This is a genomic window from Maribacter sedimenticola (assembly GCF_900188415.1).
Lineage (GTDB): Bacteria > Bacteroidota > Bacteroidia > Flavobacteriales > Flavobacteriaceae > Maribacter > Maribacter sedimenticola.
Genome location: NZ_FZNV01000002.1, coordinates 908412 through 949460, shown reverse-complemented (window position 1 = coordinate 949460; position 41049 = coordinate 908412). Strand labels below are relative to the sequence as shown.

Annotated in this window: 38 protein-coding genes and 1 tRNA gene (1 of these 39 cut by a window edge); 12 read left to right on the top strand and 27 right to left on the bottom strand. The window is 37.2% G+C overall.

The annotated features are described in order from the left end of the window. Positions 1-169: 169 nt before the first annotated feature. A complete protein-coding gene (xerA, locus tag CHB68_RS09335; RefSeq protein ID WP_089260558.1) occupies positions 170-1297 on the bottom strand; it encodes a site-specific tyrosine recombinase/integron integrase in 1128 nt (375 codons plus the stop codon). 92 nt (positions 1298-1389) lie between these two features. Between xerA and CHB68_RS09330 the strand changes: the two genes are divergently transcribed. Then, on the top strand, positions 1390-1773 hold the full coding sequence (locus CHB68_RS09330) for a hypothetical protein (protein ID WP_089260631.1): 384 nt from the start codon (positions 1390-1392) through the stop codon (positions 1771-1773). A gap of 7 nt (positions 1774-1780) precedes the next feature. Here the strand turns inward: CHB68_RS09330 and CHB68_RS09325 are convergent, their stop codons facing one another. From CHB68_RS09325 to CHB68_RS09310, 4 genes are all read right to left on the bottom strand, one after another. Beyond that, the gene (locus CHB68_RS09325) at positions 1781-2203 is read right to left on the bottom strand and encodes a hypothetical protein (RefSeq protein ID WP_089260557.1); all 423 of its coding nucleotides are present in this window, start codon (positions 2201-2203) and stop codon (positions 1781-1783) included. A 40-nt stretch (positions 2204-2243) separates the two neighbouring features. Next, complete coding sequence (locus tag CHB68_RS09320; RefSeq protein ID WP_089260556.1) at positions 2244-2981, bottom strand: hypothetical protein; 738 nt, start codon at positions 2979-2981, stop codon at positions 2244-2246. Then, the gene (locus CHB68_RS09315; RefSeq protein WP_089260555.1) at positions 2974-4293 is read right to left on the bottom strand and encodes a tyrosine-type recombinase/integrase; all 1320 of its coding nucleotides are present in this window, start codon (positions 4291-4293) and stop codon (positions 2974-2976) included. The genes CHB68_RS09320 and CHB68_RS09315 overlap by 8 nt, the downstream gene beginning before the upstream one ends. Positions 4294-4347: 54 nt before the next feature. Next, positions 4348-4421, bottom strand: a tRNA-Met gene (locus tag CHB68_RS09310). A 138-nt stretch (positions 4422-4559) separates the two neighbouring features. Here CHB68_RS09310 and CHB68_RS09305 point away from each other — a divergent pair. Next, on the top strand, positions 4560-4943 hold the full coding sequence (locus CHB68_RS09305; RefSeq protein WP_089260554.1) for an START-like domain-containing protein: 384 nt from the start codon (positions 4560-4562) through the stop codon (positions 4941-4943). Positions 4944-4996: 53 nt separating this feature from the next. Further along, complete coding sequence (locus CHB68_RS09300; protein ID WP_089260553.1) at positions 4997-5854, top strand: aminotransferase class IV; 858 nt, start codon at positions 4997-4999, stop codon at positions 5852-5854. Here CHB68_RS09300 and CHB68_RS09295 read toward each other — a convergent pair. The 5 genes from CHB68_RS09295 to CHB68_RS09275 all read right to left on the bottom strand — a co-directional run bounded on the left by CHB68_RS09295 (position 5851) and on the right by CHB68_RS09275 (position 10379). Next, the gene (locus tag CHB68_RS09295) at positions 5851-6411 is read right to left on the bottom strand and encodes a YqgE/AlgH family protein (RefSeq protein WP_089260552.1); all 561 of its coding nucleotides are present in this window, start codon (positions 6409-6411) and stop codon (positions 5851-5853) included. The genes CHB68_RS09300 and CHB68_RS09295 overlap by 4 nt on opposite strands. Before the next feature lie 110 nt (positions 6412-6521). Then, the gene (locus tag CHB68_RS09290; RefSeq protein ID WP_089260551.1) at positions 6522-6794 is read right to left on the bottom strand and encodes an HU family DNA-binding protein; all 273 of its coding nucleotides are present in this window, start codon (positions 6792-6794) and stop codon (positions 6522-6524) included. Positions 6795-6971: 177 nt separating this feature from the next. Next, positions 6972-7919, bottom strand: a complete 948-nt coding sequence (gene fmt, locus CHB68_RS09285) for a methionyl-tRNA formyltransferase (protein ID WP_089260630.1) — start codon at positions 7917-7919, stop codon at positions 6972-6974. A gap of 1 nt (position 7920) precedes the next feature. After that, entirely contained in the window at positions 7921-9816 is a 1896-nt protein-coding gene (locus tag CHB68_RS09280; RefSeq protein ID WP_089260550.1) for a RecQ family ATP-dependent DNA helicase, read from the bottom strand. Continuing rightward, positions 9813-10379 carry an AAA family ATPase gene (locus CHB68_RS09275; protein ID WP_179213171.1) on the bottom strand — a complete coding sequence of 189 codons (567 nt, stop codon included), beginning with the start codon at positions 10377-10379 and terminating at the stop codon, positions 9813-9815. Before CHB68_RS09275 ends, CHB68_RS09280 begins: the two co-directional genes overlap by 4 nt. 87 nt (positions 10380-10466) lie before the next feature. On the opposite strand from CHB68_RS09275, the gene CHB68_RS09270 reads away from it, so the two are divergent. The 3 genes from CHB68_RS09270 to murA all read left to right on the top strand — a co-directional run bounded on the left by CHB68_RS09270 (position 10467) and on the right by murA (position 12819). Further along, a complete protein-coding gene (locus tag CHB68_RS09270) occupies positions 10467-10754 on the top strand; it encodes a DUF493 family protein (protein WP_089260548.1) in 288 nt (95 codons plus the stop codon). An 81-nt stretch (positions 10755-10835) separates the two neighbouring features. Continuing rightward, positions 10836-11495: a DUF4290 domain-containing protein gene (locus tag CHB68_RS09265; protein ID WP_089260547.1), complete on the top strand. Its 660-nt coding sequence runs from the start codon at positions 10836-10838 to the stop codon at positions 11493-11495. Between the two features lie 16 nt (positions 11496-11511). After that, positions 11512-12819: a UDP-N-acetylglucosamine 1-carboxyvinyltransferase gene (gene murA / locus CHB68_RS09260; RefSeq protein ID WP_089260546.1), complete on the top strand. Its 1308-nt coding sequence runs from the start codon at positions 11512-11514 to the stop codon at positions 12817-12819. Between the two features lie 402 nt (positions 12820-13221). Here murA and CHB68_RS09250 read toward each other — a convergent pair whose 3' ends face one another. From CHB68_RS09250 to CHB68_RS09240, 3 genes are all read right to left on the bottom strand, one after another. Continuing rightward, positions 13222-14205 carry a pirin family protein gene (locus CHB68_RS09250; RefSeq protein ID WP_089260544.1) on the bottom strand — a complete coding sequence of 328 codons (984 nt, stop codon included), beginning with the start codon at positions 14203-14205 and terminating at the stop codon, positions 13222-13224. A 15-nt stretch (positions 14206-14220) separates the two neighbouring features. Beyond that, the gene (locus CHB68_RS09245) at positions 14221-14664 is read right to left on the bottom strand and encodes a VOC family protein (RefSeq protein ID WP_089260543.1); all 444 of its coding nucleotides are present in this window, start codon (positions 14662-14664) and stop codon (positions 14221-14223) included. Between the two features lie 82 nt (positions 14665-14746). After that, the gene (locus CHB68_RS09240) at positions 14747-16174 is read right to left on the bottom strand and encodes an amidohydrolase (protein WP_089260542.1); all 1428 of its coding nucleotides are present in this window, start codon (positions 16172-16174) and stop codon (positions 14747-14749) included. Between the two features lie 249 nt (positions 16175-16423). Between CHB68_RS09240 and CHB68_RS09235 the strand changes: the two genes are divergently transcribed. After that, on the top strand, positions 16424-17473 hold the full coding sequence (locus CHB68_RS09235) for a DUF6340 family protein (protein ID WP_089260541.1): 1050 nt from the start codon (positions 16424-16426) through the stop codon (positions 17471-17473). Positions 17474-17475: 2 nt separating this feature from the next. Here the strand turns inward: CHB68_RS09235 and CHB68_RS09230 are convergent, their stop codons facing one another. Genes CHB68_RS09230 through CHB68_RS09220 form a run of 3 tightly spaced genes read right to left on the bottom strand, consistent with a single transcriptional unit; the run spans position 17476 to position 19976 of the window. Beyond that, positions 17476-18789, bottom strand: coding sequence for a cryptochrome/photolyase family protein (locus CHB68_RS09230; protein WP_089260540.1), 1314 nt, complete (start codon positions 18787-18789; stop codon positions 17476-17478). Then, positions 18789-19478 carry an SDR family NAD(P)-dependent oxidoreductase gene (locus CHB68_RS09225; RefSeq protein ID WP_089260539.1) on the bottom strand — a complete coding sequence of 230 codons (690 nt, stop codon included), beginning with the start codon at positions 19476-19478 and terminating at the stop codon, positions 18789-18791. Before CHB68_RS09225 ends, CHB68_RS09230 begins: the two co-directional genes overlap by 1 nt. Then, positions 19479-19976 (bottom strand): SRPBCC family protein, encoded by a 498-nt coding sequence (locus CHB68_RS09220; RefSeq protein ID WP_089260538.1) that lies wholly within the window; start codon positions 19974-19976, stop codon positions 19479-19481. Positions 19977-20150: 174 nt separating this feature from the next. Between CHB68_RS09220 and CHB68_RS09215 the strand changes: the two genes are divergently transcribed. Further along, positions 20151-21350 carry a hypothetical protein gene (locus CHB68_RS09215; RefSeq protein ID WP_089260537.1) on the top strand — a complete coding sequence of 400 codons (1200 nt, stop codon included), beginning with the start codon at positions 20151-20153 and terminating at the stop codon, positions 21348-21350. 89 nt (positions 21351-21439) lie between these two features. After that, complete coding sequence (locus CHB68_RS09210) at positions 21440-22285, top strand: DUF2911 domain-containing protein (RefSeq protein WP_089260536.1); 846 nt, start codon at positions 21440-21442, stop codon at positions 22283-22285. 75 nt (positions 22286-22360) lie between these two features. Here the strand turns inward: CHB68_RS09210 and galK are convergent, their stop codons facing one another. From galK to CHB68_RS09170, 8 genes are all read right to left on the bottom strand, one after another. After that, on the bottom strand, positions 22361-23518 hold the full coding sequence (gene galK / locus CHB68_RS09205) for a galactokinase (RefSeq protein ID WP_089260535.1): 1158 nt from the start codon (positions 23516-23518) through the stop codon (positions 22361-22363). 30 nt (positions 23519-23548) lie between these two features. Then, positions 23549-25282 carry a sodium:solute symporter gene (locus CHB68_RS09200; RefSeq protein WP_089260534.1) on the bottom strand — a complete coding sequence of 578 codons (1734 nt, stop codon included), beginning with the start codon at positions 25280-25282 and terminating at the stop codon, positions 23549-23551. A 111-nt stretch (positions 25283-25393) separates the two neighbouring features. After that, a complete protein-coding gene (locus CHB68_RS09195) occupies positions 25394-27925 on the bottom strand; it encodes a PIG-L family deacetylase (RefSeq protein WP_089260533.1) in 2532 nt (843 codons plus the stop codon). 80 nt (positions 27926-28005) lie between these two features. Next, positions 28006-28575 (bottom strand): mechanosensitive ion channel domain-containing protein, encoded by a 570-nt coding sequence (locus tag CHB68_RS09190; protein ID WP_089260532.1) that lies wholly within the window; start codon positions 28573-28575, stop codon positions 28006-28008. Positions 28576-28579: 4 nt separating this feature from the next. Further along, entirely contained in the window at positions 28580-29530 is a 951-nt protein-coding gene (locus CHB68_RS09185) for a septum formation inhibitor Maf (RefSeq protein WP_089260531.1), read from the bottom strand. Positions 29531-29560: 30 nt separating this feature from the next. After that, complete coding sequence (locus CHB68_RS09180; protein WP_089260530.1) at positions 29561-30148, bottom strand: Maf family nucleotide pyrophosphatase; 588 nt, start codon at positions 30146-30148, stop codon at positions 29561-29563. Positions 30149-30150: 2 nt separating this feature from the next. Continuing rightward, positions 30151-30678, bottom strand: coding sequence for a KdsC family phosphatase (locus CHB68_RS09175; RefSeq protein ID WP_089260529.1), 528 nt, complete (start codon positions 30676-30678; stop codon positions 30151-30153). Then, complete coding sequence (locus CHB68_RS09170) at positions 30662-31426, bottom strand: Rossmann-like and DUF2520 domain-containing protein (protein ID WP_089260528.1); 765 nt, start codon at positions 31424-31426, stop codon at positions 30662-30664. The genes CHB68_RS09175 and CHB68_RS09170 overlap by 17 nt, the downstream gene beginning before the upstream one ends. A gap of 138 nt (positions 31427-31564) precedes the next feature. Here CHB68_RS09170 and ccsA point away from each other — a divergent pair, with 138 nt between their 5' ends. Next, complete coding sequence (ccsA, locus tag CHB68_RS09165; RefSeq protein ID WP_089260527.1) at positions 31565-34744, top strand: cytochrome c biogenesis protein CcsA; 3180 nt, start codon at positions 31565-31567, stop codon at positions 34742-34744. A gap of 1 nt (position 34745) precedes the next feature. Here ccsA and CHB68_RS09160 read toward each other — a convergent pair whose 3' ends face one another. After that, a complete protein-coding gene (locus tag CHB68_RS09160) occupies positions 34746-36014 on the bottom strand; it encodes a M14 family metallopeptidase (RefSeq protein ID WP_089260526.1) in 1269 nt (422 codons plus the stop codon). A 186-nt stretch (positions 36015-36200) separates the two neighbouring features. On the opposite strand from CHB68_RS09160, the gene CHB68_RS09155 reads away from it, so the two are divergent. Continuing rightward, on the top strand, positions 36201-37352 hold the full coding sequence (locus tag CHB68_RS09155; RefSeq protein ID WP_089260525.1) for a trans-sulfuration enzyme family protein: 1152 nt from the start codon (positions 36201-36203) through the stop codon (positions 37350-37352). 28 nt (positions 37353-37380) lie between these two features. Further along, positions 37381-38097 carry a bacillithiol biosynthesis deacetylase BshB1 gene (bshB1, locus tag CHB68_RS09150; protein WP_089260524.1) on the top strand — a complete coding sequence of 239 codons (717 nt, stop codon included), beginning with the start codon at positions 37381-37383 and terminating at the stop codon, positions 38095-38097. On the opposite strand, the gene CHB68_RS09145 is transcribed toward bshB1, so the two are convergent. Continuing rightward, positions 38094-40181 (bottom strand): tetratricopeptide repeat-containing sensor histidine kinase, encoded by a 2088-nt coding sequence (locus CHB68_RS09145; RefSeq protein WP_089260523.1) that lies wholly within the window; start codon positions 40179-40181, stop codon positions 38094-38096. The genes bshB1 and CHB68_RS09145 overlap by 4 nt on opposite strands. 251 nt (positions 40182-40432) lie before the next feature. Beyond that, positions 40433-41049 carry the 3' portion of a tetratricopeptide repeat-containing sensor histidine kinase gene (locus CHB68_RS09140; RefSeq protein ID WP_089260522.1) on the bottom strand. 1429 nt of this gene lie beyond the right edge of the window, so the window shows 617 of its 2046 coding nt (coding positions 1430-2046); its start codon lies off the right edge, out of view — the gene reads right to left on this strand; it ends in the stop codon at positions 40433-40435.

The following is a 41049-nucleotide window of genomic DNA, read 5'->3' as shown; positions in this document are numbered from 1 at the left end:
TTTGACTACAAATATATATGAAGTCATTTAGCTACGCAAATATTTTTTCAATTTTTTTTATTGGGAAGTTGAAATTAAGTTGGAAGGGTTGATGTCCGTAGGCTGTTCTTAAATTGCCCACAACGTAAGAATATAGATCATATGATCTATATATATTTCATATGCGGAACTAAGATAAGAGATCTTTTATACCATTAAAGGAGGTTTCCGCCACATGGGTGTAAATTTCCGTTGTCTTGGTAGAACTATGTCCCAATAATAATTGTATATGCCGTATGTCAATACCGTCTTCAATAAGGTGTGTGGCAAAACTGTGCCTGAGCATATGGGGAGTTACTTTTTTATAGATTCCCGCTCTTTTGGCGGCTATGGAAATAAGTTTAAGTACGCTGGATGCCGTATAGGCCTTCTGTTTTGGTCCTTCAAAAAGAAAGACCTTGGGTCTGTATTGCTTGTAATAAGTACGTAGTTCTTTTAATAGGGTAGGACTCAGTACGGTCATTCTATCCTTGTTTCCCTTCGCGTCCTTTACGAGAATAAGCATCCTCTCGCTATCAATATCTTCCAATTTAAGGTTTAGCAGCTCACTTCTACGTAGCCCCGCAGAATAAAGAAGGGAGACGATACAACGGTGCTTTAAATTATTGGTATTGTCTATCAAACTTAATACTTCTTTTTTGGAAAGTACTTTCGGCAATTGTTTATGTTGAATGGGCCGTTCAATTTCGTAGAACCGGTTGGGCATACCCATTACTACCTCAAAATAGAACTTAATGCTGTTGACCGCTTGGTTTAAATAGGAGGTTGAGCGCCCTTCCCTTGTAAGAACCTGCATATAGTTCCTAATTTCGATTTCAGTTATGATTTCGGGCTTTAAATGGTAATAATAGTTGATGAACGTTTCAAAATGGTGCACATAGGTCTTTACAGTGTTCTCTGCATATTTTCTAAGTTCCAGCTTATCCAGGTATTCTTCCGGACATCTCTTATAACCTTCTTTAAGTTTCCTGTTCCTGTACCAGTCAATATTATTGGGTTTTTCCGGATTTAGGCCGCTCTTATTTTCAAAAAAATAGTTTCCGTTAATCCAGACCTCTCCCCGAAACGTACTAAAAATAGCTCTAAGATTGGTTCTGTTGTTACGGATATGGTACATACCATATTCCTCACTCCAACAAATATTCGGTAATTTCTCTACAAGAGCTAGGACCACTTTGTCAGATTTGAAAATGAGTCCAATATGTTTCACGTTATCGATCATTAAATGCTTTAACGTAATGCTTCTACCTTTGAACATGACATTTTTTTTTACAAGTTCACTAAAGAAAATGATTTAATTGTATCTTAATCGAATAATGTTCGCATAAGGATTCACTTAAATTCATGGAAATGAGATTACAACAGGAATGTTTGTATTGTAAAAAACCACTTACCGGGAGGACGGATAAAAAATATTGCAATCTGCATTGCAAGAGTGCTTACCAATACCAAAAAGAAAAGGAAAGACCGGAACGTTTCTATAATAAAGTGGACAATCAATTAAAATTGAACAGAAAGCTTCTAAAAAATTATAATAAAGGCGGTAAGGTCACGATCAGAAGCAATGTTTTATTGGAATTAGGCTTTGACCCAAATTTCTTTACCCACTATTGGAAAAACCAAAAGGGGGAGGTGTACCTATTTGTCTACGAATACGGATTTTTGAAAAAGAACGATAACGGAAAGGGAAAATATGTTTTGGTCACGTGGCAGGACTATATGAGTAAAATTTAATCATACATTATAGATAGACAAGGTTTCCAGTCTTAACGTCATAGTATGGTGTTTTACCGTGTGGGTCTTTTCTTAGATTGTGAACCTTCAAATATCGTGATCTTAAAAATGTTTTTAGATCTTGGATATCTCCTTTTGTTGCCGCTTTATTCTGAGGAGAAGTTAAAACTTCTTTGCCAATTTCAACTAGACTTGCTCCTATTGCCGCATTTCCAATTCCCGCTACTGAAATTTTATCTTCTGGCTTAGATTCATTTTGAGCTAAGGGCTTTATGGTTTTTCCTTGTAAAACCATAGATTTAACTTCCTTGTTTTGTTGTTTGCTTTTCCAATTAAGACTTCGGCAAGAATTACTGCAGAATTTTTGTACGCCTCTTCTTTTTGGAACGTAACCTATACCACAATACAGGCAAATTTCAGTTTTTTTCATAATTATACGTAAATTAAACGTTTAATTTACGTATAATTAATTAAAGTAAATTTGTATCGATATTAAAAATACGTTTTAATAAAATGGTTTCGGCCTCCGATTCAGTGATGATAGGTCGTTTTTTAGCCACTTTTTTTTCGGGTTTTTTCTCAAGGGGTGGGGTTGCATTCATAATCTTTCCCTCATCGTTTGAAGTAATGGGCGATATGGTATGATCTTGTGTTTTGCCCTTGAGTATGGATAGATTGGTAAAGTAGGATTCCATTGATCTCGCCATATCGAAATTTCCTTTCGGGATTAGCTGCTTTTTTGGGTAAAACAGTCTGATTATCGTTTCAAAATGAACTCTATGATCATCATATTGAATTTTGAACAATGCCCGTATGGTGTCCTCAAGGGGCAGCACCTGTTTTATGTTTAAGTTCAGCCATTCGGTTATATAATATAGACACTCCGCTTGCTCATAGTACAGTTCCAATACATAGTTGAATTCCGATTCATTTGAATTGGATTTTATATGTAATAATTGACGGATATTCTTCTTTAGGGAACTTCCCTTTAGAATTGTCCTAATACTGTTGCGTCCCGTTTCATATACAATAGGCCCTTCGATTTGGTCAATAATCAGTATTTCATTACGGAATTTTTGAAAGTCCAATTTTTTATGGTCTTTGAAAAACTCGTTTGAAATAACATTGTTGGGAATATAGAACAATAGCGATTCCCATAATATCGATATCAGTTCTTTATATAATTGTTCCAAGGGTGTATTATCCATGTACGTTCGTTAACATTGTGGAATAGTCCTCCGGCAGTTGGGCATCTATATCACGTAAATACTTTTCCAATGCCGTCATAGAGGTGTGGCCGGTTATCAGCATCAGCTTGCTTTTTGCCTCAAAAGGGGAGGAGTCCTTTATTAAGGCCCTATAAACTTTGGTAATGTATGTATGCCTAAAACTATACAGGCCATAATCCATACCTAAATTAAAATGGTCTTTGACCACTCTCTTGAAACGTTTTGAGAAATAGTCTCTCCTATTTTGAATTGCGGTATCCCATGTGCCTCCTATTTTATCGGGTGTAAATAATATGGCATCCTTGTCAAGATTCCCTAGGTCAGGCAGGTCGGCCCATAATAGTTCCGGTATTATTTTGGTTTTCAGGGGGCTGTTCTTGGCCTTGAACTGAATCCTTTTGTTCTTGAGGTCGATATCCTTCACCTTTAACCGGCATACTTCTATCGGGCGTAAAAAATTATAGGAAATGAATTTTATATACAATAATAATATGGGGTCGTTGGTCTTTAGGTAATCGAAAATCTCTTCCTGGGTATGTTGCGAATATGTTTTGTTGCGTTGGGGAATGGATTTTAACTTGGGTATTTTCTTTATAAAGTTCTGTTCAATGATTTCATTATCGACCAAAACCTGTATTATGCTGCTTAGGTCCGATTTGTAGTTGTTTCTGGTGCGGGCACTGTTCTTGTCCAGTACATGGTTCAGAAACGAGGTAACGACCTTCTTGTCGAGTTCGGTGATATAGGTTATATCGGATCGATATGTTTTAAGCCATTCCAGAAGATTCTTTATTTTACTTTCATAATCCTTTTTAGTCGTTTGGCTTATTACCTTTTCCTTGAGCTTGATCGCGAATTCGAACCCTTCTTGGACCGTCATTTTTCGTTTCTCCGCAATAGGCTCGGATGAACCATTGTCCTTTTCGTACGATTCTGGGACGACCGTTGTCCTGTTTTTGGAATGCAGACTTTGGTGTAGCTCTACATTATCGGAATAAGGGTCATAACCTTGTTTTAGAAGCCTTAATAAAACTTTTCTGTAAGTCACCAGTACGGAAAGTCTATCTTCTTTTGATTTATAGGTATTGGCATTCCCATAAAAGGGCGTCTGCCGCTTTAGCTTTCCACTTTTAGGGTCACGGAATGAGAAATAAACGTACCAACGTTTATTCAAATCGCCATTGGCCGAGTATATTTTTGGGATGGAAAAGTTTCTTTTTACGGACAAATCGTATGCACTTTTGTATTCATTCTCGTATTCAAAGGTAATCAACTCCTTAAAATTAGGCATAAAAAAACGGTTTAGCGAAAACTAAACCGTTGTTTTTAAATACGTTATAATTAGTAGCGAGAGGGGGGCACGATCCCCCGACCTCCGGGTTATGAATCCGACGCTCTAACCAACTGAGCTACCTCGCCGTATTATTTTTAAACGGCTGCAAATATAGTGGTAATTTATTTGTTCTTCAACTAAACCCACTTAAAAAATTTATAGCGGTCATTTATTTTTTTATCATTGAGAAATATATATATTGCTCTGAATAAAGTAGTAGATAAATGAGCGATAAAATAAAATTCGAAATAGAGTTTGTAATTCAGTCTTCACCCCAAATGTTATATCAATATTTGGCTACACCATCTGGATTGTCAGAATGGTTTGCGGACAATGTAAATTCAAGAGGAGAGACATTTACCTTTATCTGGGACGGCGCAGAGGAAGAAGCTAAATTGTTGAAAAGGAAAACAGATGAGTTCGTGCGCTTTGCATGGGACGAAGCCGAGGACAATAGCTATTTTGAAATGAAAATTATTGTAGATGAAATTACAAAGGATGTTTCACTGTTCATAACAGATTTTGCGGATGAAGATGAAGTAGACGAATCTAAAATGCTGTGGACCAACCAAGTTTCGGATTTAAAGCAAGTATTGGGTTCTTCCTAATAATATTCCTAATTACAGTATCTTTGAGCCTTAAAATTTTTAAGGCTTTTTTTATGGTCAATTTTAATGGTGAATTGGTAGAGGGCAATGGTCCTATACTTTATGCGGACAATAGGGGCTTACAGTTTGGAGATGCTCTTTTTGAAAGATTAAGGGTCGTTAACGGTGATGTATTTTTTTTAGAGGAGCATTATTTGCGCTTAATGTCGTCCATGAGAATATTGAGGATGGTCATACCCATGAACTTCACCATGGAATTTATGGAAGCGGAAATTTTAAGATTGATATCAAATATAAATGCGGATAAAGAGTATGAAATTAAATTTACAGTTTTCAGAAATAGTACAAAAAAGGATGCTACAAACGTAAACTCCATTTCTTACGTCATTACAGCCAAAGAATTGGAGCATACCTTTTTTACAATGAACACCGGTGATTATGAGGTTGAGCTATATAAGGATTTTTATAAAAATTCAACAATGCTTTCCAATCTGGAAACCACCAATAAAATTTTATACACCGTTGCCGAAATTTACGCAAACGAAAACGATTACGATGATTGTCTATTGTTGAACGAACGTAAGCAGGTTGTGGAAACCTTAAAGGGCAATATTTTTTTGGTAAAAGATAAATGTATTAAAACTCCGCCATTGACAGATGGTTGTTTAAATGGGGTTTTAAGGAAAAAATTAATGGATATAATTGCCAAACTTGAGGATTACCAACTGTTAGAAGAGAGTATTTCACCATTTGAACTTCAAAAAGCGGACGAAATATTTCTAACCAATAGTATTGATGGTATCGTGTCCATTTCTAAATACAGAAAGAAAAATTTCAATGATGTGGCAGCTAAGGCATTGATAGGAAAATTAAATGCAGCGGCACGTTTATCCTTGACTAAAACGGTCTAGTTAAGACTAGGATTTTCTGGAGCATTGGACCACAGCAGATAATTACCGCCCAATTGTATCATATTTTCCTTCCAAAAGGCGTTGGCCGCTTTTTGGATAATTCTACTTTCGTGCTCATTCTCTATTACGATCCAGGATTTAGAGGTCAATTCCTCATCTAACTGCAACGAAGACCAACCGGAGTATCCAAGAAAGAAACGGATATCATCTTCTGAAATTATCTCTTTATTGATCAGTTCTATGGTCGTTTCAAAATCACCACCCCAATAAATACCATCTGAAATTTCCACACTATTATCGATTAAATGTGGGACCTTGTGTATAAAATATAAATTATCCTGTTCTACAGGACCACCGTTATATACTTGAAAGGGCAACTCAATTTCAGTAACCAAGTCATTTATTTGATACTCCAAAGGCTTATTTAATATAAAGCCAACAGAACCTTCAGTATTATGTTCCGCCAGCAGCACAACGGACCTATTAAAAGATACGTCACCCGTTAACGTTGGTTCTGCGATCAACAATTTACCCTTAGTTGGTTTTAAAGAGACCATGTATATTAACTTATTATAAACCTAATGTAAGATAAATCCTCCTAATTTCAAAAATCAATAAATAAAAAAGCGCCACTATGGGCGCTTTTCATAATATATGTATGCAAATCTTAGTTTACAGCTTTACCTAAATCAGCTCCAGCTTTAAACTTAACTACATTTTTAGCAGCAATTTGGATAGTTTTTCCTGTTGATGGGTTTCTACCTTCTCTTGCATTTCTTTTAGATACGGACCAAGAACCGAAACCTACTAAAGAAACTCTATCTCCTTTTTTAAGAGAACTCTCAACATTTCCTAAGAAAGATTCTAATGACTTTTTTGCCGCAGCTTTTGTGATGCCAGCGTCAGCTGCCATTGCATCGATCAATTCTGTTTTGTTCATAATGTGATTAATTAATTGTGATTAATATAATTTTTATACCTGATAACAAATTTATATGGATTTATGACCAACACAAGTAAAATGGGCGGAAATCCCTTATTTTGTTGATAACTCAAGAGGTTTGTTAATAAAGTAGGTCTTTTTTTACATTTCGCCCAGCCCAATAACTACGGGGGTTTAACCCATTTTGGCATTTTCTTGGAGTTGAAGACCGTTTAAAACATCCTTTACATGCATTCTTTTTTTGCCTTGTAATTGCATTTCTTCCAAAAGTATATACCCATCTTGTACAGCAACCTTTAATTCTTTTTTGGAAAAGACTAAGGTTCCGTTTGCCAATTCATGTTCAGCTTTTTCTATGTTGGCTTTATAGATTTTGGTAATAGTTTGCTGGTCTGCGTTGTACAGGGTTGTCCAAGAAGCAGGGTAGGGGCTTAACCCTCTAATGAAATTATAGATATCCATCTGCGGCCTGTTCCAATCTATCTCGCACGTTTCCCTATGAATTTTATGAGCAAGTTTAAGGTCGTCATGGTTTTCTTGCTTTGTGGTATTGAAATTACCCTCTTGTATTCTCTGCAAAGTCTTTATAACGGTCGTTGCACCTAAATGCATAAGCCGGTCATGAAGATCCGCAACATTGTCAGTAAAATTAATGGTTGCTTCATCTTGTAAAATAATCTCGCCAGTATCTATTTTTTCATCGATAAAAAAAGTAGTGACTCCGGTTTTTGTTTCTCCGTTTATTATGGCCCAGTTTATTGGAGCGGCACCACGATATTGTGGTAATAATGAAGCGTGTAGGTTAAAAGTTCCATATTTGGGCATATTCCAAACCACCTTGGGTAGCATTCTAAAGGCGACCACAATTTGTATGTTAGCGTTCAGGTCCTTTAAAGCGGCCAAAAAATCCTCATTTTTTAAATTGGTAGGCTGTAAGATTTTTAAACCATGTTTTACCGCAAATTGTTTTACCGCAGACTCATTGAGTTTTCTACCTCTACCGGCGGGCCGATCCGGAGCAGTTATTACCCCGGCAATCGTATAATTTTTTTGTACGAGCTGTTCCAGAATTCCCACGGCAAAATCCGGGGTTCCCATAAAGACAATTCTCAATGCTTCCATATTATCTGCGTTCATATTCGTTTATAGCGTTTAACGATAGTTGTTTTTCTTCCAATAGTTCTTGTAGGGCAGTGATAAGATTTTCCTGTTCCGCGCCCAATTTTTCCTGTAATGTTCTAGAAGAGGCGCTTTGTTCCTGTAATATTTCTAGAATAGCTTCTTTTAGTTTCTGTATATCGGTATGCCCTATCTTATTTCTTTCACAAACATCGCAAATACCGCAGGCAATACGTTGCTTTTCACCAAAATAATCCAATAACTGAATGCTTCTACAGGTATCTACATTGTCTATATAATCAAGAATTGTTGTTATTTTTTCAGTTTTTACTTGATTTTGTTCAACCATAGTCTTGGAAAATCTGTTGATAGTACGGTCATCGTCCCGTGGTACCAAAAATGTAATTTCCAGATCAGTAGGAGAACTATGGTAAATGATCATGTCATCTTTGACTAATTTTTCAAGATTCAACTGAACCACAGATTCTGGTCTATTGCTTTTCTTTGCCAATAAATAGGTATTTATTTGGGTGTCAAACTCAAAAAGTCCTCCATAGGTGCGTAAAACTATTTTGACAAATTCCTCTAATTGCGGATTCTGATGAAAATAACGATAAATGGCTGATTTGTCCGTTTTGAATTTGACCGTGGTTTTCTTTGAAAAATTCTCTGATAACGATATAACGGAATTCCTGTCCAGTAACTGAAGGGTGTTGTACGTTAAATAGGTATTCAGTTTATAGGTGCTGCAAAACTCGTTAAAATTGAGTGGAAATTTTTCTTCTACATATTCGCCAAACCCTATTTGAAAATAATTGTTGAGTTTTTTGTAGACCAATTTTACATATGATGTATCTGGCAGTACATCCAAAAATTGTTTTTTAACCAGGTTTTTGTCCGTTGTGTTGGTCAATAATATAGCTTTGGCCCTATCTCCGTTTCTACCGGCCCTTCCTGCTTCTTGAAAATAATTTTCAATACTATCCGGTATTTGATAATGTATGACCAATGCTACATCTGGCTTGTCAATGCCCATGCCAAATGCATTTGTGGCAACCATAACCTGTGCTTTATTAGTTAACCACGTACCTAACCTTTCCGTTTTTAGTTTTTGGTCCATACCACCATGATAAAAAGTAGCTTTGATGGCGTTTTGCTGTAAAAAGGAAGATAGCTCCTCTGCCTTTTTTCTGCTTCTAACGTAGACAATGGCACTAGTTTTTAACTGTTTGCAATATCTTTTTAAGTAACCGTTTTTGTCCTCGGTGGCTATAATTCCAAATCCAATATTTTTTCTAAAGAACGAATCTTTTACTACTAAGGGAGATTTTAGCTCAAGAGAATTGACCATATCTTCCGTTACTCTTTTTGTAGCCGTTGCCGTAAGGGCCAAAACAGGGGCTTGTGGATGAAAATCCCTTAGAATGGCGCAATTTAGGTATGCCGGCCTAAAATCATGCCCCCATTCAGAAATGCAATGTGCTTCATCTATCACGATTATAGATACGTTCATGGACTTTATACGCTCCTGCACAAGCTCTTGTTGCAACCTTTCTGGTGAGAGGTATAAAAATTTATAATTGCCGTAGATACAATTATCCAATAATTTATCTACATCCTCAAATTTAAGTCCGCCCTTAAGGCCTAAGGCCTTAATGCCCAATTTTTGCAAATTGTCCACTTGGTTTTCAATCAGGGCAATCAAGGGAGATACGACTATACATATACCATCTTTCATTAAAGCGGGTACTTGAAAACAAATGGATTTTCCGCCACCTGTGGGCAGTAGGCCTAAAACATCCTTACCGTTCAGGACGGCGTTGATAATACTTTTTTGCGAGCCCTTAAAGTTTTCAAAGCCCCAATATTTATTTAAGATGTCTTCTGGTGTAGTGTTCACCCTGTCTTCTCTAAATGGTCTATAACAAATTGTAAACGTTCTTCAATTGTGCCAAAAGGAACCTCAATAGGTTGGTAACCCAATGCCGTATATGTTTGGTCCAAATGGGCGTGAATGCCACAGGCCTGTTCAAAATTTTCCATACGTTCATTATCCTGAACATAAATATCCTCCCATGGTGGTAAGATCAGTACTTCGTCGTATCTGTGCCGGGAACATAAATTGGAATAGTAAGGTTCTATAGGTTGTTTAAAATAATTCATATAGGCTATTACATCCGGTAGTCCACGGTCGTAGAATAGATGTGGCATTTGTATGACCTCACCTTCCTTAAAATGTTTTAAACGGGCATTTATAAGTTGATCGTTGAAACTTTTGGCATCATCCACAAAATCAATAGGGTTTACCAGTTGATCATCAACTTCCTTGCCGTCAAGGGCATCTAACGTCATGGTCCTGATCACTTCATGAAAACAATGAAAACCATGTTCTTCCAACGATGAGATCAGTACAGTTTTACCTGTTCCGGGCCCGCCTGTAACAACTATTCTTTTGTTTTTCAATTTCTTACAATTAGCTGACAAAAGTACATAAACCCAGAGTATAAAAAAACTGATGGTTTACCCTTATCTTTGCTTAAAATTGAAGGTATGGATGAAAATAATCCTGAAGAATTTTATAAAAAATTAAGGGTTCAGTTAAAGGAAACATCTAAATGGCCCACTAATTACCTATATAAATTTATAGTAAAGAGCGATACGGATAAAGTAGGGCAAATTCACCGTATATTTGATAATATGGGGGCGGTAATCAATTCAAAAAAATCCAAAACAGGAAAATATACCAGTGTTTCCATTACCGTGAATTTGGATAGCCCGGACAGTGTTATCAAAAAATACAAGGAAGTAGGTAAAATAGGAGGGGTAATCTCGCTCTAAAATAGTATTTCAGCTATAATTTTATTAATTTGGCATCGTTATAAGAATACTTCTCAAACATTTTAAGCTAAAATTTTCAATTTGCAATTAGTAGAAAACCTAGAATATAATACGGAACGTTCACATTTAATTATACCTGAATATGGCCGTCATTTTCAAAAAATGGTAGATTATGCCGTATCTATAGAGGATCCGGTAGAACGTAATAAGATAGCCCAGGCCATAATCAGTGTAATGGGAAACCTGCAGCCACATTTACGTGATGTGCCAGATTTTCAACATAAGCTATGGGACCAGCTGTTCATTATGTCAGATTTTAAATTGGATGTGGAATCACCGTTTCCTATTACGTCCAAGGAAATCCTTAGACAACGACCAGAACCTTTGGAATATCCACAGAATTTTCCAAAATACCGTTTTTACGGCAACAATATTAAACGAATGGTGGATGTAGCCGTGGAATGGGAAAAGGGGGACAAAAGATCGGGCTTGGAATATGCCATTGCAAACCATATGAAGAAATGTTACCTTAATTGGAACAAGGACGTGGTAGACGATAAAACTATTTTTAAACATTTGTACGAGTTGAGCGATGGTCAAATAGATTTGGCTTCTGAGGAAGTAAATCTTACGGACAGTGGCCAGTTCCTTAAAAATAGAGTTGCCAAAACGCCGAGGTCAAATAATTCTGGCAAGAAAAATCAAAGAAACAATAATAACCGCGGCAAGAAACGCTATTAAATTTCCACTTATTTAGATGGGAACATTCAAAATTGAAGGAGGGCACCAGTTATCTGGTGAAATAACACCTCAGGGCGCAAAAAACGAAGCACTTCAAATCCTTTGCGCAGTACTGTTAACAGACGAAAAAGTAACCATTAGCAATATTCCGGATATTGTTGATGTCAATAAGCTCATTTCCTTATTGGAGGATTTAGGCGTTAAGATCCAAAAGAAGGGAAAAGGCTCATACACGTTTAAGGCAGACGATGTAAATATGGATTATTTACAGTCCGATCAATTTAAACAAGATGGTAGGGGATTACGTGGATCCATCATGTTGGTAGGACCATTATTGGCCCGTTTTGGTAAAGGGTATATACCCAAACCAGGAGGAGATAAAATTGGTAGAAGACGCTTGGACACCCATTTTGAAGGTTTTATAAAATTAGGCGCCAAGTTTCGATACAACCGTGAGGAATATTTTTACGGGGTAGAGGCCGAAAAATTAACCGGTACCTATATGCTTTTGGATGAAGCATCCGTAACCGGTACTGCAAATATTGTAATGGCAGCTGTTTTGGCAGAAGGCCAGACAACCATATACAATGCCGCTTGCGAACCTTATTTACAGCAGTTGTGTAAAATGCTCAATAGAATGGGCGCCAAAATATCGGGTGTAGGCTCTAATCTTTTGGTAATTGATGGGGTAGATAAATTAGGTGGTACGGAACATAGAATGTTACCGGATATGATCGAAATAGGTAGCTGGATCGGTCTGGCGGCAATGACCAAGAGTGAATTGACCATTAAGGATGTTAGTTGGAACGATTTGGGTCAAATACCTACCGTTTTTAGAAAACTGGGCATAACCGTTGAAAAGAAAGGTGATGATATTTATATTCCCATCCATAAAGATGGGTATGAAATCCAAAATTATATAGACGGTTCCATTTTAACCATTGCCGATGCTCCTTGGCCAGGATTAACTCCTGATATTTTAAGTATTATGTTGGTCGTAGCGACACAGGCTAGAGGAGAGGTGTTGATACATCAAAAAATGTTTGAAAGCCGTTTATTCTTCGTGGATAAATTGTTGGATATGGGAGCTAAGGTTATCTTATGTGATCCGCACAGGGCTACCGTAATAGGACATGATTTCAAATCTACCTTAAAGGCCACTACAATGACTTCCCCTGATATAAGGGCCGGTGTTTCATTATTAATTGCCGCATTATCGGCAAAAGGAACTTCTACTATTCACAATATTGAACAAATTGATCGTGGATATGAGCATATAGATGATCGTTTACGGGCAATAGGAGCCAAGATTACACGGGTTTAATCTTAATATAAATCGTAAGTATAAATAACAAACTCCATAAGATGGTCCGTAGCCAATTATGGAGTTTTAGTTTAATAAGGGTTTTGTCAATTTCAGTTTTGTTGGCTATCTGGTTGTGTAATGGTACAAATTGTAGGAATGTGGACAACCAAACGCTTAGCACAAGTACACTGCTAATAAGTGTATACAAGTCTAATTCTTTATAGACTTGAAGGGTAGTGGTTATTAATTGACCTGTCATCAACGGAACTACGATAATGGCTATTCTTTTGGTGTATTTATTATGCCATTGATAAAGATTTTTATGTGGGTAGTATGTAAAACTCGGATAAATTATAAGTTGTACCATCCAAATCAATACAACCAATCCTGTATCGCAAATAAGACGTATAAGATCCAACATTATTTTTCAATTATGTTGCCATCAGGGTATTGGGCAAAACGTCCTCGTTCAGCATCATGTACATGATCGGGATAGCGCCAAGGCCAACCTCCAAACTGAGTCAATCTAAATTCATCCATAGCTTGTTCCAATTCCTTTTGGGAATTCATAACAAACGGACCGTATTTTTCAACGGGCTCATTGATCGGCCTGCCTTGTAAAACCAATAGGTAAGCATCTTTTGCTATGCCCTTTATTGTCATTGGTTTGGATGCATCTGCTTCTATTCCATGATTGGGCATGACGGTTTCATCCATAATCCGTAACGTATTACCTTCATAGAAATATATGGTTCGCAACGTACCATGTTTTGCCTTGGGCAATTTAACCGATTGATTGGCATGGATATGGATATTCCATATAGCAACATCATTATCCAAATCCGCGGCCCAAGAATCGGGTGCAGGTGGTAAGGCCTTATAATCGTCATAATTTCCTGCAATGACCTTAATTGTAGCTCCTTGAAGTTTGGCAATAGGTATTTCCTCATGCCAAAGCATTTTAAAATGGGGTGGCACCAATTTACTTTTTTGGGGCAGATTCAACCAAATTTGAAAGAGTTCCAAGGTGTTTTCCCTATCCGTATGCAGTAAAGGAAACATTTCTGAATGTTGTACACCTCTACCGGCAGTCATCCATTGTACGTCCCCTTCACCAAAACGGCCTGCAGCTCCTAAAGAATCGGAGTGGTCACAAAAACCTTTGTTCGCAATGGTGATGGTTTCAAATCCACGATGGGGATGTGCTGGAAACCCGGGAATTGAAGTGCCATGGTACATTCGCCAGCCATCCTTGCCTATGAAGTCATTACCCAAAGGCCTGCCCTCCAATGAATCCGCAGGGCCCAATGCTCCATTTCCTTTGGGGTAATGGTCTAAATGATACACACAGAACAAAAATGGATCTTGTGTCTGCCAAGGAAAACTTAATTGAAAAATCTTCATGGTTTAGAAATTTACTTAATGTACCGCAGTGTTTATCTCTATCCAATAATCATCGGGGTCTTGAATATATATTTGACGAACTTTATCCTTTCTAGTGGTTACGGCGTTTTTCTTTCCGGGCCAATCCCAATAGGTTATCCCATTTTTTTCCAAATGTGCTATTACGCCCTCTAAATCTTGGGTTGATAGGCATAAGTGCATGGATTTATTTTTTTCGAACGGTACAAATTCGCGCTCGATTAAATGAACATGTGAGTTTCCGTTTACAACGAACCAGCGAATATTTGAAGGATTGTCCGGATGTTCAGTTTCCTTTAATCCTAATATGTTACCATAAAATTCCGCACTGGCATTTACATCAGAAACTACAATGGATTGGTGATCAAATTGAAATTGAAATTTTTGGGCAACACAAAAAGTGGTACAAAATAAAAGGAATGCGACAATACAATTTTTCATGGTGATATAGATATGTTCAGCTTTCAAGATACTTAAAAATGAAAGAAGCTACCGTTTATGATAGCTTCTTTTCCTATTTGTTTTATTTTCCTTTAAGTGGCGGTGGACCATCTATCATTGGCTCATAGACCTCGTCCCCTTTTCTTGCCTTAAATTCCTCTTTTACCTTTGTGACTAGTTTTGGGTCTTGAAAAAGATCCAACATCGTCATTGCCATTGCCTTAGAAGCATGAATCATTCCCTTATGACCAATGGACATACCACCACAGGCCACAACGGCCCATGAATGCCAGGGAGTACCTTTTGGTGCAACGGCTACACCTAAGTTAATATTGGGTACGTTCCAACTTACATCGCCTACATCCGTTGAACCACCACCGGGATTTTCTTCGGTTTCCTTTAATGGATGCACGGCGCCATCCATACCTATTTCTGGTTTACCGGTTGCTTTTTGTATTGCTTTTCCAAAAACGGTTTCTTCCTCCGTGTATGTAATGGGACCTAATAATTCTAAGTTGCCCTGCATAATTTCACCGCCGGCACGATTGACCAATGTTTCATAAATACCGGAAACCAATGAAATTTTATAGTCTACATTGGCCATGATGGCGGCACCTTCCGCCATTTCCTTAACACGTTCATAGGTGGGCAACATTTTTGACCTTTTGGGGTCACGTACCCTTACCCATAATTTTGCATAATCTGGCACTACGTTCACTACTTGTCCTCCGTCCTGAATATGGTAATGTATTCTAGAAGTGGGCAATATATGCTCCCTATAATAATTGATGCCCGTGGTGTATAGCTCTAAGGCATCAGAGGCACTACGGCCGTTCCAAGGGTCTGCCGAAGCATGTGCGGTCTGCCCGTAAAATTCCACGATAAAATCGATCAATGAAAGTCCACTCTGTACATCGGCCTCTATTTCAGCAGAAGGGTGCCAGCTTATATTTACATCTACATCATCCCAAAGCCCCGCTTTTACCATCCAAACCTTTGCAAAATACTTTTCTTCCGCAGGAGTGCCTAGAAATTTTACGGTGCCTTTTATTTTACCGGCATCCATTAATTCCTTTATAGCAATGGCAGAGCCCAGACTGGCGGTGCCAAACATATTATGACCACATCCATGACCGGCGGCACCTTCCTTAAAAGGTTCTTTTACCGGTGTCGTTTTTTGTGATATGCCGGGTAGGGCATCAAATTCTCCTAGGATACTTATTACCGGACTTCCGGAACCATAGGTGGCGGTAAAGGCAGTTGGGATATCCGCAACGCCCCTTGTTACGGTCAATCCATTTTTCTCTGCATAATCAGCTAGTATTCTGGATGATTCAGATTCATCAAAAGCAGTCTCTGCCAAGGCCCAAATAGAATCACTTATTTTAATAAGCTCATCTTTATGTTTTTCAACAGATTCAATAAGCGATTTTTTGTCTTTACTCAATTTTTGAGAAAATACAGTTGTACCCATGCATAGGCATAAGGCGAGCAGTGTAATTTTTTTCATTTTCGTAAAAGTTGGTTTGTAGTCAGTTATTAATCGAACAATAGTCGATTGTTGTAGTAAATATAACGATATACTAGGTTTTAATGAAGTTCAATTTACATTATAAACCTGTACTATTATGCTATTTAAAAATTATGAACACACAATTAAACTATTGATAATACGGCAGCTAATATTTGATATAATGTATAATTTAATGTCTCATTTTTCGTTAATACTCAAATCATTACGTTTAAAATTCATTCAGTTATGAAAAGTTTATACTTCTATATGCTCTGCCTTGCTGTTTCATTTTCATTTCTAGCTTGTAGTTCTACAAATAGATTAACCATGGGTATTACCCAACCTGCTCAAGTTTCAATAGCATCTGATGTATTGCATATAGGAATTATCAACAGAAGTGAAGCCTCGGAAAAAAATAAAGTTGTAGATAATATTGATAAGATACTTTCATTGGAAGGATTGAACATGGACAAAGAAGGGGCGCAAAAAGCCGTATCTGGACTACGATTTGAATTAGAGCGTGGTAATAGATTTGAAACGATAAAAATAATTGACGGTAATAAAGATTTTGAAAAGGGATTAGGTGTTTTCCCTGCAGCACTTTCATGGGATGTTGTAGACAAAATTTGTAAAGAAAATGGTGTGGATGTATTGTTCTCTCTAGAATTTTACGATACTGATACTGCAGCAGATTATGAGATGACCATGGTGAAAATTCCTAACAACTTAGGTATTTTGGCAGAAGTACCTGGTCATAGAATTAAATTAAATACACTAATCAAAAATGGATGGCGTGTCTATGATGCCGCCAATAGAATTATCGTTGATGAGTACATCACTAATAATCAGGTAAATTCATTGGGAGAGGGAATAAATCCTGTAAAGGCATTTGAAGCCGTGATCGGAAGAAAAGAAGCTGTGATGGATATCAGTACAAATTTAGGGGCTAATTATGCCCGTTTTACCCTGCCAGCAAAAGTTCGTATCGCTAGGGAATATTTTGTAAAAGGAAGTGACAGTTTCAAGATGGCAAAAAGAAGGGCATTGACCGGTAATTGGGATGGCGCGGCAGAACTTTGGGATGCGGAGTTAAACAATCCTAAATTAAAAGTTGCCGGTAGAGCCCATTATAATATGGCAATAAGTAACGAAATTAACGGCAATTTAAGCCGTGCTATAGAGTTTGCCTCTAAAGCATACACGGACTATGGTACTAAAGAAGCACTACGCTATGTCAATACACTAAAAAGAAGGGTCGTTGATCAACAAGAATTAAATCGTCAATTGGCAAAATAATATCAATTCAAGGCATTCTTATAGGTTTCCAAACACCGTTCCCTTGCCTTTTTATGGTCTACCATTTTTTCTGGATAATCATCCGTGCCATATTCTGGAATCCATTTTTTAATATATTCCTTTTTTTTATCGAATTTATCTACCTGTGTCATAGGATTGAAAATTCTAAAATATGGCGAAGCATCTACGCCGCTACCCGCTGCCCATTGCCAATTACCAACATTGGAACTCATTTCATAATCCAACAACTTTTCTGCAAAATAAGTTTCGCCCCAACGCCAATCTATCAACAAATGTTTACATAAGAAACTGGCTACCAGCATTCTTACCCGGTTGTGCATATATCCCGTGTTGTTAAGTTCACGCATACCCGCATCTACAAGTAAATAACCGGTATTTCCATTTTTCCACTTATCAAATTCATCTTCATTGTTTCTCCATTCAATACGGTCATATTTGGGTTTAAAAGCGTTATCTGTCGTATGTGGGAAATGCCAAAGAATGGTCATGAAAAATTCTCGCCAAATGAGCTCGCTCCAAAATACCTCGTTCTTTTCCGCTATGGCCTTTTTTATCATTTTCCTTACCGATACCGTACCAAATCTTAAATGGGGACCCAAATGTGATGTACCATAATCCAAGGCAGGAAAATTTCTGGTATCCTCATAGTTTTCGATCAATGTGGGCGTAACATCATAATCCGGTACTTCTATTTCAGATTTTTCAAACCCAATATCACTTAGTGATAGGTTTGGTAATCTGGTATGGGCTATTAAATTATGTAGATGCTGACTGGTATAATGAATTTTTAGGTGCTTATCCGCATCAAAATTTTCTTTCCATTTATTTTTATAGGGTGTATAGACTACATAAGGTTCGCCATCATCCTTTACAATTTCCGCCTTTTCAAAGATTACTTGGTCCTTAAAAGTTTTAAATGGTATATCATTATCGGCTAATAACTTTTCTATATGTTCATCACGTTCTTTTGCATAAGGCTCATAATCCCGGTTCGTGAATACGCACTCTATTTCATATTCTTTTAATAGTTCAGCAAAGACAGATTTGGGTTTTCCATAATACATGGCCAAGGAACTGTTGTGGTTCTCTTGGAGCTCATTACGCATTTGCTGTGAAGTATCGTATATAAAATTCAGCCTTGCATCATCCTTGGGAAGTTTGGACAATATTTCGGTATCAAAAATAAAAATGGGTAGTACGGGAAAATCTCCCTTTAAGGCTTCCAAAAAGCCCACGTTATCATCTAATCTTAAATCTCTTCTAAACCAAAATATAGAAACTTTCTTATTGGACATTAATGTATATTTAAAGTTGATAAACCACCATCTACACCAAGAACCTGACCCGTTACCCAAGCACTTTTCTCGCTTAACAAATAAATGGCACTTTGGGCAATATCGTTTGCAGTGCCAACACGCTTTAAAGGATGTCTGTCATCCATTGCCTCTCTTTTCTTTTCATTGTTCAATAGCCTACCTGCAAGGGGAGTATCCACTAAGGAAGGAGCAATTACGTTAACCCTAATTTTAGGGGCGTATTCAGCGGCCATAGACTTTGCAAAACCTTCTATTGCTCCTTTTGCAGCAGAAACACTTGTGTGGAACGGCATTCCTGTACCTACGGCAATAGTACTAAAAAATACCATGCTTGAATCTTCGTTCATTTTACCGATGATATTCTTGACCACATTTACCATAGCAAAGAAATTAATTTCCATATCCTGTCTTATGGTATCCACGCCCATCATTTTAAAAGGTTTCAAATTTATACTGCCAGGGCAATATACAAAACCATCTATCTTTTCTGGAAGTTGACCTAGGTCCAGTTCATCCTTGGTGGCATCAAATGGTATATGGGTTATATTTTTATGGGCAATGGTATCTGCGGTTCTGGAGGCTATGAAAAGTTGGTGGTTGTCCTTTAATTCATTCACTATTGCTAAGCCAATACCGTGAGAACCTCCAATAAGTAATATATTTTTCATTTAAAAAGAGTTTAGTGATAATTGATTGGGAATATGTTCTATTGCACCAAAAAGTTCCTTTAATTTTTGTTCCCTATATTTAAAAATGGTCAGTAATTGTTTCTTTACCAATAGGGGATGGGCAATTTGGCCTAAAATGCCTAGAGGAATCTTGTAATCAATGATATCTTCCATTTCAATACCATGTTCTATTTCTTTGATAAAGTGTTTATGGTGCCATAGGGCGTACGGTCCAAACCGTTGTTCGTCCACAAAATACTCACCAACCCTAACATGAGTAATTTCCGTTACCCATTTTGTTGTGTAACCAGGAAACGGGGATACGGTATATTGTATTATTTGACCAGGAAACATAGGTCTGTCCGCTCCGGACAAAATGTTGAAACCCATATGTTCAGGAGTAATTACCTTTAAGTTCTTAGGGTCCGATAGAAAATTCCACGCTTCACCTTTGGATATGGGTAAAGCCTGTTTAGAATGTAATTGATATAATTTCATGTGCGCTGTTTGTCCAAAGGTATGACCATTATTTGTTTAATTAAAATCTAAATAAGTTAAACAAAAATTAAATTAATAGATATTTGGCCCTTTAGACCGATGGTTTGACGATTAATTTAAATTTACATCGCTTATGCTGAAGGTTTTAACTTTATTGTAGTTTATTTTGCATCTATGAAAATTTCCGTTCACTATTTTTTATGTGTAATTATGGTCGTAACGACCATGCATAGTTACGCACAGCAAAACTTGCAAACCATTGGTGAACTCCCCAGCGAAGTACTGGAAAGCTCAGGATTGTTATTTTTTAATGGACATTTAATTACACATAATGATTCCGGTAATGAGCCTGTCTTATATGAACTGGATACCTTGAATCTATCCGTTGTAAGGACTGTAACGGTTACGAACGTGGAAAATACGGATTGGGAAGCTATTACGGAAGATGGGGAATATATTTATATAGGTGATTTTGGCAACAATGTCGGTACCCGAACGGATTTGGCAATCCATAGAATTGCAAAGTCGGACTTTTTGGCCTCTGAAGAAGTTCAGGCAACTACCATTTTTTTTTCCTATGCCGACCAAATTGATTTTTCGGATAGTGGAAATAGTGATTGGGATGCAGAAGCTTTTTTTGTTTTGAACGATGAATTGATCATTCTTACCAAACAATGGCAAAGTATGGGAAGTGTAGCATATGCAATTCCTAAATTTCCAGGAAACCATGTGGCAGAAAGGGTAGGAGCAATAGAGAATATAGGTTTAGTTACGGATGCCACCTATGATAGTACAAACAATACCTTGGTAATTTTGGGGTATTCTTCCATTTTAAGTCCATTTATAGGCACTGTTGACATTTTGGATTCCCAAGATGTCCTCAACGGACTTTCAATTAATTCCTTGGGATTGAATTTTGTTCAAGCTGAAGGTATTACGAATACTACATCAGGAAATTACTTTTTTACCTCGGAATATTTTTCCAGGCAAAGTCCTACTATTGAGTCAAGTTCAAGGTTGTTTTCATTTCAACTCATAGATGAAGAACCCGAAGAACCTGAAATTCCAGAGGAACCGGAAGAACCCGAAACGCCAGAAGAGCCGGAAGAACCTGAAACACCTCAAGAGGAACTAGTGGACCAACTTATTATTTATAAAGATGATAACAGTAATATTTACCATTATTCTATAACCACTACCAAAGATATTTATGGGCAGATCATTTATAATGTTCTTGGACAACGGGTATGGGAAAATTTAAATGAGGTTGAAAAAGAAGGTGTTATTAATGTATCCTTGGAAACCTCAATATACTATATGGCCATGTATTTAGAAGATGGAGTCATAGCAAAACCTTTTGCTGTATTTAAGTAATTCAACATCGCTCCGTATTTAAGATTTTATTAACAATTTAAAGGTATGTTTATCTCTAATTTCGTAGGTATAAACTAATCACTAAAGTCATGAACAAAGTAGTACTCTTTTTATTGGCAATCGTAGCGTCATTTACGGTTGAAGCACAAATTAATACTCCGGCACCAAGTCCGTCTTCAAAATTAATACAGACTGTGGGCCTAACTGAAGTAACCATTGATTATTCTAGACCTTCCATGAGAGGTCGTAAGGTTTATGGTAATTTGGTTCCTTTTGACAAGCTATGGCGAACAGGGGCCAATGCTTATACCAAAGTTACTTTTGATACTCAGGTTACCATTGCTGATAGTGCGGTGGAAGCTGGTACGTACTCAATTTTTACCAAACCTGGAGCTTCTTCTTGGGAAGTGTTTTTTTACACCGATATTGATGGTGGAGGAACGCCAAAGGTTTGGGAAGAAGAAAAGGTTGTAGCTCAATTGAACGTTCCGGTTTACAAAATGGATATGCCTGTTGAAACGTTTACGATTACTATAGATGATGTAACAAGTAATGGAGCAAACATTGGCATCATATGGGAGAACACCTATGTTGCCGTTCCTTTTTCAGTACCAACGGATGCAACTGTAATGCAAAATATAGATAAAGCATTAAACGGTCCTATTGCAGGTGATTACTATGCAGCGGCGGTATATTATTCCAGTGAAGGCAAGGATATACAAAAAGCAAAGCAATGGATGGACAAAGCAATGTCAATGACCGAAAAACCTGCATTTTGGCAATTAAGGCAGCAATCTTTGATATTGGCAAAGGCAGGGGACAAAAAAGGAGCAATAGAGGCAGCCAAAAAATCATTGGCAGGAGCTAAAGAAGCCGGTAACGATGATTATGTTAAAATGAATACAGATTCATTAAAAGAGTGGGGGGCCAAGTAAGCTTTCCTTTCCATAATAAAAAGTCCGTGCATTCATTGCACGGACTTTTTTTATAAGATTGTTTTATTAGTTTTATTAGGCAATTACCTTTACACCATCATCAATGGCCAAGTGATAATATTCTGCACCTATTCCGGTGCGCTCCCTGTAATTTTGGAGTAGTGCCGTAATGCAGGTATCCAATTTATTGGTTTCTACAAGGTTTATGGTGCACCCTCCAAAACCGCCACCCATCATTCTAGAACCCATTACACCGTCCAGTTCCTCACCAATCTTTACCAAGATATCTAGTTCTGGTGTTGTAATTTCATATTGTAATGACATGGCCCAATGCCCTTGCCTTAGAATTTCCCCAACTAGCTGCGCATTGCCATCCGTTAAGGCTTGCATCATGTTCAGAACTCGTGAATTCTCATCTATAATATATTTGGCGCGTTTTAAATCGGTTTCATTTGCTTTCTCGGATATATGATGTAAATCTTCTACTGTTACATCACGTAAAGAAGTCACCCCATTTTTAATCTGCTGTACCAGTTCCACAATATTTTCACATGATACCCTTCTCTTGTTGTATTCAGAATCCACGGCCAAATTGTGCTTAATATTGGAATTTACCAAAACCCAACTATAGCCTTGTAGATTAATGGGGATGTAACTATGGCTCAAATCTTTACAATCTAGAAAAAAAGCATTTCCCTTTTTTCCAAAGAGTACCGCATATTGATCCATTAGACCGCAATTAAGACCAATCTTATGTTCCGCTTTTTGAGCAATCAACGCTATGTCTTCCCTGGGAAGTTCTTTGCCTGAAACTTTGGTGATAGCGTAAATAAAGCCACAGCAAAGTGCTGCGGAAGAAGAAAGTCCTGAACCAATGGGAATATCACCGCCAAAAACGCAGTTCATTCCTTTAAGCGGATAATTTTCAGCTACTAAAATATCAATGATCGCTTTAAAGTAGTTACCCCAAAAACGTGCATACTTATCATGATTTCCGTTTAATTGAAACGTTATCTTTTCCGGTTGGGTCAAAAAGGTTTCTATTTGTATGGTGCCGGATTCATTAGGGGAAACCGCAAAATATATGGCTTTCTCAATGGAGGCCGGCAGTACCAACCCTTTATTATAATCTGTGTGCTCCCCTATAAGATTAATTCTTCCTGGTGCTTTAATCAATAAGGGTTGCGAGTGATATTGTTCTGTAAAATAGGAGGAAATTTCTTTTTGGACCATAAATTGGGGCTGAACGTGTTTTTTTGGTGATTAATTTGTGGTTAACGGCTTTTTCAACATTCTATCAAACGCTTCAAATACAAATGATATTATAATTACCAATGCCGCACCAAAAAAGTTTAACCATAAATATCCTAATTTTTCCTGTCCGGATGGATAGATGTGGATAAGGTAGTAATAAATTATACAAATAATGATCTGTGTTATAATGGCTGCAAAAAAGACCGCATTCCCTTTAATGAACTTAAAAAAGAACGCAATTAAAAATATACCCAAAACGTTGCCATAGAATATACTACCAATAATATTGACCAGTTGAATTAAATTATCAAATAAGTTGGCTACACACGCAATGAATATGGCTACAACTCCCCATAACAAGGTAAAATACTTAGAGGCCTTAACATAATGCTTTTCAGTAAATACTCCCGTACGGTTTCTTTTATAAAGGTCCAAGGCAGTTATGGTTCCCAAGGCATTTAACTCAGAAGCGGTTGAGGACATTGCGGCAGAAAGGATAACCGCAAGCAATAGACCCACTAAACCTGTAGGAAGATTGTTGAGAATGAAATGTATAAACACATAATCCTTATCATTGGTCTCCACTACACTATTAGCCTGACTAATTAAGGATTTGGCCGCTACGCGATTGGTGCTGTCTTTTTGATTAATGCGTATGATCTGCATTTTTGCTTCTTCCACTGCCGTGAATTCCTTAATCTCCAGAGCAGAGGAAAATTTATTTTGCGCAATTCTTTTTTCAGCTTCCAAGGCTATCTGTCCTTCTTGCAGTAACCGGTAATCGTCTGCCAATGGAGATTCCATAACGGCTTGCGTCGCCGATGGATTAAAATTTAATGGTGAAGGATTGTATTGATAAAAGACAAAAACCATAACCCCTACCAGCAATATAAAAAACTGCATAGGTATTTTAAAAATGGCATTGAATACAAGACCTAACTGGCTCTCACGAATAGATTTTCCAGATAAATATCGTTGTACCTGACTTTGGTCCGTACCAAAATATGCCAGAAAAAGGAAAAGTCCGCCAGTAATACCACTCCATATGGTATACCTGCTAGAGGTATCTAAATCAAAATTTAAAATATTTAGCTTATTACTGGCACCTGCAATCTTCATGGCCTTGCTAAAAGTGATGTCCGAAGGAAGGTAGCCCAATATAAAGAAAAAGGTAATGAACATACCGGTCATGATAATGAACATTTGCTGTTTTTGGGTTACGCTCACGGCCTTGGTCCCGCCGGATACGGTATAAATGATTACCAAAGTCCCTATGATAATGTTCAGCGTTCTTAAATCCCAACCCAATACTGCCGATAAAATTATAGATGGTGCAAATATGGTTATACCAGCTGCAAGACCTCTTTGTATCAAGAAAAGAACTGCGGCCAAGGAGCGTGTTTTTAAATCAAAGCGCCCTTCTAAGAATTCATATGCCGTATAGACTTTCATTCTATGGTATAAGGGAACAAATACCATACATATAATTATCATTGCAAATGGCAATCCAAAATAGAACTGTACAAAGCCCATACCATCATGAAAAGCCTGTCCCGGAGTAGATAAAAATGTAATTGCACTGGCCTGGGTAGCCATTACGGATAAGCCAATTGTCCACCATTTAGAGTTGTTGCCACCTCTAACATAATCATCTACGTTCTTACTGCCTTTGGTTTTCCATACCCCATAAATTACAATGAACAATAGGGTACCGGCCAATATGAACCAATCTAGTTCCTTCATATTAATTAAATGAAGTCATTACGTAATAAAAAACAAGAACATAAATAAAGTTGAGGACCAATACTATTGTGTATTCTTTCTTCCATGTAGTATTTTCATCACGTTCTGTTTTCATCCTTTTATTTTTTCTTTGGATACAACCTTATTCTTACCGACGGATAATAGGTTGGAGAATAGTTTGTATGCGCCTGGCACACCTACGGGCAATTCCCTAAAAAAGCTTAGTCCGGTATAAATATAGTTTCCCTTTCCATATGGGGCAATTAATAAACTACCTTTTGTACTTTTCTCTCCTTGATCGCTCATTTCTAGTATTGGTGTAAATTCAGGACTCCACTCATTAGGGAAGTATAGCCCGCGCTCTTGAACCCATCCATTAAAATCATCTGTGGTAATTTTATTAGGGAAATTTACCAAGGAATGGTTTTTGGCTATGATTTTGACTTCACTGTTTTCATTGGTGACCCTATCCCTGGAAATAGTAAGTTCATAAGGTGCAATTTTCTCAAACTGATCGCGCCACCTACTTGCCGTATTATACTGCACAATAACCGTACCGCCATTCTTTACATATTCTAGAATAAATCTTTGCTTAAATGCCAGTTCGTCTACGACATTATATGCCCTAATACCCATAACAACGGCATCATATTTACTTAAAGATTCGGCAGTGATAGAAGCCGGGTCAATAAGCTGCACATTATAACCTATTTGCGCTAAGCTTGTAGGTACTTCATCTCCGGCACCCATTATATACCCTATATTTTCACCTGCCTTTTCAATATTTAACCTGACGACCTTGGCCTCTGATGGCAATAGCACGGTTTGCGTAGGAATATGGTCATAGGCTATGGTTACCAATTCTTTTTTGATTTCCTGGCCGTTAAGTTTTAGTATAGGTGTTATAAAAGTTTCATTTTCGGTTGCCGGGGGGGTTAAGGTGAAGTAAACCGTCTGTTCATCATCTTTTTTGGCTATGAAGAATTCCTGTTGGGATTTATCTATCTGCCATCCTGCTCCAAAGGTCAACGCTATACTGCCCTTTATACTGTCCTTATGTGCTTTTATGGTAATGGGAATACGCTTTGGGGCGGCATCGGCAAAAATTAAAACCTTATCCTTGAATTTTGCGGTAGCCTGGGGTAAAATCTCAAACGGTTGATACAATTCCCCTTTATCCGGTCTTGCATATTTATAACGTACAGGTCTTGAAATAGGGATAGTTTCTCCTGCAAGCTCTATAGTAAAATTGACGGTAAAAGCCCTTGGTGTTTCCGGTAGGCCAATTAATTCCTTGTCCTTAACCTTGTATATGCCTAAATCACCTTTTTCCAATAACCAATACGGACTGGTAAATGATGTTTTTGTCGGTATATTGAAGTTTACACCATCCTTATAGGCATTGTTATTATGAAGTGGTATGGGTGTCGTAGAGACTTTTTCTTCATTGATATGTACGGATTTTAATATTACATTAAAAGCACTTCGGTTCAATGCTTCAAGGTCTATGGAAACTGTTTCTCCAGGAGTAGATGAAGGTGTTTTTGTGGTAGCCTCTAAATGAAGTCCCATAATTGCGGTCATAATAGCAACCAACTCTTGGGTTTTCCGGTTTTTCCAATGGGTGTCGGAGATTTTTTGAATCAAGCCATAGACTTTTGCCAACTCGGGCAAATGAACCGTGGGGTCCTTGAAATTAAATTTATTTTCTACTTTGTAAAGTATATCACCAACTTCCTTACCACCTTTTACCCTTGACCAACTAGTATCTATTCCCTCAAAAATATTTGATTTATCATTGGGTAAATCCCCTTTAAGCAATTCTATATATTCGTTTTCGGAACCTCTTGTGGTCAGTCTGCCAAATCCTTGGCATAAATGTTGACTACTTGCCAATGACGCTATTTCATTATTGGATTTGCCCAGCATAGGATAGTATACCCCAACATCCATTTGTAATAAATTGGTCTTATCCGCTTTTTTAAAATTTTCTTCACTACCATAAAACCACCATGAGGTATTAAAAAATAATCTTTTTGGTTGCCAAGGATTTGTGGCACTTAACTGTTCAGGATATGCATTTGTATCATTTGCCAAGTCAAACGCTTCTACACTCAACATTGCCGATGAAGTGTGGTGACCATGTGTACTGCCCGGAGTACGGTGGTCAAACCTATTGATAATAATGTCTGGCTTAAATTTCCTTATGGCCCTGACCACATCTCCCAAAATGGCTTCCTTGTTCCATATTTCAAGAGTTTCCTTAGGGTGTTTGGAATATCCAAAATCGTTAGCGCGTGTAAAAAGTTGTTCTCCTCCATCTACAAGTCTTGCCGCCAATAATTCCTGGGTACGCAAAACTCCTAAAAGTTCACGTAATTCCGTTCCAATAAGGTTTTGTCCACCATCTCCACGGGTAAGGGATAAATAACCGGTTCTGGCCTTGACATTGTTAGATAAATAAGATATTAGCCTTGTATTTTCATCATCCGGGTGTGCCGCAATATATAAGGCCGTACCTAAAAAATTTAATTTTTCAATGGAATGGTAAATATCTGCTGGGGAAGATGTTTTTGGAGCTTGGGATAAAACGGTTGAACTAATTAAAAGGATACAGGATAACAATCCTAATAAATGGCGCATGTTAAGGTGGTTTTGGTCGTAAAATCAAATATAATAAGATTAGCTGCCAACCTTGCTTTTTTACGACTTCTTTAACAAAATCAGGCTTTTTCTTCCTCGGTAGTTAAAAACTCGCCTTCACGGTAAGTAGATATTAAAACCACTCCCTTTTGTAGTACTAAATTGTTGGGATAGGTCAAAATTTCTCCATTGCTACGTCTTAAATGCAAATGAAAGGCCCTAATGTCCTCAATTACAAAAGTGTCTAAGTTACCGGCCTCGGAATCGTTAAGTTCCTTGTCCAATATCCGTATGGTATTTCCTATTTTAAAAGGAAAAGAAAAAAAGATAATTACACCGGCGGTAATATTGCTCAAAATAGACCATTGTGCAAATAATGCTACGCCTATTACTGCAAAAACGGAGGATAGCAAAACACCCAACTCCTTATAATTAACGCTCCAAACCAGGGTAAGGGCTATAACGGCAATAATGGTAAGCGCAATATTTATAAATTTAATGATCAGGTTGGTTCTTACCGGATTAAAATCACTTAATTTACTGACTTTGCGGACTGCTGTAGTAAAAAGAAATTTTAATACAAGAATAATAATGAATACAACAAGACTGTAAATTAACTCGCTGTGATGATTGGCAATAAAGTTTCTCATAAATCTATAACCCTAAACTATCGCGCAAAGATAAATGCTTATTCGAATTTTGTTGCCAATAGGGTGTTGTAATCCTGTTAATTATTGTAGCGGTAGATGTCAAGATTTTAGCATTTTGCCCAAATCCACCTTTATAGCTATCCGTCCAACCTTCTATTGTATAAGGGAAGGTAGATGAATAGGTTATTTGCAGGGTGCGTTCCAATGCAGGATATGAAATTTCATAGACCGTATAACCATCCATAGTACTGATGGTTGCTTTAGCATCGTAAGGTTTTAATTCTTTATGGGTAAGCCTAATATACTCCAATGAAGGAATCATTTGAAATGAACCTGTAGGTAACGCTGATGGGTCTATCCGTATCTTGTTCCATATTTCATTTTCTAAATGTGTTTTTGATAAATGAACATTCTGGTCTGCTTCATTACCAAAATAGGAATGGGACATGATTTCAAAATCATTTCTATTGTTTAATTGGGCATATACATGACCACACCATTCTTGTGCGGAAAAAGAAAGTTTTAGGGCATGTTGATTATCGTGTACCGGATAAAAGCTACTGGTCATGATAGAATAAGGATAAATTCCTGTTAAATAATTTTTGGTCGCATTTAGTTTTAAAACAGGTATATTTATCGGAGATTTTTGGTCCGCTTTTACTTGCAAATCGGGTAAAAAAGGCTCTGTTACATAAATCATTACCGCTTTGCCGTTTCGTAATTCCCCATACCTGGCTTGTTCCAGGGCATAAGAAGTAATCTCCGCGTTTCCTGAATACCAATATTCCTTAAAATCTTTGGATAAGGCTTTTTTTGGGAAAGGTGCGTCAGTTTGTTGTGCTATCTGTTTTTGTTCTTCTTGGATTTCCGTATCCTGCTGTTTACAGGAAATTTGTACGCTGGTTACCAAGATTACCAAAATGGAGCAGGTAAGGGCAAATTTAATTTTATTCATGACTCGATCTTTTAGGCTATTTAAGATAACCTACTTTACCATATTTAACAAGGTATTATAGGTTAATTGTGTTGGCAGGCCTACTACATTGGTATAAGATCCCTTTATTTCCTCAATACCAATTAATCCTATCCATTCTTGTATGCCATAAGCTCCGGCTTTATCGTAAGGCTGGTACTCTTCAATATAATAGGTTATTTCCTCAGATGTCAATTTCTTGAATTTTACTTCTGTTATGGAATGGGCTATTTCTTGTTTTTTGGCTGTAGTAAAACAAACGGAAGTAATGACCTGATGCCAGTTGCCCGATAATTTCGTGAGCATTTCCTTGGCCTCAAGAAAATCCTTTGCCTTTGCCAATGATTCGTTATTATGCCAAACAACGGTATCTGAAGTAATTAAAATGTCGTTCGGTTTTAAATCGCTAACAAATGCCTTTGCTTTTAGTTGGGATAAAAAATCGGATATTTCTGCAGCCTTTAGGTGTTGCGGATATAGTTCTTCGACCGATTTTAATCGGACTTCAAAATCTAGTCCCATATCCGTAAAGAATTGTTGTCTTCTAGGGGAACCGGATGCTAAAATGATGTTGAAATTTTTAAACTGTTCCTTAATCATCCTTAATCGTTTGTAGCACTATAGTGACTTGTCCAGTCGCCCCTAACTTTAAGTACTTGTTCAATTACATCGCGCACACAGCCATGTCCGCCGTTAATATGCGAAATATAGTTGCTTACACTCTTAACTTCGGCTACGGCGTTTTGGGGACATGTAGCAATACCTACTTCTTTCATTGGAGGTATATCCGGAATGTCATCACCCATGTAAAGAATATTTTCGGCATCTATATTATAAATGTCCATATATTCTTCCAAGGCATCAATCTTATGGTGGGCTCCCATATAGATATCTGTTACTCCAAGACCGCGTAACCTACTTCTTACACCCTCGTTGGTGCCTCCTGTGATTATGCAAACATTATAACCTTTGCTAAGAGCTACTTTTAAAGCATAGCCGTCCTTAACGCTCATTTTTCGTAACATTTCACCATCTGTGGTAATGATGACACTGCCATCCGTGAAAACTCCATCTACATCAAAAACAAAGGTGGTAATATTTTTAAGGTACTCTTTATAACTTTTCTCCATGTGTTCTTTTAATTGCATTGCTCACTAGCGTATATATTTCCCGCTGCTGTTTGTTTTTTATAAATTTTAAGTGGGTGTGTAAGGTATTTTGGTCACCTCTTTTTGCAGGACCGGTTTGGGCTAATAGAGGGGGCAAGTTGTCCAATTTAGCGGCAGTTTCCTTGATCAACGGTAACAATAGGCTAAAGTCCACTCCATTATCCATACAGATTTCCTCACCCATGGTATACATGTAATTGGTGAAATTGTTGACAAATACCGCTGCAATATGCAAGGCTCTGCGTTCTTCCGTATTTATGAATTGTACATTATTACTTAAACTTTTCCCTAAGGATTGCACTAATTGCCGGTCGTTGATATTGTTTACCTCCAAACAAATCGGAATATCCTGAAAAGAAATTGTTTTGCCTATTGTAAATGTCTGTAACGGATAGAAAACCCCATACCGATCACAATCTTTCAACTCTTGCATAGAAGTTGCACCGGAGGTATGTACTACCAAACCTTTCCTATTTTTGAATTTTTCTGCAACTGTGGCTATTGCATTGTCCGATACCGCCAATATATATACATCCGCATGAGGTATATCATCAAAATTTGTATTTAGAGGAGCCTTGTCTATGGCAAACGTAAGATGTTCTGGATTTCTACCTAGTACCTGTTCAATTTTAACGTGCGCCATCTTATCAAGGGCTTGAAAGAGATTTTGGGCTACATTGCCCGTCCCGACTAAAACGACAGATATCATGGGGTAAAAATACGAAGATTATTTATGGGGCAATAGAATAAAATTAACAGTTTTGACTAACTTTTAAACGTATAATAGCTATACGTAAATGGTGAAAAGACCGTATTTTTGCAACTTGAAAATCAACTCCATTCCTTCATGACGGAAATGTTCAAGAAAATATTCTTCTCTACGCGTTTAATGTCCATTTTATTTATTGTTTTTGCGGTGGCCATGGCATTTGGTACATTCATAGAAAGCTGGTATAGTACGGAGACTGCGCGTATATGGATTTATAATGCTTTTTGGTTTGAGGCAATAATGGTCTTCTTTGTAATTAATTTTATTGGTAATATTTCACGGTACCGTTTATTGCGATTGGAAAAATGGCCTGTATTAACATTACACCTTTCATGGATATTGATCATCATTGGTGCATTTGTTACCAGATATATTAGTTTTGAAGGGATGATGCCCATTAGGGAGGGCAAGACGGAGCGAGTGTTTTATTCTGACAAAACATTTTTGACCGTCTATGTGGATGGTGAAATCAATGGAGAGCCTAGGCGAAAGGTATTAGAAGATGATTTGATCGTAACGTCGGAAGCCATAAAATCTAATCTACCCTGGAATTCTGATTTTAACGGCCAAGCTTTTGAAATTTCTTACGTAGATTTTATAGAAGGTGCAAAGGAAGGACTTATTCCTAATGAAAATGGGAATGCTTATTTAAAGATTGTTGAAGCCGGTGACGGTCAACGTCACGAGCATTATTTAGAAGATGGCAAAGTAGCAAGTATACATAATGTACTGTTTGCATTGAACAAAGAAACTCAAGGTGCAATAAATATTAAGACTACAGATTCCATTTACCAAATATTTGCTCCTTTTGATGGTAATTTTATGAGAATGGCAGACCAGTTCCAAGGTACTTTGGTCAAGGATAGTTTACAGCCATTACAGTTAAGGTCTTTATATAACACCGCAGGTATGCAGTTCGTAATTCCTGATTCCCTAATAAAAGGTTCTTATGGTATAGTTGAGATTCCAAAGGCCGAGCAGACTAAAATGGACCAAGATGCCATGGTGCTTGATATAAGTGCCAATGGGGAGACTAGGCAAATAAAGGTCTTGGGTACAAAAGGCCCGTCAGATTTCAGTGAAAAGGTCAATATTGGTGGCCTGGACTTTTCCGTACGGTATGGCTCTAAAGTATATGAGCTGCCGTTTGGTATAAAATTGAATGATTTTATTGCGGAAAAATATCCAGGTACGGAAAAAGGATATTCATCATATATGAGTAAAGTTTCAATTGCGGATGAACGGCCTTTTGATTATGATATTTTCATGAACCATGTCCTAGATCATAAAGGATATCGGTTTTTTCAATCTAGTTTTGATCCAGATGAGAAAGGAACGGTACTATCTGTAAATCATGATTTTTGGGGCACTTGGATAACTTATATTGGATATTTTCTGCTTTATATCGGCTTAATGGGAATTATGTTCTTTGGAAAAACAAGGTTTAGGGATTTAGCGGATACATTGGATAAAATAAAAGATAAAAAGAAAAAAATGTTCGGTAGCGCTTTGTTAATGCTATTGTTGGTCAACACCTCATTCTCCCAAGAAAATCATACCGTTAGCCAAGGACATGTGACTACACCAACTTCTGAACAGATAGACTCGTTGGTAAAGTCAAGTATGGTTGGTAAGGAACACGCCGATAAATTTGGACGGTTGGTCATACAGGATGATGGTGGGCGTATGAAACCTATAAATACGTTTTCATCTGAATTGCTACGTAAACTCAGTTTAAAGGATACGTACCTAGGTTACAATTCTGACCAGATTCTGCTCTCCATGATGATGAACCCTGCCGTCTGGTACAATACAGAGTTCATTGCATTGGACAAAAAAGCGCAGAATGATAGTATCAGGAAAATTATAGGGGTTCCAAGTGGACAAAAATATGTGAAGGCCACTGATTTTTTTGATGAAAAGGGGCAGTACAAATTAGAGCCTTATTTAAGGGAGGCTACCGCTACCACGAATCCCAATAAATTTCAGCAAGATTTTAAGGATGCCAATATTAGGTTAAGTTTATTGAACCAAGCCCTTGGTCAGGATATTGTCAAAATTTTTCCTCTTTTGGATGACGAAAATAACAAATGGATTTCCGCCATAGAATATAGAGGAGGACAATATGAAATAAGGGATTCGCTGTACGCAAATTTTGTTAAGAATGCCCTACCTTATTATTTAATGACTTTGGGAAAGGCTCAAAAAAGTGGAGATTATTCACAAGCCGATAAATTATTGGAGGCGTTTGAGCAGAACCAAATAAACCACGGTAGCGAGGTTTTACCTTCCAAACAGAAGATAGAGACCGAGGTGATTTACAACCGACTTAATATATTCAATAAGCTATATCAATACTATGCACTTGTTGGACTATTGATGTTTCTTACACTTATATTTCAAATTTTTAAAGATCGTTCTATTTGGCGTGTCGCCATTTACTTTTTTAAGGGAACCATTATCATCTTATTTTTATGGCATACTGCAGGTTTGATATTGCGATGGTATATTTCCGGTCATGCTCCTTGGAGTGATGCTTATGAAAGTATTTTATATGTTGCTTGGGCTACCATGGGAATTGGTTTGGCCTTAGGAAGAAAAAGTGATATGACCTTGGCCTCATCCGCATTCGTAACTTCTATGCTATTGTGGATTGCCCACCAAAGTTGGATCGATCCGTCCATTGCCAATTTACAACCCGTTTTGGACAGTTATTGGTTAATGATCCATGTGGCCGTAATTGTGGGTAGCTATGGACCCTTGACAGTTGGAATGATATTGGGACTTGTAAGTCTTATTCTAATGATTTTGACCACTAAGAAGAATAAGGCAAGAATGGCAATAAACATAAAGGAATTAACGATTATCAATGAGCTGGCACTGACCACTGGTCTGGTAATGTTGACCATTGGTAACTTCTTAGGAGGGCAATGGGCCAATGAAAGTTGGGGACGCTACTGGGGGTGGGATCCAAAGGAAACTTGGGCTTTGATTTCAATTATGATATACGCTTTTGTAATCCATACCAGACTGGTTCCCGGATTAAGAGGCAAATGGACCTTTAACTTTATGAGTGTGGTGGCATTTGGAAGTATTATGATGACCTATTTTGGTGTCAACTTTTACTTGGTCGGCCTGCATAGTTATGCTAGTGGAGCACAGGTGATAACGCCCACTTTTATTTACTATTTGGTTGCGGGTGTTTTGGTCTTGGGTGCCTTAAGTTATTGGAGGTATAAGGTAAATTATTCCAAATAAATTATTGAAGTAAAAGCTTCATTAATTCTTCCGCCGCAATTTTACCTTTTAGTCTTAAGAAATCCCGTGGTGTATTGTCGCCCAATTCAAAGACTATGGCCGGCATGTCATGATTTACGTAAAAGTAATTTCTGGATACCATTGTGGGTTTTATATCCGTAGAGGGTTTTATATTGGTATGTTTTTGGGGAAGGCGATTGCTTATGTTTTCTATCCAATTAAAAATAATTTCGCCCTTTTTGCCAATAATGGTAGAATCAATAGGGTAATAGATATCGTCCCAAGTTGAATGAAAATCGGCTCCAAATACAAATTCATATCCTTCATCTTCCTTTTGTACCAGAAAATCCCGTACGCTTCTTGTTTCGGGTTGATTAAAATTTTCCCAATCCCTGTTCAGATCAATACCGCCCATATTATGTCGCCAGTGACCATTATCAACCCCATCAGGATTCATTAAGGGTACCACGAATAAATCATAATTGTTCCTGAAATCCTGTGCTTCAGGAGAATCGCCTGCTAACGTTTCAATGAAGGATTTCATTGCTAAAAATCCGGTTACCTCCGGAGGATGCTGTCTGGAAATGACCATTACGGCCTTTTTATGGCTTCCTTCCTTGATCTGCATTACATTCATGGACCTATTTTCTCTGCTTCTGCCGATCTCGTAAGTGGTGACATAGGGTTTTGTTGACATAGAATCTACCCATTGCTTTACCCTGGTAGAGCCATATAGTTCTTGTGCAGTTATGTAAAGTGGCTTTTCGCTTATATTCACCTTGATTTCAACGAACTCCGGTACTGCTTTTATACCAAATGTTCCCGTTCCTTCATTAATTGCATTGAAGTTTGCACTGTCCAATGGCGTAAAATGTATTCCATCAGTGCTAAGTTTTGGATAGTATCTACTGCGAGAATCCTGATAGGTCATTTTAATGGTTATCGTTTTGGGAGTTGTTGACCAAACTTTAAAGGCGTACCATGGGCTTACATTAATCGGTGTATTTTCTGCAGTAATCAGTGCGGTATAGTGGTCATTGCCATCATAGGCGATGCCATTTAATCTTCCACTTTCAAAATCATTGCTAAAAAAGGTTGTTCCATCTTCAAAGGACCAAATTCCTTTCCATTGTTTTTGTACGGGTTTGGACAATGTAGATACAATGGCACTTTTGCCCTGACCTTGATAACCGGTTGTAACGGGTTTTTGATTGGTGCAGGAAAGTACTAAATAACATATTAAAATCGTAGATAGTAGTTTTTTTATCATGGCCTGTTGGTTATGGGTTGCACTAACTATTAATCTGCTAAATGTAAACTTATAACTTATAAATCTAAAATCAAATATTCACCGTTGTATCATGTTCGGTTCAATCTACTTGTAGCAACCTTATCAAATCGATCAAAGATTTTTAGATCAGTATTCATTACCTTTATTCCCTTTAATTTAATATGCATGAATTCCAATAAAAAAGGGTTAAATACTATTTGTACACATGTAGGGGAGTTAGAGGATAAACAATATAGAGGGGCGGTATCTCCTATTTATATGAGTAGCTCATATGCCTACGAAGATGTTGATGTTAAGCGTTATCCACGTTATTTTAATACACCCAATCAAGAAGGGCTTTGTAAGAAAGTAGCAGCTCTGGAGCATGCAGAGGCTGCTTTGATATTTGGTAGCGGCATGGCTGCGGTAAGCACTGCATTAATGGCGTTTTTAAAGGCCGGTGACCATGTAGTTTTACAACAAACCCTATATGGTGGCACCTATAACCTAGTTCATGAGGAATTTAGTAAATATGGTATTGAATATACCTTTACAAAAGGTTGGACAGCTAAAGATTTCGAAGCGGAAATCAAGGATAATACTAAAGTAATCTACATAGAGACCCCTTCTAATCCATTATTGACAATAACTGATTTGGAGGCCGTTGCGGCACTAGCACAAAAAAACGGACTCGTTTCTATGATAGATAATACATTTGCTAGTCCGGTGAATCAAAACCCTATTGATTTTGGGATAGATATTGTAATTCATAGTGCTACCAAATATATGGGAGGTCATTCAGATATCTGCGCAGGAGCAGTTGCCTCCAATACCCAGAATATTGATCGCATTTTTCAACTGGCCAAAAATTTTGGTGGTAGTTTAAGTGATTATACGGTATGGCTTTTAGAGCGTAGTATAAAAACAATGGGAATTCGTGTACGGGCACAAAATGAAAATGCATTGGCCATGGCCCAATTTTTGGAAAATAATGATGATATCGTAAAAGTGTACTATCCTGGTTTGCCCCACCATCAAGATCATGATATTGCAAAAAGACAAATGAAAGGTTTTGGCGGTATGGTCTCCTTTGAATTAAAGCCTGGTATAGATTCCTCAAAATTTCAGAAAGCCTTGCAATTAATTAAGCCGTCCATGAGCTTGGCCGGGGTGGAAAGCACGTTACTTTCACCTACAAAAACCTCACATGCGTTAATGAGCGCAGAAGTGCGGGCAAGTCAAGGAATTGCAGATGGACTTATCCGTTTCTCCGTTGGTATTGAAGAGGTGGATGATTTAAAAGCTGATATTCTCCAAGCGATAGAAAAAGTTAAATAACACCCTTTATCATAATAAAAGAAATAGCATGAAATTGGATATTTTAGTATTTGGAGCACATCCAGATGACGCGGAGTTAGGTGCAGGTGGTACCATTGCCAAAGAAATTGCCTTGGGCAAGAAAGTCGGTATTATAGATTTAACCCGTGGTGAGTTAGGTACAAGGGGGTCAGCGGAAATACGTGATGTAGAGGCCGCGGACGCTGCAAAGATATTGGGTGTTGCCGTCCGGGAAAATCTAAAATTTAAGGATGGATTTTTTGTAAATGATGAAAACCACCAAATGGAGGTTATTAAGGCCATAAGAAAATATAGACCGGAAACCGTATTATGTAATGCTATAGATGATAGGCATATAGATCATGGTAAAGGAAGTAAACTTGTAAGTGACGCTTGTTTTTTAAGTGGGTTGAGACGTATTGAAACAAAAATAGGGGAGGTGCCCCAACAGGAATGGAGACCAAAATTAGTATACCATTACATACAATGGAAGAACCTTAAACCGGATTTTGTTGTAGATATTAGTGATTATATTACTTCCAAGACCAATGCTATCAAAGCCTATGCTTCACAATTTCACGATCCAAACAGCAATGAACCAGAAACACCAATTAGTAGTAAAACCTTTATAGAAAGTGTACACTATAGAGCTAAGGATTTGGGAAGATTGGTTGGTGTGGATTATGGAGAAGGCTTTACGGTTGAAAGAATGGTTGCCGTAAAATCCTTGGATAGTTTAATTTAGGCAGATTTTTTATATTCCTCCCTAACCCGGGGAATGGAAAAGTAGAAGGTGGAGCCTTTTCCAAGAGCGCTATGTACCCAGATTTTACCTTTGTTTTTCTCTACCATTTCTTTACATAAGGAAAGTCCAAGTCCTGTTCCTTTTTCATCATTGGTGCCATAGGTAGTATGGTTGGCATCTTTTTGGAAAATTTTACCCATGGTCTCTTCGCTCATGCCCATACCATTATCCTTCACATATATCTCACACGTTTTTAGTTTTTGTATGGCACCAATAACGATCTGTCCGTTATTTGGTGTAAACTTAAGGGCATTGCTCAAAAGATTTCGAATAATGATATCTATTTGGTTAGGATCAGACCATATTTGGCAATTAGGTTCTATTCTATTTTGTAGGGTTATTGACTTAGATTGTGCAATTTCTGATAATAGTGCAATATTTTCATCAACAATAGTGACTAAATTGGTAACAGATGGCTTGGTTACAGAACCGTTCATTTGGGTTTGGCCCCAAGACAGTAAATTGTTGAGCGTAAAAGAAATAGTATCTATATCCACTTTTAATTTGGGGACGAAGTTCAAGAATTCGTCCTTGGTCATTTCACCTTCCTTAAATAATTTCAATAGTCCTTGAAATGCGCCTATAGGTCCCCTAAGGTCATGACCAATGATAGAGAACAATTTGTTCTTGGTTTGGTTCAGCTCGTTTAAATAAGCCTGTTTTTCCTCTAAATCTTGTTTTTTGGATAAAAGTTCTGCATTCAGCTTTTTTTGTATTTGCTGATTTCGTTGAATTATAAAGGTAATGACGACAAAGATGATGAGAATTATTGCAATAAGATAAATAACAATATTTTGTTTGGCCAATGCCTTTTCGTTTTCTAATATCAATTGTTGCTTTTGCCTATTGTATTCCGTTTTTGTCTTCAACATGTCCAAGGCAATTTCATTTCCTTTTTTGGTCAAGGATTCTGAAGTCACCTGAAATATCTCATGGTACCAAAGCGATTTTTTATATTCTTTTTTGTTTTTGTGTATTTTGAACAACTGATAGGTACAATCCTTAATTCCTGTTCTGTAGCCTATTTTTTTGGACAACTCAAAGGCTTCTAAAGAATACACTTGCGCTATACTGTCATTATTGGTATTTAAATAAGCTTCTGACATACCGTTAAGAAGAGCGATCTTACCTCTATCGTCCTCAATTTCTTCATGAAGTAATTCACTTTGCTTGTACCAATATAACGCCCAAGTATTCTTACCTTTTTTTAAATAGATCTTACCTTTAACCTCATAGGCATAAGCAAGCCATTCTAAGATTTTCTCTTGTTCAAATATGGTAATAGCGCTATTGATGTTGAACATGGCATATTCCAGTTCGTTCATGTCTGCATAGGCATCTGCCATACTGCTCATGGTTTCGGCAATATATATTGGATTACCAATTTCCTCATTGATCGCTTTTACTTTCTTAAAGAAAACCATGGCGTGGTTGTAATCTTTCTGGGATAAGTACAACTCTGCAATATTTTCATTGATAATGGAAAGGTAATTTTTATAATCTTGCTTTTCAGAAATTTCAATAGCCTCTAAATATCCTTTTAGAGCCAAAGCATAATTGCCCTGAAAGCTATATTCTTTAGATAGTACGTTGAGCGATTTTACCTTTAACCTAAGTTCTTTATATTTTGTAGCCAGATCATGGGCTTTGCTGAAATAGGATATCGCTTGATCTATATGGCCTTTGTCAGAATAGAACCCACCTATATTAATATATGAATAGATTTCCCCGTTAATATATGATGAAGACTGACTTAGCCTTAGACTTTCATCACTTAAACTATATAAACTATCTAGATTATGATAACGGTATTCACCGGCTAGGTCTATGATTTTATTTATATAAAGGGTGTCTTGAGAATTAAAGTTTGGGGAGATTCTAATTGTTTCTAATTCACCCAAAAGTATTTTTCTTCTTAAATCCTGTCCAAAAGTATTGGAATAGACCAATAGCATAAAAATGAATGCCGTGACACGACATACTTTTTTATACCCGGAACATATTCTCAAAACCTTATAATTCATAAATAGAATCAAAAATTATGATCTAAAATTAACTTACAAGTAGTGAGTTAAAGAAAATATGTTGTGAAATGCTAAATATTGTGTGTTTCAGCGGGTTAAATGTGTAGTTCGTCGATGATTTTATAGATTTATACAAAAATTTAATCCGTAAAATCCTACGATATTGACTTAATAGTAAAGATTATTAATAAATATGTAAAAACTTGATAATCAGTATATTGTAATAATTATTTGTAATTATTCTATTATGTTTAAATTTTCTTCATAGGTAGTTCCACAGAAAATATACTGCCTTGGTCCAATGTACTTTCTACCTGTATTTTGCCATTGTTTGCCAACACCATTTCCCTTACCAATCGTAGTCCCAATCCAGTTCCTTTTTCCCTGTTGGTACCATAGGTTGTAAAATGTTCATTGTCATTAAAAATGTTTTGAATGGCATCTTTGCTCATGCCAACACCATTGTCAATGACGTATATTTTGAGCGAATCATCAATCTGTTCGGTCAATATTTTAATTTCACCATTGTTGGGGGTGAATTTAATGGCGTTACTAATTAAGTTTCTAAATATAATATTGAAATGGTCCCAGTCTACAAAAGCGGTATGAACTTCTTTGATGCCGGTAATAAGTTTAATGGATTTTTTTTGAAGTTCATTTTTATATAATTGTAAAATAATATCCAATTCCGGTTTTACCTGTACTGTTTCCGGATTTATTTGATTCCCGTTCATTTGCGCCTTGCCCCAATGTAAAAGATTATCCATTGTAAATTGAACTTGTTCTAGTTCTTCCTTTAATTGTGGAGCAAATTTTTCAAAATAAACTTTACCTTCAGGGTCTTCCAAATAAAACTTTAGCAATTCTT

Bases quoted from the DNA above. Each gene is read 5' to 3' on its own strand.
- xerA (WP_089260558.1), bottom strand. From the start codon at position 1,297: ATGTTCAAAGGTAGAAGCATTACGTTAAAGCATTTAATGATCGATAAC.
- CHB68_RS09330 (WP_089260631.1), top strand. From the start codon at position 1,390: ATGAGATTACAACAGGAATGTTTGTATTGTAAAAAACCACTTACCGGG.
- CHB68_RS09325 (WP_089260557.1), bottom strand. From the start codon at position 2,203: ATGAAAAAAACTGAAATTTGCCTGTATTGTGGTATAGGTTACGTTCCA.
- CHB68_RS09320 (WP_089260556.1), bottom strand. From the start codon at position 2,981: ATGGATAATACACCCTTGGAACAATTATATAAAGAACTGATATCGATA.
- CHB68_RS09315 (WP_089260555.1), bottom strand. From the start codon at position 4,293: ATGCCTAATTTTAAGGAGTTGATTACCTTTGAATACGAGAATGAATAC.
- CHB68_RS09305 (WP_089260554.1), top strand. From the start codon at position 4,560: ATGAGCGATAAAATAAAATTCGAAATAGAGTTTGTAATTCAGTCTTCA.
- CHB68_RS09300 (WP_089260553.1), top strand. From the start codon at position 4,997: ATGGTCAATTTTAATGGTGAATTGGTAGAGGGCAATGGTCCTATACTT.
- CHB68_RS09295 (WP_089260552.1), bottom strand. From the start codon at position 6,411: ATGGTCTCTTTAAAACCAACTAAGGGTAAATTGTTGATCGCAGAACCA.
- CHB68_RS09290 (WP_089260551.1), bottom strand. From the start codon at position 6,794: ATGAACAAAACAGAATTGATCGATGCAATGGCAGCTGACGCTGGCATC.
- fmt (WP_089260630.1), bottom strand. From the start codon at position 7,919: ATGGAAGCATTGAGAATTGTCTTTATGGGAACCCCGGATTTTGCCGTG.
- CHB68_RS09270 (WP_089260548.1), top strand. From the start codon at position 10,467: ATGGATGAAAATAATCCTGAAGAATTTTATAAAAAATTAAGGGTTCAG.
- murA (WP_089260546.1), top strand. From the start codon at position 11,512: ATGGGAACATTCAAAATTGAAGGAGGGCACCAGTTATCTGGTGAAATA.
- CHB68_RS09250 (WP_089260544.1), bottom strand. From the start codon at position 14,205: ATGAAGATTTTTCAATTAAGTTTTCCTTGGCAGACACAAGATCCATTT.
- CHB68_RS09245 (WP_089260543.1), bottom strand. From the start codon at position 14,664: ATGAAAAATTGTATTGTCGCATTCCTTTTATTTTGTACCACTTTTTGT.
- CHB68_RS09240 (WP_089260542.1), bottom strand. From the start codon at position 16,174: ATGAAAAAAATTACACTGCTCGCCTTATGCCTATGCATGGGTACAACT.
- CHB68_RS09235 (WP_089260541.1), top strand. From the start codon at position 16,424: ATGAAAAGTTTATACTTCTATATGCTCTGCCTTGCTGTTTCATTTTCA.
- CHB68_RS09230 (WP_089260540.1), bottom strand. From the start codon at position 18,789: ATGTCCAATAAGAAAGTTTCTATATTTTGGTTTAGAAGAGATTTAAGA.
- CHB68_RS09225 (WP_089260539.1), bottom strand. From the start codon at position 19,478: ATGAAAAATATATTACTTATTGGAGGTTCTCACGGTATTGGCTTAGCA.
- CHB68_RS09220 (WP_089260538.1), bottom strand. From the start codon at position 19,976: ATGAAATTATATCAATTACATTCTAAACAGGCTTTACCCATATCCAAA.
- CHB68_RS09215 (WP_089260537.1), top strand. From the start codon at position 20,151: ATGAAAATTTCCGTTCACTATTTTTTATGTGTAATTATGGTCGTAACG.
- CHB68_RS09210 (WP_089260536.1), top strand. From the start codon at position 21,440: ATGAACAAAGTAGTACTCTTTTTATTGGCAATCGTAGCGTCATTTACG.
- galK (WP_089260535.1), bottom strand. From the start codon at position 23,518: ATGGTCCAAAAAGAAATTTCCTCCTATTTTACAGAACAATATCACTCG.
- CHB68_RS09200 (WP_089260534.1), bottom strand. From the start codon at position 25,282: ATGAAGGAACTAGATTGGTTCATATTGGCCGGTACCCTATTGTTCATT.
- CHB68_RS09195 (WP_089260533.1), bottom strand. From the start codon at position 27,925: ATGCGCCATTTATTAGGATTGTTATCCTGTATCCTTTTAATTAGTTCA.
- CHB68_RS09190 (WP_089260532.1), bottom strand. From the start codon at position 28,575: ATGAGAAACTTTATTGCCAATCATCACAGCGAGTTAATTTACAGTCTT.
- CHB68_RS09185 (WP_089260531.1), bottom strand. From the start codon at position 29,530: ATGAATAAAATTAAATTTGCCCTTACCTGCTCCATTTTGGTAATCTTG.
- CHB68_RS09180 (WP_089260530.1), bottom strand. From the start codon at position 30,148: ATGATTAAGGAACAGTTTAAAAATTTCAACATCATTTTAGCATCCGGT.
- CHB68_RS09175 (WP_089260529.1), bottom strand. From the start codon at position 30,678: ATGGAGAAAAGTTATAAAGAGTACCTTAAAAATATTACCACCTTTGTT.
- CHB68_RS09170 (WP_089260528.1), bottom strand. From the start codon at position 31,426: ATGATATCTGTCGTTTTAGTCGGGACGGGCAATGTAGCCCAAAATCTC.
- ccsA (WP_089260527.1), top strand. From the start codon at position 31,565: ATGACGGAAATGTTCAAGAAAATATTCTTCTCTACGCGTTTAATGTCC.
- CHB68_RS09160 (WP_089260526.1), bottom strand. From the start codon at position 36,014: ATGATAAAAAAACTACTATCTACGATTTTAATATGTTATTTAGTACTT.
- CHB68_RS09155 (WP_089260525.1), top strand. From the start codon at position 36,201: ATGAATTCCAATAAAAAAGGGTTAAATACTATTTGTACACATGTAGGG.
- bshB1 (WP_089260524.1), top strand. From the start codon at position 37,381: ATGAAATTGGATATTTTAGTATTTGGAGCACATCCAGATGACGCGGAG.
- CHB68_RS09145 (WP_089260523.1), bottom strand. From the start codon at position 40,181: ATGAATTATAAGGTTTTGAGAATATGTTCCGGGTATAAAAAAGTATGT.